This is a genomic window from Acidovorax sp. GW835-FHT14B10, assembly GCF_058793725.1.
Genome location: NZ_JBXAGC010000014.1, coordinates 52,300 through 107,916, shown reverse-complemented (window position 1 = coordinate 107,916; position 55,617 = coordinate 52,300). Strand labels below are relative to the sequence as shown.

Genomic DNA, 55,617 nt, shown 5'->3' with positions numbered 1-55,617 from the left:
GCCGCCCGAGTCGGTGATGGCGTAGTGCACGCGTGCGTCGGACGGCATGTGTTCGCGCAGGTAGTTCACGCCCACGTTCATGAGCTCGACCGCATCCAGCGCGCTGCGCCCCAGGTGCGGTGAGTGGGCGGCGTGCGAGGCCTTGCCGTGGAAGATGAACTTGGCCTGGATGTTGGCCAGCGTGCTCTGGCTGAATACGCCGGTGAAGCTGCCCGGGTGCCAGGTCAGGGCCGCGTCCACGTCGTCGAACGCGCCCGCGCGCGCCATGAAGGTCTTGCCCGAGCCGCCTTCCTCGGCCGGGCAGCCGTAGTAGCGTATGCGCGCCTGGCCGCCGCTGGCCTGCAGGTGCGCCTGCAGCGCGATGGCCGCGAAATGCGCCGAGGTGCCCAGCAGGTGGTGGCCGCAGCCGTGGCCCGACAGGCCCGGGCTGTCCACCGAGGGTGTGCACACCAGGGCGCCGCTTTGCTGGTTCAGGCCCGACAGCGCGTCGTACTCGCCCAGGAAGGCGATCACCGGGCCGGTATCACCCCATTCGGCCATGAAGGCCGTGGGAATGTCGGCCACGTCACGCGTGATGCGAAAGCCGGAGCCGGCCAGCGCGTCCATGTGCAGCCGGGCCGATGCCGTCTCGGCGTAGCGCAGCTCGGCCAGCGACCAAATCTGGTCGGCCAACGCCGCCATGCGCGGCGTCTCGCGCGCGAAGAAGTCCTGCAGTTGTTCCATGTCGTGTCCTCGCTTATTCGGGCTTGACCCCGGCCTTGTCCAGCAGCGCCTTGTTGCGCAGCGACTCCCGGGCGATCTGGGCCGGGAACTGGCTTTGGTCCATGCTGGAGGCGTTGGCGCCCACGGTCTTGAGGCGCTGCTGCACCTCGGGCAGGTGGGTGGCCTTCACGGCGGCCTCCTGCAGGCGCTTGATGATGGGCGCGGGCGTGTTTTTGGGCACGACGATGCCGAACCAGCTGATGCCCAGCTGGTTCAGGCCGTCGTAGCCCAGCTCCTTGAAGGTGGGCACGTTGGGCAGGTCGGGCGAGCGGCCTTCGGAGGCCTGCACGAAGGGGATCAGCTTGCCGCTCTTGATGTGCGCCATGGCCGAGGGCAATTGGTCGGGCATGAGCTGCACCATGCCGGCCAGCACGTCGTTCAGGGCCGGGCCGGCGCCGCGGTAGGGCACGATCTGGATGTCGGTCTTCAGCGTCTCGTTGAACGAGGCCAGCATCAGGTGGCCCAGCGTGCCCAGGCCCGGCACGGCGCCGCTGATCTTGCCCGGCTCGGCCTTGGCCTTGGCCACGAAAGCCTCGAAGGCGGTTACGCCCAGGCTGGGGTGCACCATGTACACGGCCGGCATGGTGACCAGGTTGGCCACGGGCATGAGCTTGGCCGGCAGGCCCTCGGCGCGCGTGAACAGGTGCGGGTTGATGGTCATGGTGCTGACCGTGGCCATGCCGACGGTGTAGCCGTCGGGCGCGGCCTGGGCCACGGACTCGGTGCCGATCACGCCGCCCGCGCCGGCCTTGTTGTCCACCACGACGGCCTGGCCCAGGGTGCTGCGCATGCCCTCGGCCACGATGCGAGCCACGATGTCGGTGGAGCCACCGGCGGCAAACGGCACGATCAGCTTGATGGGCTTGTTCGGGTAGTTGCCGCTGCCTTGGGCCCGGGCCTGGGGCAGGGCGGCGCAAACGGCCAGGGCGGCGATGGCCAGGGCCTTCAGGCTCAGGCGGTGCGTGGGCATGGTGTGCATGGAATGTCTCCTTGGGAATGGCCGCCGTGCAGGGCGGTGCTGTGGATGGGGTTGGCGCACTCCACTGTAGAAAAAAAGCACCGATCCGGGTGGTGTATTTTTCCTGTTGATATAAGTAAAACCGATGGCTTAATACTTGTAGCCTTCGTCAATAAAAGAACTGCATCCAGAAAGCCATGAACAAACCCGATAGCTTGCCCGAGAGCCGACAGCTCTATTCGCGCCTGATGCGGCATGTGCGCCTGCGCCAGTTGCAGCTGCTGCTGGCGCTGCAGCACAGCGGCTCGGTGGTGAAGGCCGCGCAGCACCTGGACATGAGCCAGTCCGCAGCCACGCAGGCCCTGGGCGAGCTCGAACGCGTGCTGGACCTGCGCCTGTTCGAGCGCCACGCGCGCGGCATGCGTGCCACGCAGGCGGGCCAGGCATTGATTGATGCGACGCACGGCGTGATGAGCGAGCTGGAGGATGCTGCCGAGACACTGGCCGCCATCCGCCTGGGCGCCAGCGCCGCGCTGCGCCTGGGGGCGATACCGGCGGCGGCGCACACCATTCTGGCGCCGTTGCTGGCGCGCTTTTATGCGCAGCGGCCCCTGGTGCATGTGGACGTGCAGGAGGGCGAGGGTGCGCGGCTGTTGCCGCTGCTGATTGCCGGCGCGCTGGATGCGGTGTTCTGCCGCCAGCCGGCGCTGCTGCCCGAGAGCCATGCCTTCGAGCCCCTGCTGGCCGACGAGGCGGTGTTCATCGCCGCGCCGTCCCACCCCATGGCCAGCGCCCGGAAGGTGCGATTGGCGCAGCTGGCCGATGCGCGCTGGGTGCTGCCCACGTCCAGCGTTGCCGTGCGCGACATCTTCGAGCGCGTGGTGCTGGCGCAGCTGCCCCAGGCGCAATGGTTCCACATATCCACCGTGTCGCTGCCGGTGCTGCAGGGGCTGCTGGCCCAGCCCGGGGCCGTGACCTTGGTGCCGCGCAGCATCATGCCGGCACTGCACCATGCCGGGTCATTAGCCGGGGTCTGCATGCTGGACATGGCCTTGACACGCGAGGCGCTGGCGCTTGCGCCTCTGGGGGCGGTGTACCGCCGCGAGGCCAAGCCGACGCTGCTGCGGGAAATGCTGGCGCTGTGGTGCGCGCCGTAGTGCGCGCCACCAGCTCATGGCTTCGCCCAGGGTGTTGTCTGTCGGGCCTCCAAGATGGCTGGCCAGAACAGTTCCGGGTTGAGCTTGATGAGGCCGAACACGGCAGTCGCGCGCAACTGCGCGCGCTCTGATTGCCTGTTTATGATCTTTCCTTGCGTACCCCATGACCCCATGGAAAAATCATAAATAGGCCCTGAAAGCGCTGCCCATGTCCCTGCAAGACGATTACGCGAGCGCAGAGCAACGCCTGCATGCGCTGCAGCAATGCCCTGCGGCCTTGGGCACCGCAGAGAGCGTGGACTGGATCGAAACGCACATCTCCTGGCTGTTGCTGGCCGGCGATTGGGTCTACAAGTTCAAGAAGCCGCTGAAGCTCGACTTTCTGGACTTCAGCACACAGGCCTTGCGCCGTGCCGCGTGCGAGGAAGAGCTGCGCATCAACCGCCGCACTGCGCCCGCGCTCTACCAGGATCTGGTGGCGCTCGCGGGCGACACGCACGGGGGCCTGCTGCTGCTGCCCCTCGCGCAGGCGCCCCCGGACGCCGAGCCGGCGGTGCGCATGCGGCGCTTCGACCAGGCGGCGCTGCTGAGCCATGTGCTGGAGGCGCAGCGTCTGACGCCCGCGCACATCGACGCGCTGGCCCGGCATGTGGAGGGCTTCCACGACAAGGCAGCCGTGGCCTTGCCCGGTCAGGGCTGGGGCACGGCACAGGCCGTGCGCGCGCCGGTGCAGGACTGCCTGGCGGCGCTGCAGCCGCAGGTGGCTCAGGCCATGCCCGATTTGGGCCCCGTGCTGGCGCAGGTCGCGCAGTGGTGCGCCGCGCACGGTGAGGCGCTGGCGCCTGTGTTCGAGGAGCGCCTGCGCACGGGCCGGGTGCGCGAATGCCATGGCGACCTGCACCTGGCCAACCTGGTGCTGGTCAACGCTGCGCCGCAGCTCTTTGACGCCATCGAGTTCAACCCCGCGCTGCGTTGGATCGACTGCGTGGCCGACATCGCCTTTCTGGCCATGGACCTGCAGGCGCGCGGCCGTGCCGACCTGGCATGGCGCTTTCTCAACGCCTGGCTGGAGCGCACGGGCGATTACGCGGGTCTGCAGGTGCTGGACTACTACCGGGTGTACCGTGCCCTGGTGCGTGCCCGGGTGGCCGGGCTGCGCCTGGCCCAAACCGTGGGGGATGCGCGCGCGGCCTGCCTGCAGGAGCAGCAGCGCTACCTGCAGCTGGCGCTGTGCTTCACCCAGCCCCGGCCCGTGGCGCTGTGGCTGGCGTACGGCTTCTCGGGCTCGGGCAAGAGCACGCAGTCGCTGGGGCTGGTTTGCCAGCGTGGCATGGTGCGTGTGCGTGCCGATGTGGAGCGCAAGCGCCTGTTCGGCCTGGAGTCCGGGGATGCCAGCAGCGCCGTGCCCGGCGGTATCTACACGGCCGATGCCTCGCTGCGCACCCACGATCGGTTGGCGCAAGCGGCGCGCTGGGCGCTGCAGGCCGGCCATGCCGTGCTGGTGGATGCCACCTTCCTGAACCCGGCCATGCGCCAGCGGTTCATCGCGCTGGCCCAGGAGCTGCGGGTGCCTTGCCGCATCCTGTGCTTCGAGGCACCGCTCGACGTGCTGCGCGAGCGCGTGCGCGCGCGCCAGCAGGCCGGGGGCGATGCCTCCGAGGCCGATGTGCGGGTGCTCGAAGCGCAGTGGGCGGCGGTCCGGCCGCTGTCCACCGACGAGGAGGCGCTGGCGGTGCATGTGGACACCACGCAGCCCGTGGACTGGAACCGTCTGCTGCCCCCGGTCAGTAACTCAGGTGCCCCGGCATGAAATACAGCAGCATGCTCGTCATGAGAAGGTAGCGAAAGAATTTGCCCACTGCCATGTAGGCCAGACAGGGCCAGAACGGCAGCTTGAGCCAGCCCGCCACGGCGCACAGCGGGTCGCCCACCACGGGCAGCCAGCTCAGCAAACAGGTCTTGGCCCCCCATTTGCGCAGCCAGATGCGCGCGCGGCGCTCGGTGCGGCTGAGCGCGCGCGCCGGTTGGGCATCGGCGCTGGGAGGGTGGCCGGCGTGCCGGTGGCGCCGTGCCGCATCCCAGGCGCGGTGTGCGCCCAGACCCATCCACCAGCTCACGCCGCCGCCCAGGGTGTTGCCCAGCGTGGCCACGGCGATGGCGGGCCAGTACAGGTCGGGGTTGAGCTTGATGAGGCCGAACACCGCGGGCTCCGAGCCCATCGGCAGCAGCGTGGCCGAAACGAACGAGACGACAAACACCGTGCCCAGCCCGAACTGCGGCAGAGCCAGCCATTGCAGCAACTGGTGCATCCAGATTTCCATGGGGGCAAGTGTAGGGCGGCATTGCGTGCGCCGCAGGCCCTGGGGATTCCGTCCTACAAGGCGCTGCGCTGTTGGGCCACGGCGCGGGTGCGCCAGGATTTGTATCGTGGGCTGATTCCCGCCCTTGGCAATCACCGGAAGGCTTGCGATGCATATCTCCCCCCCAACGCCACGATTTTCCTGCCGTACGTACTGGCTGTCACTGGCCGCTGGCATCTTGCTGGCGGCCTGTGTGCAGAGCCCGCAGGCCGTGGCGTCTGGGCAGGCGCCACCTCCGGCGCCCATGGTCTGGAACGCCGCGGAGGAGGGTTGCGCGGGGGGCGAGCGCCTGCGGGCTGCCGTGGCCAGCGCACGCAGCGAGTTGCAGGCCCAGGGGCTGGTGCTGAAGACCGCGTGCCAGGCGTCGCAAGGCGCGCTGGCCGTGCAGGTGGAGGTGGCGAACGGCCTGCTGGCCAGCAAGGTGGTGCGCGGCCCGCTGGCCGAGGGCGAAGCGGTGGACATGGGCACTCCTGCCGGCGTCGGCGGCGCAGCGGCCGCGGGCCACAACGCTGATTTTTCACCCGACGTGCAGCACAACCGCCAGTGGCTGCGTGCGCTCATGGCGCGCCACCAGCTCGACAATCTGCCGGACGCCTGGTGGCGTTATGCCCGGAAAGCGGCGCCATCGGCGGTGGCCGAAGTGGACCTGGCCGCGCGCTGAGTCCGCTGGCGCCGGAAGGCGCGGATGGAGGGCGGCACCGGCCATTTATTTCCTCTATCCGGAGGGGCAGTGCATTTCATTTGCTGAAAATTTGAGCAGCTACAATGCTGCCTCCTTTTTCAGCATCCGCTGCACGCCCATTTCTTCCCCTTCATGCAGATCGGCCACATCCCTTTGGCGAACCGCTTGTTCGTCGCCCCCATGGCGGGCGTCACGGACCGGCCTTTCCGCCAGTTGTGCAAGCAGCTCGGCGCGGGCTACGCAGTGAGCGAGATGGTGACCTCGCGCAAGGACCTGTGGAACAGCCTCAAGACCTCACGCCGGGCCAACCACGAAGGCGAGCCTGGACCGATCGCCGTGCAGATTGCCGGCACCGAAGCGCAGATGATGGCCGAGGCCGCGCTCTACAACGTGGACCGGGGCGCGCAGATCATCGACATCAACATGGGCTGCCCGGCCAAGAAGGTGTGCAACAAATGGGCGGGCTCGGCGCTGATGCAGGACGAGGCGCTGGCCGTGGAAATCGCCGCCGCCGTGGTGGAGGCCTGCGCCCCGCGCAACGTGCCCGTCACGCTCAAGATGCGCACCGGCTGGTGCCAGCAGCACAAGAACGCCGTGGCGTTGGCGCGGCAGTTTGAAAAGGTGGGCATCCAGATGCTCACCGTGCACGGTCGCACGCGCGAGCAGGGCTACAAGGGCCAGGCCGAATACGACACCATTGCCGCCGTGAAGGCCGCCGTGCGCGTGCCCGTGGTGGCCAACGGCGACATCACCACGCCCGAAAAGGCGCGCGCCGTGCTGGCCGCCACCGGGGCCGACGCCCTCATGATCGGCCGCGCAGCGCAAGGCCGGCCCTGGATCTTCCGCGAGGTGGGCCACTTCCTGGCCACGGGCGAGCACCTGGCGCCGCCGCTGGTGGCCGAGCTGCGGCGCCTGCTGTTGGAGCACTTGCAGGACCACTACCGCCTGTATGGCGAGCTGACCGGCGTGCGCAGCGCGCGCAAGCACATTGCCTGGTACCTGCGCGCGCTGCCGGGCGGCGAGGCCTTGCGGCAGCACATCAATACGATAGAAGACTGCACCACGCAGTGGCAGGCGGTGGCCGACTACCTGGATGCCCTGGCGCAACAGATGGACCGGCTGCCGGCCGCCACCGATATGGATGCGAATACACAAGAACAAGAGGGAATGGCTGCATGAGCAAGAAAAACATCGAAGAATCCGTGCGCGAAAGCCTGCAAGGCTACTTTCGCGACCTGGGCGGCGAGACGCCCGATGGCATGTACGACATGGTGGTTCGCCTGGTCGAGCGTCCGCTGCTGGAGGTGGTGATGCTCCAGGCCGACAACAACCAGTCGCGGGCCGCCGAATGGCTGGGCCTGAACCGCAACACCCTGCGCAAGAAGCTGGTCGAGCACAAGATGCTCTGATGCCAGGGTCTCATTTGCTATTTAATTTATAGCTTTGGCGCTTGATGAATAAGCGCCAGGGCCTGTTTTTATTCAAACTCTATCCATCCACACCATGAACGCACTTCTCTCCGTTTCCGACAAGACCGGCATCGTCGAATTCGCCCAGGCCTTGCACGCGCTCGGCATCAAGCTCTTGTCCACCGGTGGCACCGCCAAGCTGCTGGCCGACAAGGGCCTGCCCGTGACCGAGGTGGCCGAAGTCACCCGGTTCCCCGAGATGCTCGACGGCCGCGTCAAGACCCTGCACCCCAAGGTGCATGGCGGCCTGCTGGCCCGCCGCGAGTTGCCCGAGCACATGGCCGCGCTCAAGGAGCACGGCATCGACACCATCGACCTGCTGGTGGTCAACCTCTATCCCTTTGAAGCCACCGTGGCCAAGGCCGGTTGCACGCTGGCCGATGCCATCGAGAACATCGACATCGGGGGCCCCGCCATGGTGCGCAGCGCAGCCAAGAACTGGAAAGACGTGGGCGTGATCACCTCGGCCGACCAGTACGAGGCCGTGCTGGCCGAGCTGAAAGCCGGCGGCAAGCTCAGCGACAAGCTGCGTTTTGTGCTGTCGGTGGCCGCGTTCAACCGCATCGCTCAGTACGACGGCGCCATCAGCGACTACCTGTCCTCGGTCACGTTCGAAGCCGAAAAACTGTCGGAAACCTATGTGCCCGCCCGCACCCAGTTCCCCGGCCAGAGCAACGGCATCTTCACCAAGGTGCAGGACCTGCGCTATGGCGAAAACAGCCACCAGCAGGCCGCGCTGTACCGCGACCTCCACCCCGCGCCCGGCTCGCTGGTCACCGGCGTGCAGCTGCAGGGCAAGGAACTGAGCTACAACAACATCGCCGACGCCGACGCCGCCTGGGAATGCGTCAAGAGCTTCGAGGCCGCCGCCTGCGTGATCGTCAAGCACGCCAACCCCTGCGGCGTGGCCGTGGGCCTCGATGCCCTGAGCGCCTACAGCAAGGCCTTCCAGACCGACCCCACCAGCGCCTTTGGCGGCATCATCGCGTTCAACCGCGTGGTCGATGGCGCGGCCGCAGCCCAGGTCAGCAAGCAGTTTGTCGAGGTGCTGATGGCGCCCGACTTCACGGCGGAAGCGCTGGAAATCTTCAAGGCCAAGGCCAATGTGCGCCTGATGAAAATCGCACTGCCAGCCCATGGCGGCCAAACCGACTGGGAACGCGGCCGCAACGCCATGGACGCCAAGCGCATCGGCTCGGGCCTGCTGCTGCAGACCGCCGACAACCACGAGCTGGCGCTGACCGACCTGAAGGTGGTGACCACGAAGCAGCCCTCGCTCGAAGAAATGCAAGACCTGTTGTTTGCGTGGAAGGTGGCCAAGTACGTCAAGAGCAACGCTATCGTGTTCTGCAAGGGCGGCATGACCATGGGCGTAGGTGCCGGCCAGATGAGCCGGCTGGATTCGGCCCGCATTGCCAGCATCAAGGCGCAGCACGCCGGCCTGACCCTGCAGGGCACGGCGGTGGCGAGCGATGCGTTCTTCCCGTTCCGTGACGGCCTGGATGTGGTGGTGGATGCAGGCGCCACCTGCGTGATCCAGCCCGGTGGCAGCATGCGCGACCAGGAAGTGATTGACGCCGCCAACGAGCGCGGCGTGGCCATGGTGTTCAGCGGTGTGCGGCACTTCAGGCATTGAGTTCTGTGCATCCCCCTGAGGCGCCAGCGCGGCGGGGCGGCCCTTGCGCAGGGGCTGCTGGTATGGGCCGCGCCGGTGTCAAGGGCATGGTGGTATCCGAAAAAAAGCGGCCTCGGCCGCTTTTTTGTTGTTTGCGCTCCTGCTCCGAGCGCAGGGCGGTCAGGCCGCCACGATGCGCCCGCGCCCGCTGGCGCCGGCCAGCACCTTGAGTGACTTGTCGGTGCTGGCGGTGTAGTTGCGGCTGGTGATGGTGTTCACATACACCCAGTCGGCGCGGCACTCGGTGGCCGTGGCGGTGAGCAGCAGGTAGCCGCGGCGCGCGGTGTCGCAGTATTTCAGCGTCTTGATCAGCTGCTGGAATGCCCCCGCCAGCATGGCCGGGTTTTCCTTGGGCAGGTATTCCTCGAAGCCGGGCGACGACACCGACGAGGTGGCGAACTCCACGCCCACGGCGTTGCCGTTCATGTCGGCCAGCTCGTTGGCCCAGGCGTTGTGCGTGTCGCCCGACAGCACCACCAGGTTCTTGCCCAGGCTGCGGGCCGTGCCCAGCACGGTTTCGCGCGCGGCCTGGTAGCCGTCCCAGGCGTCGAGGTTGTAGGGGATGCTGGGCTGGGCCAGGATGGCCTGCTCGGCGGGGGTCAGCGTGGCGGGCGCAGTCCGGGCCTTGGCCACGAGGGCCGAGTATTGCGACAGCGACACCCCCGTGGCGGGGTTGTTGAAATTGAGCAGCAGGGGGGGGCGGGCACGTTCATGCGCCCCATCAGCACCTGCTGGCCCAGCACCTGCCAGGTGGCTCGGGACGCCGCCATCTGCTGCTGCAGCCACTGGGTCTGCGTGCTGCCCAGGAGCTGGCGCGCGGGGTTGCCCACGGCGGCGGTAAAGCCTGTGGCATCGATGCCGCTGGCGGTGATGTAGTTGTTGTAGTCGAGCTGCTCCTCGCGCCCGATGGCGCGCGTGTCCAGCATGTGCAGCGCCACCAGGTCGCCAAATTGAAAACTGCGGTAGATCAGCCCGGGCTGCGGTGGCGGTGGCCTGGCCCTTGGCCACCACGGTGGTGAAGGCGGCATCGCTGGCCAGCTCCCATTGCACGGGGATGTCTGCCATGGCGCCCGCAGCCGGCGTCACGCGCGTCCACAGGATCACGCGGTCGCTCAGCGGGTCGCCGCTGGCCACGCTGTGGACAAAGCGCAGCTCCGGATCGTCGCTGCCACCGCAAGCCGCCAGCGGCAAGGTGCCGAGCGCCGTGGCTCCTCAGGCCATCTGGCGCACGAAGCGGCGCCGGCCCGTGTCCGTGGCGGTAGCAGGCTGCAACAAGTTGGTCAGGGGCTTCTTGTCGTGGGGGCTGTGCATGGTGGAACGCTCGGGTTAAAGCCACCCAGGCTGACAGGCGTTTGTGACGGGGCTGTGAACGCCTGCACCATGCAAAAACCCCGTGGCAACGGGGTGCGTTGCCACGGGGTTGAGGGGAGAAAGCCAATGGGCGTTTTTGACTTGTAGCGCCTATCTGGTAATCGCTATGTGCTCTTATTTTGTGAGCGTTTTGAAGACGTCGCGCGCAATGGCCACGGTGTCGGCAATGTCCTGCGCCGTATGGGCGGCGCTCACAAAGCCGGCTTCGTAGAGCGCGGGCGCGATGTACACGCCGCGGCCGAGCAGGCCGTGGAACAGCTGGTTGAAGCGCGCGCCGTCGGTCTTCAGCACTTGCGCGTAGTTCTGCGGCAACTCGGGCAGCAGGAAGAAGCCGAACATGCCGCCCTCGCAGTCGGCGCTGAAAGGCACGCCTTCGGCTGCCGCCGCTGCGGCCAGCCCATCGACCAGCGAGCGGGTACTGGCGCCCAGGGCGTCAAAGAAGCCGGGCTTCCGGATCTCGCGCAGCGTGGCCAGGCCGCAGGCCGTGGCCACGGGGTTGCCCGACAGGGTGCCGGCCTGGTACACCGCGCCCAGGGGTGCCAGGTGCTCCATGATGGCGCGCGAGGCGCCAAAGGCCGCCAGCGGCATGCCCCCGCCGATCACCTTGCCCAGCACCGTGATGTCGGGCTGGAAGCCCGGGATGCTTTTGGCGTACACACTTTGCGCGCTGCCCAGGGCCACGCGAAAGCCGGTCATCACTTCGTCCAGCACCAGCAAGGCGCCATATTCGGTGCACAGCTCGCGGCAGCGGCGCATGAAGGGCACGCTGGCGCGCACGAAGTTCATGTTGCCGGCAATGGGCTCGATCATCAGACAGGCCAGGTCCTTGCCGTGCAGGGCGAAGGCCTCTTCGAGCTGGGCCACGTTGTTGTATTCGAGCACCAGCGTGTGCTGCACCACTTCGGGCGGCACGCCGGCGCTGGTGGCATTGCCAAAGGTGGCCAGGCCCGAGCCGGCCTTGACCAGCAGCGCATCGGCATGGCCGTGGTAGCAGCCCTCGAACTTGATGAGCTTGCTGCGCCCCGTGGCGCCGCGCGCGAGGCGGATGGCGCTCATGCCGGCTTCGGTGCCCGAGCTGACCAGACGGATCATCTCCATGGAGGGCACCAGGCCCAGGATTTCTTCGGCCAGCTCGATCTCGCGCTCGGTGGGGGCGCCAAAGCTGAAGCCTTCCAGCGCGGCTTTCTGCACGGCTTCGAGCACGGCCGGGTGACCGTGGCCCAGGATCATCGGACCCCAGGAGCCGATGTAGTCGATGAAGCGCTGGTCATTGGCGTCCCAGAAGTAGGCGCCTTGCGCGCGCTTGACAAAGCGGGGCGTGCCGCCCACGGCCTTGAAGGCCCGTACGGGCGAATTCACGCCGCCAGGGATGAGCGCCTTGGCGCGTTCGAACAGGGGGATGTTGAGGTCAGTGCTTGGTGTCATGGGGTGGCATCACGAAGCCTTCGAGGGCCTGTGTTTCGTCAAGGGGTTTGTCTTCATCGCCATCGTCCTCATCGGGCTGGGCCCAGAACATGCGATCGGGAATGATGTGCCCCATTCCGGGGCGAAATCCGGCGTCCAGGCAACGGTCCAGGTAGCTCAGGGCTTCACTGGTGGCTTCGCCCAGATCGTTGCCACTGGCCACCAGCGCTGTGAGGGCGGCCGAAAGGGTGTCGCCTGCACCGGCAAACGTGGCGTCAAACAGTTCGAACTTGCCACTGCCCAGCACAGTCTGGGGCGAGGCCAGCACGTTCTCGACAAACTGTTCGGGCAGCGGTATGCCCGTGACCAGGGTGTAAGGCACGCCCATTTCGGCGGCGGCCCGGGCGATGTCGCGGGCGGTGGGGCTGCGGTCGCTTCGCCATTCGGGTAGCAGCCAACGCCACAGCGTGCTGTGGTTTCCGACCAATACGGATGTTTGCGGCAGCAGCAGTTCGCGAAAAGCATCCAGGTACTGGTCGATCAGATCGTCCTGCCACCACGACAGGTTGGGCATGTAGGCGATGACGGGGACCTCGTCATAGTCCGTGGTGATCTCGGTAATGGCGCTGATGTTCTCGGGGCTGCCCACAAACCCGATCTTGATGGCCTGCACCGGCAAGTCTTCCAGCACGGTGCGCGCTTGCTCGGACACGGCCTCGTCGTCAAAGCTGAAGTGGTCGAAGATCTCGGCGGTGTCCCGGGCGTAAGCGCCTGTAACAACGGCAATGGGGTGTCCTCCCACCGAAACGATGGTGCTGATATCGGCGGTAAGACCACCCGCACCGCTGGGATCGCTGGCGTTGAACACCAGAACGCAGGCAGGACTGGCACCGTCCGCTGCCTGATCGGAAATGTCCGCTATATCAGAAGAAGGGGGGGTATTTGTTGTCATGGGCCGGATTCGGCGGTGAGGGTGGCACAGAAGCAGCAACCCGGTGTGATGACTAGATACAATCGTTGCATTCTATGTGAAGGCCCAGTAAGCTGTGACTGACTTTAAAACTTGGATGTGTCTGATCTGCGGTTGGATATATGACGAGGCGCAAGGTTCACCCGAGCACGGCATTGCGCCCAACACGCCGTGGGACCAGGTTCCCATGAATTGGACTTGTCCCGAGTGTGGTGCCCGCAAAGAAGATTTCGAGTTGGTTCAAATTTGAGACGCTTCAGCGCCATCTGCTGTGGCGTTGTTTGTTTTCTCCATCGGGAGCAGTGACAATTGACTACAGCAGGCGCAACTTTCAAAGTGCTCGTGGTGGATGACAGCAATACCATTCGCCGAAGTGCCGAGATTTTTCTCAAGCAGGGAGGGCACGAGGTTCTGCTGGCAGACGATGGGTTCGATGCCTTGGCCAAGGTGAATGACTACCAGCCGCAACTCATTTTCTGCGACATTCTGATGCCCAAGCTTGATGGATATCAGACATGCGCCATCATCAAGCGCAATGCGCGTTTTGCAGATACTCCTGTGGTCATGTTGTCCTCCAAGGATGGCGTGTTTGACAAAGCGCGCGGCCGCATGGTCGGTTGCCAGGAATATCTCACCAAACCCTTTACCAAAGACCAGTTGTTGCAGGCCGTGCAGCAATTTGGCAATTCCCAACAAGGAGCCATGTAATGCCTATTCAGAAAGTTCTGGTCGTTGACGACTCGAAGACCGAGTTAATGTTTCTGACCGACTTGCTGCAGAAAAAAGGCATGCAAGTGCGTACCGCTGAAAATGCCGAAGAGGCGTTTCGCCGATTGGCGGAAGAAAAGCCCGATTTGATTTTGATGGACGTGGTGATGCCGGGGCAAAATGGTTTCCAGCTGACCCGTGCCATTACGCGTGATCCCCTCTATGCGGATGTGCCCATCATCATGTGCACCAGCAAAAACCAGGAAACAGATCGTGTCTGGGGAATGCGCCAGGGCGCACGCGGCTACATCACGAAACCGGTAGATCCAGCCGAGCTGCAGGCCAAGATCGATGCGCTGAACTGAGGCGGTTCGCGTTCATGGCCAATCGCGAAGCACTGCGAGAACTCCAGACCCGTCTCGCCAGCCGTCTTCAGGCGGCAAAGGGTGAGGGAGTATCTGTTTCCTCCTGGCTGGCGGTCGAGGCTGCCGGGCAGGCTTATCTGTTGCCGCTGGGTCAATCGGGTGAAATTTTTCCCTGGATCGCGGTTCAGCGTGTTCCTTACACCCAGAAATGGTTTCTGGGCGTAGCCAATCTGCGGGGTGGTCTTGTGGGGGTGGTGGATCTGGCGGGGCTGCTGGGATCGACCGTCGCGCGCAATGAACAGGCCCTGTCGGAGGCCAGTCTGCTTGCTTTCAATGCAGCACTGGAAGTCAATGCGGCCCTCTTGGTGGATCGGCTTGCCGGGTTGCGGGGCACGGATGCCTTTGTCTCGTCGGAACCTCCGGCCCACGACGCTCCCGCCTTTTTTGGCACCATCTATGTGGATTCGAATGGGACCCGCTGGCAGGAGATCAATCTTCAGATGCTGTCCCAAAATCCTGCTTTCCTGAGTATCAGTGCTTGAGTTTTTCTGTAAGGCTGCACCATGTCCGTCGTGAATCAATTTGGAAAACTGTTCAATCGCAAGCCCGAGGAGTCGGACAAGGCGCTGGGTGCCGGCATGGTGGACGGCAGGCACAATGCCTTGGAGGCGGGAGTTGTCGAGACCAGCGCGGTGCGGGAGTCTTACCAGACCGATGCCATGAACAGTGTGCAGGGTGATCCAGGTGGCGAGTCGCTGGAGCCATCGGCGAACGAAACGGACGAAGACCTCATTTCCTTGCCGCTGCTGGGCCGTTCCACGGCGGTTGGCCACCAGCGGCGTTTGCTGGCATTGTTGGCCATTGGCGTTGTGGCGCTGGCACTGATTGCGGGCTGGGTGCTGCGGCAGGCAGATCGTTCTGCCCAGCAGCTGGCTGCTACCGGTCAGTCGCTGATGCAGTCCCAGCGGCTTGCCAAATCTGTTTCGCAGGCGCTGGTGGGGAGTCCGCAGGCCTTCCCGGACGTGGTGGAAAGCTCTGGTGTCCTGGCCCGCAATGTGCGCGCACTGGGCACTGGCGACAGTGCGCTGGGCGTGCAGTCCCTGGGCGAACAGCTCCGACCGGATCTGGATGCCGTGACCCCGCTCATGGAGCGCGCGGAACGCAACGCCAGCATGGTGATGGGGCAGCAGAAAATCCTGATGCAGGTGGGCGACGCACTGCGCACCATCAATCGCCAGTCGTCGGACCTGCTGGAAATCGCAGAAACCGTGTCGTCTCTCAAGCTGCAGCAAAACGCTCCGGCGGCCGAGATTTCCGCCGCCGGTCAATTGGTGATGTTGACCCAGCGTATTGGCAAGTCGGCCAACGAATTCCAGACCATGGAAGGCGTAAGCCCCGAGGCCGTGTTCCTGCTGGGCAAGGACTTGAATTCTTTCAAGGAAATTGCCCAAGGGCTGCTCAATGGAAGCCCGGAGTTGCGGCTGGCCGCAACCAAGGATGCGCAGACACGCGAACAGCTCGAAGCCCTGATCAAGCTCTACGAAGAGACCCGTACGCAAGCCAGTGCCATTCTGGGCAATCTGCAAGGTCTGGTTTCTGCCCGGGAGGCCCAGTCGTCGATCATTGCCGATAGCGAGCCGCTGCGTCGCCAGTTGGAAGGCTTGCAGGACAAGCTGTCTTCGCAGACGGGCCTGGGCGCCGGGCAGTTTGCTGCCCTGGCATTGGCGGGTTTGTTCGTGCTGCTTTGTGGTATCGGAATTTCCCGTGTTCAACTGCTGGACAGCCGGGGTCGCCAGGTGGCCGCTGAAGTACAGCAAAAGGATGCCAAACGCCAGGAGCAGGAGGCCAAGCGCGTCAACGACGCCAACCAGGCCGCCATTTTGCGTTTGATGAACGAACTGCAATCCGTTGCGGAAGGTGATCTGACGCAGGAAGCCACGGTGACCGAAGACATCACCGGCGCTATCGCTGACTCTGTGAACTACACGGTGGAAGAGTTGCGTCAGCTGGTGGGCAGCGTGCAGAACACGGCAACCCGGGTGGCGCAGACGACGGCCCAGGTGGACAGCACGTCCACGGAGCTGCTGGCTGCTTCCACCGAGCAATTGCGCGAAATTCGTGAAACCGGCCGGTCCGTTCTGGATATGGCGACCCGAATCAACGAAGTGTCCACCCAGGCGCAAGAGTCCGCTACGGTGGCGCGTCAGTCGCTGCAGGCGGCTGACTCGGGTTTGCAGGCTGTGCAGAACGCCATCGGTGGTATGAACTCGATTCGTGACCAGATCCAGGATACGTCCAAGCGGATCAAGCGTCTTGGTGAGTCGTCGCAGGAGATCGGTGAAATCACCGAGCTGATCTCTGACATTACGGAGCAGACGAACGTGCTGGCCCTGAACGCTGCCATCCAGGCCGCATCTGCGGGTGATGCCGGCCGAGGCTTCTCGGTGGTTGCCGAAGAAGTGCAACGACTGGCTGAACGCTCCGCCGATGCAACGCGGCAGATTTCGGCCCTGGTGAAAGCCATCCAGACCGATACCCAGGATGCGGTGGCCGCCATGGAGCGTTCCACGCAGGGTGTGGTGGAAGGGGCTCGCCTGTCTGACAGTGCAGGTACCGCACTGACTGAAATTGACCGTGTGTCGCGCCGCCTGGCGGAGCTGATCGAGCTGATTTCGTCGTCTACGTCCCGGGAAGCTGTTCTGGCCAATGAAGTGGCAGACAACATCCAGCACATTTTTGCGGTGACCGAGCAGACAGGCGAGGGCACACGCACCACAGCACAACAGGTGCGCGAGCTCTCGCACATGGCTGAAGAGTTGCGCCAGTCGGTGGCACGTTTCAAGATCGCCTGACGCAACCATCAAGCAGTCATCAACCAGCGGCTCACTGCAGCCGGGGACGAATTCATGCCATCTATTGATGTCAACAATGCACCGGCCGCGGATGAAATCCAGGGCGATCAGGATCTGGGGCCTCTGGCATGGGTGCTGGACGAATTGCGCAAATCACTGGATGGTGCTGTCAAGGCAATGCGCCGTTTTGTGCGGGACGCAGAGCTGGCGCGAGAGTCCGATCTGGCCTCGTTGGATGCCGGAGCCTTGCGTATTGCGCGCCAGCAGCTCCATCAGGCCAGCGGAGCGCTTGAAATGGTGGGCATGGGTTCGCCGGCCCTGGTTTTGCGAGCGATGGAGTCGGCCGTACAAAAGTTTGTGCAACGCCCTGAGCAATGCACGGATGATGCCGCTGCGGTGATCGAGCGTGCCAGCTTCGCACTCATCGAATATCTCGAAAACGTGCTGGGAGGCAAGGCTGTTTCTGCGGTCGCTCTTTTTCCTCAGTACCGAGACGCCCAGGCGCTGGCAGGGGTCGAGCGTGCGCACCCTGCAGATCTGTGGCCGGCGGAGCGTCGTTTCCGTGAGCCGGAAGATTCCGTGGCGGCCACGCCGTTGCCATACGGCCCCGAGGCACGGGCGCGCCTTGATTCTGCAGTATTGAAAATCGTCAAATCGGGCGATAAGTCGGCCGCGACGAGCATGCGCGAAATCTGCCTGGGTTTTGTTGCGGCCCAGTCCGACCGCCAGTCGCGGGCGTTCTGGAAGATCTGTGCCGGTTTCTTCGAAGCACTTGGCAGGGGACTGCTGGCGCCCGATGTCTACGTGAAGCGGGTGGCGTCGCGCGTGCTGATGCAATACGCCACCCTGGCCAAGGGCGACGATTCCATCGCCGATCGCTTGGTTCAGGATCTGCTTTTTTTCTGTTCACAGGTGAATCTCGCGGGCGGTGAGGCGGATAAAGCGCCGGCTCTCGAAGCAGTCAGAAAATCCTTTGGTTTGGAGCGATTCAAGCCGGTGGATTATGAAATCGCGCGTTTTGGCCGGTTTGATCCGGCCTTGCTGGCGCAGGCGCGCAAGCGCATCGCATCTGCCACCGAAACCTGGTCCGCGCTGGCGGGCGGAGACCGCAACAAGCTCAAGCCAGCAGCGGATCAGTTCAGTCTGGTTTGCGATTCGCTGCGCAAGCTGCATCCGGGAAGCGAAAGTCTCGCCGCGGGCCTGACGCGGGCCCTGGAGTCCACAACCCGCTCGGGGGAACCTCCGTCACCAGCGCTGGCGATGGAGGTGGCAACGTCAGTGCTTTACCTGCAGGCCGCGTTCGAGGAGCTGGATGCGGATGACGGGCTGATGGCGTCGCGTGCAGCGCGCCTGGCGCAGCGGCTGGACGCTGTGGTCGCGGGCGCGGAGCCAGAGCCGCTTGAACTCTGGATGGAAGAGCTGTACCGCCGGGTCAGCGACAACCAGACCATGGGCAGTGTGGTAGATGAATTGCGTTCCACACTGGGGGAAGCCGAGAAAGCGCTGGACCAGTTTTTCCGGAATTCCCAGGATACGGCGGTGTTGGCGGCAGTGCCGGGTCACCTGGCGCAGATGCGTGGCGTCTTGTCCGTTCTGGGACTGGAGCAGGCATCACTGGCGGTGGTGCGCATGCGTGACACTGTGGAGCACCTGCTCATCCATGGAATTCCTGAAGAGGATCAACAGTCAGCGTTTGAAAAGCTGGGCAACAGCCTGGGAGCGCTCGGATTTCTGATTGACATGCTGAGCTACCAGCGCACCATGGCGCGCAAGCTCTTTGTCTACGACGAAGAGCTCGGGGAGTTGCGTATCCTGGTCGGAAAAACCCGCGCCCGTGCCACCGATGACGTTGCAGATGCACCGGCCAGGATGGAGGAGCGTGCGGCTCCGACTCTGCCGGAGGTGGTACCACGTTTCCCTGCGCAGGAGCAGACTGCGGTAGCAGCGGCATTGGCCCGGATACCTGATGCCGTTCCCCATCCCGAGGCGGCGACGGAAGTGCTGTCAGCAGATATTTTCTTTGATCTCCCGTTGCCGGAGGTTCTTCCTTCTGCTGCATCCGCCCCTCCCTCCGTCGCCACCCCTGCACCAGCTACCACGCCTGAGCCTGGGTTGGACGATGAGTTGCTGGACGTGTTCCTGGAGGAAGCCCGTGAGGTGGTGGCTACAGGTCTGGCAGCCATTGAGGTGCTGACTGAAGAGCCAGCCAATCTGAGCGAGCAAACCACCTTGCGTCGTGCGTTTCATACCCTCAAGGGCAGCTCGCGCATGGTGGGGCTCCATGATTTCGGCGAGGCTGCCTGGTCCATGGAGCAATTGCTGAACGCCTGGCTGGCCGAGCAAAAACCCATGCAGCCCAATTTGCTGCAGTTGTCGTCGGATGGCTTGCAGGCCTTTGGCCGCTGGGCCGATGATATCTCCGCAGGATCTGCGTTGGTCTGGGGGGTTGAACCATTCCGCAGTTCCGCCGATGCCATGCGTCTTGACGGTACTTTGCTGCCGCTCATGGCGGGGGGGGCGGCCGTGGCGCCAGTCGATACAGACGCTGCCGCGACAGCCGTTCTGCCCGAACCGCAGGCCGGCGTGGACTCTGTGGAGGCAGAGCTTGCCGTCGCCACTGTGCCTGAGCCATGGATGGCGGATCGCGCCGAAGCGGAGAGGGAGGCTGAATTGGCTGTAGAAGTTCCAGTGATGGATGCTTCTGCGGCGACCGTGACGGAAGACCTCGATTTCTCCGTATTCTCCGAGGCCCTGAACGAAACGCGGGCCACGGCGGAGGTGGTGAGTGCGTCCATCCCTCTGGACTTGGCGTTGCCCGATGGGGTGCCAGCCTCAGTTGTGGCCATGGATGCCGCCTCCGGCGATCTGTCGGCCAACGTTGTCAGTCCGGACGATGGGGGCGCATCTTCGTTGTTCTCCGACGATGTGCCGGAGTTCCTGGCGGACGCTGCACAGGATGCTGGCCTCGCTGGTACGGGTGTGGAGGGTGTTTTTCCAGAGGCTGGGCTTGCGCCTGGCGTGGTGCCCGTCTCGGCGCCCGAGGAAGATACGCCGACAGATGATGCGGTCAAGGTGATCGAGACCTTGCGAATCGGCATCCCCCTGTACAACGTGTACCTCAATGAAGCTGACGAGTGGTCGCGGCGACTGGTCACCTGTATGCAAGAGTGGGCGCTCGAGCTGCATGAGCCTTTGCCGGACATGGCCGTGGCTCTGGCACATTCGCTCGCTGGCAGTTCGTCGACCGTGGGATTCTCGGCGCTGTCGGATCTGGCCAGGGTGGTCGAGCACGCGTTGCAGCATGTTCAGCTGCAGTCTGGTGGCACCGTCGAACAGGCCGAAGCGTTCATGGCCGCCGCGGACGATATTCGCCGTCTTCTGCACCAGTTTGCGGCAGGATTCCTCAAAGAGCCGAACGAAGCAGTATTGCAGCAGCTGCGCCAGATCCTCGAAACCGAGGTGGCCAATACCCTGCCACCTCTGGAAGAGGAGTTCGATGACATCGCTCCCCCGGAGGAGGGCGCACCAGTGGCCAGCGTTGGTCCTGACTTCGCTGCACCGGAGGTGCCGATTGCGAAGGCGGCGGAAGTGGTCGCTGCTGGGTATGTGGCTCCGGCGCTCTCCGTGGTGGGAAGTGACCATGACCAGCCCATCGACGATGCAATAACCCATGCCGTCTCCGAACGGCCGGATGTGGATGATGACATTGACGCCATTGACGTCATTGATCCCGATCTGTTCCCCATCTTTGAAGAAGAAGCCGCGGACTTGTTGCCCCAACTGGGTGGCGCATTGCGACAGTGGGCATCCCGTCCGGACAATCGCGGTGCGCGCAACGAGGTACTGCGGGCCTTGCACACCCTCAAGGGCAGTTCCCGCCTTGCCGGTGCCATGCGCCTGGGAGAGATGTCTCACCGACTCGAATCGGCCATCGAACAGCTGGACATGGAGTCTGTCACGACAGACCAGATTGAACCGTTGCTTGCGAGTTTTGATGGATTGCAGGCGAACCTCGAGTTCCTGCGCGTCGTCGGTGCACATGGGGCAGCTGGCGCCGAAGGCTCTTCCCCTGCGGTTCCGAGCGATCTGGGTACCACTGCGAATGGTTCAGGTGCCATCTTGGCAGCTATGCCACCTCCAAAGCCCTCGGTAAGGCTGCCAGGTCCCTCGCAACTGGCCCCTGTGCGCGTGGCCGCCAACCAGTCGGTGCGTGTGCGTGCGCAATTGCTGGACCGCCTGGTGAATCAGGCGGGCGAGGTCATGATCAGCCGCTCGCGTCTGGATGCGCGTCTGGGCCAGTTCCGCAGTTCACTGGCGGATCTTTCGGGCAACCTGGACCGCCTGCGTCAGCAGCTGCGTGACATCGAGGTGCAGTCCGAGTCGCAGATGCAGTCGCGACTGGCGCTCTCGAAGGATTCCGCCGCCGGGTTTGACCCGCTGGAGTTCGACCGTTTCACGCGGGTACAGGAACTCACGCGCATGATGGCCGAGTCGGTGAACGACGTCGCGACCGTGCAACGCAACCTGCAGCGCGCCATGGAAGGCGCCGAGGACGACCTGATCGCTCAGGGCCGCCAGGCGCGTGAGTTGCAACGCGATCTTTTGCGCACACGCATGGTGGAGTTCGAGGGCATCGCCGAGCGTTTGTATGCGGTGGTACGCCAGGCATCCAAGGAAACCGGCAAGCAGATCAAACTCGACATCACGGGGGGGTCTATTGAAATGGACCGTGGCGTGCTCGATCGCATGACACCCGCCTTCGAGCATTTGCTGCGCAATTGCGTGGCGCACGGCATTGAAGCGTCCGAGGTCCGTGTCGCTGCGGGCAAGCCCGCATCGGGCACCATCACCGTGGATTTGCGCCATGAAGGCAACGACGTATCGGTGGAATTCCGGGACGATGGTGCCGGTCTGGATCTGCAGGGCATCCGTGCAAAGGCTCTGGCCCAAGGGCTCGTGCAGGTCGACGCGGACATCAGTGATGTCGAGACCACCAACCTGATCTTCATGCCAGGCTTTTCCACGGCATCCGAGGTGACAGGCCTGGCAGGACGCGGCATCGGTATGGACGTCGTGCGTTCGGAAATCAATGCCCTGGGTGGCCGGATTGAAACCTCGACCGCATCGGGCAAGGGTGCTGCCTTCCGCATGGTGCTGCCTTTGACCACGGCAGTGACGCAGGTGGTGATGTTGCGTGCGGGAGATCTGGTCATCGGCGTGCCGGCCAACGTGGTTGAAATCGTGCGGCGTACCTCTGCTGCAGATCTTGAGGAAGCGTATCGCACAGGTTACTTTGACGATGGCTTCGAACCATTGCCATTTTTCTGGGTCGGGGCCTTGCTTCAGGCTTCAGCGCGCAGCAGTGAAGCCGCCGGCAAGACGCGGCCTGTGGTGATTTTCCGCAGTGCGTCGCAGCGCATCGCCATGCATGTGGATGAAGTGCTGGGCAACCAGGAAGTCGTGGTGAAGAACCTGGGCGCCCAACTGTCGCGCCTGCCAGGCCTGGCCGGCATGTCGGTGCTGGTCTCTGGCGCCGTGGTGCTGATCTACAACCCGGTGGCGCTGTCCACGGTGTATGGCGACCAGGTTCGTGCAGCCAGTGCCGGCTTGCCCGCCATACTGGAAACCGAAAGTCCTGACGCCAGCAAACCGGCCGCTTCGGTGCTCGCAGGCCCCACCCAGGTGCCTCTGGTGCTGGTGGTGGATGATTCCATCACCGTGCGCCGTGTCACGCAGCGGTTGCTGCAACGTGAGGGTTATCGGGTGGCGCTCGCTGCCGATGGCCTGCAGGCCCTGGAGCGCTTGCAGGAAGAGCGCCCGACGGTGGTGTTGTCCGACATTGAAATGCCGCGCATGGACGGATTTGACCTGGCACGCAACATCCGGGCAGACAGTGCATTGAAGGGGTTGCCGATCATCATGATCACATCCCGCATCGCAGAAAAGCACCGCGAGCATGCGATGGAACTGGGCGTCAACCACTATCTCGGCAAGCCGTACTCGGATGAAGAACTGCTCAGCCTCATCCAGCACTACGCCCGGCTGGAGGCGACTGCGGAGGCGTGATCTGGGTTGACTGGCCCGCACGGGCCGGTCAATCGGTGCAGCCGTGCTGGTAGCGCCGGTAAGATGCCAGCACGATCAGGAGACCTCATGGATTCGGCAACACCTGAGGCGAACAGCCGTCTGTTGTCCTGACTTGCGCTGATGGTGCGCGAAAGCGCTTCGGATCTGTTGCTCCTGGCAGGTGCGCCGCCCACACTCCAGCGGCAGGGTGGGGCAAGACCACCACGCTGGCCGCCATGCTCGACTACCGCAATGCGCACACTGCGTGCCATGCGGGAGGCTCGGAACGTGAGCATGATCGGCGAGATCCGCCACCGGGCCACCACGCAGCATGCCCTGCACTGCGCCGAGTCGGGGCATCTGTGCGTGTCCACCCTGCATGCCAGCAACGCCAGCCAGGCGGTGCAGCGCGTCCTGAATTTCTTTTCCGCGCCAGCCCAGCGCCAACTGCTCGTGGGGTTGTCCTTGAGCCTGCAGGCGGTGGCGGCACAGCGGCTGGTCAAGAGCGTGCAGGGCTCGGTGGTGCCTGCCATGGAGGTGATGCTGCTCACCCCCTATGTGTCGGAGTTGATCCAGAAAAGCCATGCCGACAACCGCACCGATGTCACGCTGCCTGCGCCTGGCCTCGGGCACGCCCCTGGAGATGGACGGAATGCGCATGAGCGAGCAGAAAATCGCGGATGCGCCCCAACGCACCCGAGGCCCATTGTGATGGCCCCGGCCACGGTGGGCCCACGGTTGGCAATCACCCCGCCTTGACGACTGCATAGCGCTGCAGTGTGCGCAGTCTGGCCGTGTCATGGTCGATCACGGGTTGCGGGTAGGTCTGGCCCAGCACCACGCCGGCCTCCGCCAGCTCCAGCGGGCGGGCCAGCCAGGGGGCATGCAGGGCCGCGTTCGGCAGCCGCGCCAGCTGCGGCAGGTAGCGGCGGATGAACTTGCCCTCCGGGTCGAACTTCTCGCTCTGGCTGACCGGGTTGAAGATGCGGAAGTAGGGCTGCGCATCGCAGCCACTGGAACTGGCCCATTGCCAGCCGCCATTGTTGGCGGCAAGGTCAAAGTCATTGAGTTGTGCGGCAAAGTAGGCCTCGCCCCGGCGCCAGTCCAGTCCCAAGTCCTTGACCAGAAAACTCGCCACCACCATGCGCAGTCGGTTGTGCATGTAGCCGGTCTGGTTGAGCTGGGCCATGGCCGCATCCACCAGCGGGTAGCCGGTGCGGCCCTCGCACCAGGCGGCAAACAGGGTGTCTGCCTCGGGGCCTGATTCCCACTCGATGGTGTCGTAGGCCGGCTTGAAGCTGTGGCCCACCACATGGGGATGGTGGTGCAGGATCTGAAAGTAGAAGTCGCGCCAGATCAGCTCGCTCAGCCAGGTGGTGGCGCCCGGGTTGCCCTCCTGCATCAAACGGTGCGCGGTGCGCGCCAGCAGCCGGGGCGAGATGGTGCCAAAACGCAGGTGCACGCTGAGATAGCTGGGGCCCTTGATGGACGGGAAGTTGCGCGTGTTGTCGTACCGCTCCATGCGCCCCAGAAAGTCGTCGAACAACTGCTGCGCGCCGCTGGCACCCGGAGGCAGTTGGCGCTGTGACAAGGTGGTGGTCTCGAACCCCAGTGACGCCAGCGTGGGGACAGGTTGGTCGTGTTCCAGCGGGCGAGCTGCCAGGCGGTGCGCATGGCGCTCCACAGGGTAGCTTTTCAGCTGGAAAGCGTCGATTTTCTTGAGCCAGGCATTTTTGTAGGGCGTGAACACGCTGTACGGCTTGCCGGTCTGTGTCAGCACCTCGCTGCGCTCCAGGAGACTGTAGTCCTTGAAGGTGTGAAAGGCCTTTCCAGCAGCGGCCAGCCGCGTGCGCACGAGGCTGTCGCGTTCCAGGGCCTGGGGCTCGTCATCGTGGTTGGCAAACACGGCCTGCACGCCCAGGCTTTCGGCCAGGGCCGGGATGGCATCGCTGGCCACTGCGTGCCGCACGATCAGGCCCCCCTGCGTGTGGCCAGAGAGGGTGCGCAGTGATTCATCGAGTTCGACCAGTGACGCGCGAATGAACTCCACCCGCCGGTCCGCCCGCGGGAGGGTATCCAGGATCTCGCGGTCAAAAACAAAGGCGCAATACACCTGCTGGCACTGCGTGAGTGCCCGGTACAGTGCCGCCTGGTCGTGCGCGCGCAGGTCGCGCCGGAACCAGACAAGACCGCTGGGGTAAGAAGGCTCGGAAGGGGGCGCCATGTTCACCGTTAAAATTGGGATATGTCTTTTGATTCTGCGCCCATCAACCTGACGCATCACTTCCTGATCGCGATGCCCGGTCTGGAGGATGAGTCTTTCTCGCGCAGCGTCGTTTACCTGTGCGAGCACAGCGAACGCGGTGCGCTGGGCCTCATCATCAACAAGCCCTCGGACATCACCCTCAAGGGCCTTTTTGACAAGGTGGATCTGTCGCTGCGGCGCGAAGATCTCACCCGGGAGCCGGTGTTCCAGGGAGGCCCGGTGCAGACCGAGCGCGGCTTTGTGCTGCACGAGCCCATGCTCATGGACAAGGCCGAAACCGACGAGTCGGCCTATGCCTCCACCATGACCATTCCTGGTGGCCTGGAGATGACCACCTCCAAGGATGTGCTCGAAGCCCTGTCCACGGGGGCAGGCCCCCGCCGCGTGCTCATCACGCTGGGCTATTCGTCGTGGGGTGAGGGGCAGCTCGAATCGGAGCTGGCCGAGAACGCCTGGCTCACCGTGGCGGCCGATCTGTCGGTGATCTTCGACACCCCCGTGCCCGAGCGCTACGACCGGGCCCTGTCGCTGCTGGGCCTGCAGGCCTGGATGCTGTCGCCCGAGGCGGGGCACGCATGACCGGCTTGCCCGTTCAGCCCGTTGTTCCTGCGCATTTTCAGACCTTTCTTGCTTTCGATTTCGGCCTCAAGCGCACGGGCGTGGCCACGGGCAACCGGATGCTGCGCAGCGCCACGCCGCAGGCCACCATCAAGGCCGAGGGCGATGCCCGCTTTGTGCAGGTGGGGCAGCGCATCAAGGAATGGCAACCCGATGCACTGGTGATCGGCGTGCCGTACCACCCTGATGGTGCGAGCCACGAAAACACCGAGCGCGCGCTCAAGTTCGGCCGCCAGTTGCGTGGCCGATTCGGTTTGCAGGTGTTCGAGGTGGACGAGCGCTACAGCACCACCGAGGCCATCGCGGGCGGTGCCAAGGACGCCGACGCTGCGTCGGCCTGCATCATCCTGGAACAGTTTTTGAGGAATCTTCCATGACCACTCCCTCCCAAGCCAGCGGGGGCAGCCTCGTGCTCGACGCCGAGGCGCTGTACCGCGAACTGCTGCGCGGCGTGCGCAGCATGCTCACCCCCACCACGCGTCTGGCGGGCATCGCATCGGGCGGTGCCTGGCTGGCCGAGCGTCTGCAGAAAGACCTGGGTCTGGAAGGCCCGCCCGGCGTGCTGTCCTCGGTCATGCACCGCGATGATTTTGCCCAGCGCGGCCTGTCGGTCGGCGCGCAGACCGCGCTGCCTTTCGACGTGAACGGCGCCGATGTGCTGGTGCTCGACGACGTGCTCTATACCGGCCGCACCATCCGTGCCGTGCTCAACGAACTGTTCGACTACGGCCGTCCGGCCAGTGCGCGCCTGGCCGTGCTGGTGGACCGGGGCGGGCGCGAGCTGCCCGTGCAGGCCGACTTTGCTGCCGCGCGCGTGGCGCTGCCGGCAACGCAATCGCTGGCCCTGGCGCGCACCGACAGCGGCACCTTCCAATTCCAAGTCAAAGAGGCCTGACCGTGCTGCACCAGCGCAACCCCCAACTCAACGGCAACGGCGAACTCATCCACCTGCTGTCCATCGAAGGCTTGCCGCGCGATATCGTCACGCACATCCTCGACACGGCCGCCAACTTCGTCAGCGTGAACGACCGTGAGGTCAAGAAGGTGCCGCTGCTGCGCGGCAAGAGCGTGTTCAACCTGTTCTTCGAGAACAGCACGCGCACGCGCACCACGTTCGAGATCGCGGCCAAGCGCCTGTCGGCCGATGTGCTCAACCTCGACATCGCGCGCAGCTCGGCAGCCAAGGGCGAATCGCTGCTCGACACCATCGCCAACCTCTCGGCGATGGCGGCCGACCTGTTCGTGGTGCGGCACAGCGAATCGGGCGCGCCCTACCTCATTGCCCAGCATGTGGCACCCCATGTGCATGTGATCAATGCGGGCGATGGCCGGCATGCCCACCCCACGCAGGGGCTGCTGGACATGTACACCATCCGCCACTACAAAAAAGATTTCAGCAACCTCACCGTGGCCATCGTCGGCGACGTGTTGCATTCGCGCGTGGCGCGCTCGGACATCCATGGCCTGACCACGCTGGGCTGCCCCGAGGTGCGCGTGGTGGGCCCGCGCACGCTGGTGCCGTCGGACATGGCGCAGATGGGCGTGCGCGTGTGCCACACGCTCGAAGAAGGCATCAAGGATGCCGATGTGGTCATCATGCTGCGCCTGCAGAACGAGCGCATGAGCGGCGCGATGCTGCCGTCCAGCCAGGAGTATTTCAAGAGCTTCGGCCTCACGCCCGAAAAGCTGCAACTGGCCAAGCCCGATGCCATCGTGATGCACCCTGGCCCCATCAACCGCGGTGTCGAAATCGACTCCGCCGTGGTCGATGGCAAGCAGAGCGTGATCCTGCCGCAGGTCACTTTCGGTATTGCCGTGCGCATGGCCGTCATGTCCATCGTTGCCGGCAATGAGGCATGACACTCGGAATGAATACTCCTGTTCTCATGGCTGCTAGCGCTTATCCATTGGGTGCTGGTGGCAAATTTGGCTTGAAATCATGAAGATACTGATCCAGAACGGCCGTGTGATCGACCCCGCCTCGGGCTTCGACCAGACCTGCGACATCGCGCTGGCGGCGGGCCGCATCGTCGGTGTGAACCGCGTGCCGCCCGACTTCGCGCCCAACCGCACCATCAACGCCGCAGGCTGCATCGTCTTGCCCGGCCTGGTGGACCTGGCCGCGCGCCTGCGCGAACCGGGCCACGAGCACGAAGGCATGCTCGAGTCCGAAATGGCGGCGGCCGTGGCCGGTGGCGTGACCAGCCTGGTCTGCCCGCCCGACACCGACCCCGTGCTCGACGAGCCCGGCCTGGTGGAAATGCTCAAGTTCCGCGCCGAGAAGCTGCACCAGTCGCGCCTGTTCCCCCTGGGCGCGCTCACGCGCGGCCTCGCCGGCGAGGTGCTGACCGAGATGGCCGAGCTCACCGAATCGGGCTGCGTGGGTTTTGGCCAGGCCGAGGTACCGCTGGCCAGCACGCAGGTGCTGCAGCGCGCGCTGCAGTACGCCGCCACCTTTGGCTACACCGTGTGGCTGCGCCCGCAAGAGATGCACCTGGGCAAGGGCGTGGCCGCCAGCGGACCGCTGGCCACGCGCCTGGGCCTGTCGGGTGTGCCCGTGGCGGCCGAGACCATTGCGCTGCACACCATCTTCGAGCTGCTCAAGACCACCGGCGCCCGCGTGCACCTGTGCCGCATCAGCAGCGCCGCGGGGGTGGAACTGCTGCGCCGCGCCAAGGCCGAGGGCCTCCAGGTCACGGCCGATGTGAGCATCAACTCGCTGCACCTCACCGACGTGGACATCGGCTTCTTCGACAGCCGCGCCCGCCTGTCGCCCCCGCTGCGCCAGCAGCGCGACCGCGATGCGCTCCACGCCGCGCTGGCCGACGGCACCATCGATGCGCTGGTGTCCGACCACACGCCCGTCGATGAAGACGCCAAGACCCTGCCATTTGCCGAGGCCGAGCCCGGCGCCACCGGGCTGGAGCTGCTGCTCTCGCTGGCGCTCAAGTGGTCGCAGAACAGCGGTGTGCCGCTCGTGCGCGCCCTGGCCACGGTCACCTCCGAGCCGGCGCGGGTGCTGGGCAGCGCTCTAGGCACCTTGCAGGCCAGCGTGGGCCAGATCGTCGAAGGTGGCGTGGGCGACCTGTGCATCCTCGACCCCCAGGCCGCGTGGACCGTGCAGGACGACGCGCTGCGCAGCCAGGGCAAGCACACGCCGTTTTCGGGCTACGAACTGCCGGGCCAGGTGCGCGCCACGCTGGTGGGCGGCCAAGTCGCATTTGAACGGGGCTGAGGTGGCGCGCCACGGCAAGGCCTTGCCATGAGGAGTCTGCGCGCCTGCTGGCGCCTGCTGCGCGTGCTGGGCCACATTCTCAAGGGCCTGGTGATCGTGGCGGTGCGCTTTCCGGCGCTGTCACCCGACCAGCAGCATGCCCGCGTGCAGGCCTGGTCCATGCAGCTGTTGGCCCGTGCGGGTGTCTCGCTGCACATTCTGGGCACACCGCCTGTGGGCGGGCCGGTGATGCTGGTCGCCAACCACCTTTCGTGGCTCGACATCCCGGTCATGCACGCGGCGCGGCATTGCCGTTTTGTCTCCAAATCGGATGTGCAGGCCTGGCCGCTGGTCGGCACGCTGGCCACCGCTGCGGGCACCCTGTACATCGAACGCAACTCGCGCCGCGATGCGCTGCGCATGGTGCGCTCCATGCACGAGGCGCTGGAGCGCGGCGAGGTGCTGGCGGTGTTTCCGGAAGGCACCACGGGCGACGGGCGCGCCATGCTGCCGTTCCATGCCAATCTGCTGCAGGCGGCGGTGACGGCCAACGCCTTCGTGCAGCCGGTGGGCCTGCGCTTTGCCGACAAGGTGCGTGGCGTAACCAGCTTTGCGCCCAGCTACATCGGCGACGAAACCCTGGTGGGCTCCATCTGGCGCACCTTGCGCGCCCCTGCCATCGAGGCCGTGGTGCACTACGGCGTGCCCGAGCAGGCCGGCGGCCGGGACCGGCGCGAGTGGACGCAGCACCTGCACGACACGGTGGACCGGCTGCGCCAGGGTTGATGCAGATTCACCATCTGCGCGATCGCCGCGTTGCTTCGCTTGGGTCGGTCGCTCTGCTTTCTGGATAGCTGTTGGCGTTCGGCAGACAGGCGTTTTCGGCCGATCTGGTTTGAAACAACCGTCAGGCGCGCGCAAACGTGACCACGTGATCGACCTGCGCCCGGATGCCAATCCACTCGCCCACGGCGTGGTTGTGGTGGCTGGGCACGTGGGCCATCAGGGTCTGGCCGCTGGCCAGGCGCAGCGTGTACAGAAACTCCGAGCCGCGAAACGACTTGCGCAGGATCTGCGCCTGCACGGGGGCGTGGTCGTCGTGCACCACGTCATCCGCCCGCAGCAGCACATCGCATTCGCCGCCGGGGTAGCTGGTGGGCAGGGGGCATTCGGCCAGATCGGTCAGGTCGCCCAGCGGGGTATGCGCCACCACGTTGTTGCCGCGCTGTACCAGCGTGGCGGGGGTGAAGACGCCGTGGCCGATGAAGTCGGCCACAAAGCGCGTGGCCGGCCGGTGGTAGAGGGTGTAGGCATCGTCCCACTGGTGCAGATGGCCTTCATGCATCACGCCAATCACATCACCGATCGCAAAGGCCTCGAACTGGTCGTGCGTGACGAACAGTGCCGTGGCCCCGGCGGCCTTCAGGATGTCGCGCACCTCGTGCGCCAGGCGCTCGCGCAGGTCGACATCAAGGTTGGAAAATGGCTCGTCCAGCAGCATGAGCTGCGGGCGCGGGGCCAGGGCCCGTGCCAGGGCCACGCGCTGCTGCTGTCCGCCCGAAAGCTCGTGCGGAAAGCGCGCGCCGCTGCCTTCCAGCCCCACCAGTTGCAGGGCCTCGGCCACGCGGGCGGCCTGCTCGGCCCGGGGCAGCTGGTGGATGCCGAAGGCCACGTTGCGCTCTACGCTCAGGTGCGGAAACAGGGCGTAGTCCTGGAACACCATGCCGATGCGCCGCAACTCGGGCGGCACGTTCAGGTGCGCGCTGCCCACCAGCTGGCGTGTCAGGCGGATCTCGCCGGCCGATACCGGCTCCAGCCCCGCCACGGCGCGCAGCAGTGTGGTCTTGCCGCAGCCCGAGGGGCCGATCAGCACACCGATATCGCCCGCATGCAGCCCCAGCGTGACGCCCTGGACAGCCGCCTGGGAACGGCCTGCGTAACGCACTTCCAGTTGGGAAACCTCAAGAAACATGGCTTGATTCTAGTGGGGCGGGCGAATGCTTAAAATTCGCATTTGCATTCCTGGACGCCCCTGTGGGTCGGTAGTGCCATTCCTTCATCTGCCGAGCCCCCTGCCTTGCCCCGCACCCGCTTTTCTTTATCGACCCTGCCGCTGATCTTGCTGGTGGGCCTGCTGGCCTTGCCCGTGCTGGCGCTGCTGGCGTCGTGGCTGCCGTGGGGCGTGGTGCAGGCCGACACCGGCGCCATCCTGCGCGAGATGGCCAGCACCGTGCTGCCCGGCTACCTGTGGACCACGCTGTGGCTGGGCCTGTGGGTGGGGGTGGGCGCGGCCGTGGTGGGCACCGCGGCGGCGGCGGCGGTTACGCTGTTCGATTTTCCGGGCCGGCGCACGTTCGAGTGGCTGCTGCTGCTGCCGCTGGCCATGCCGGCCTATGTCACGGCCTATGCCTACACCGACTTTTTGCAGTTCAGCGGGCCGCTGCAGGTGGCGCTGCGCGCAACCTTCGGGCTGGAGGGGCGACTGCTGCCCGAGGTGCGCAGCCTCTGGGGCGCCATCTGGGTCTTCACCTTCTCGCTCTATCCCTATGTCTATCTGCTGGCGCGCACGGCGCTGGGCGAGCGCGCGGCGCACCTGATGGAGGCGGCACGCCTGCTGGGCGCGCCGCTGTCCCGGCGCATCGCCACCATTGCGCTGCCGCTGGCACGTCCCGCCGTGGCGGCTGGCGTGGCACTGGCCCTCATGGAAACCCTGGCCGATTTTGGCGTGACCAGCTACTTCGGCATCCAGACCTTCACCACCGGCATCATCAAGGCCTGGCTGTCCATGGACAACCGCATTGCCGCTGCCCAGCTGTCCACCATGCTGCTGGCCCTGGTGCTGCTGCTGCTGTGGCTGGAGCACCGCGCCGAGCGGCGCATGCGCTTCACCGCCAAGGGCACCGGCCACGCCGGCGCCACCGAGGCCCAGCCCGTGCCACTGCGCGGCCTGGCGCGCGGCCTGGCCTGGGGCGTGTGCACGCTGCCCGTGTTCATGGGCTTTGTGGCGCCGGTGGCCTTCATGCTGCGGCCGCTGGCGTCCGACTGGTCGGTGCTGCCCTGGGACCGCTTCCTCGAATGGGCCTGGAACAGTGTGTGGCTGGGCGGCATCACGGCCGGCCTGGCCGTGGCCGTGGCCTTGGCGCTGGCCTTTGCCGTGCGCCGCAAGCCCGACCTGCTGACACGCGGCGTGGTGCGGCTGGCCAGCGTGGGCTATGCCGTGCCGGGCGCGGTCATCGTGGTGGGCCTGCTGCTGCCGGTGGGCTGGCTGCAGGCACGCGTGCCGCAGTGGGGCGTGGGCGCGCTGGTCACCACCACGGCGGTGGGCATTGTGTGGGCGTACCTGGTGCGCTTTTGCGCGGTGGCGCTGCAGTCGGTGCAAAGCGGCTATGCGCGCATTCCGCCCAGCCTGGACGACTCGGCCCGCATGCTCGGCGCGGGCAGCGCTCGCCTGATGGCCCGCGTGCACTGGCCGCTGCTGCGGCGCTCCACCGCCGCTGCGGCGCTGCTGGTGTTCGTGGACGTGATGAAAGAGCTGCCCGCCACCATGGTGCTGCGCCCCTTCAACAGCGACACCCTGGCCGTGGTGGCCTACCAGCTGGCGCGCGATGAACGCCTGGGCGAGGCCGCCCTGCCTTCGCTGGCGCTGGTGGCCGTGGGGCTGGTACCGGTGATCCTGCTCAGCCGCACGCTGCGCGCCCGCACCTGAAGCACACCGCGGGCTGGGGCATGGCGCCCGCCCTGCGCGCCCGCTATGCTCGGGTGCCATGGGTTTGCTTGCATCCGATGATTTTCCGCCAGGCGTCACCAGGGGCCACTGGCAGCGCTTCGCCTGCGGTGCCACATGGGCCGCTGCGGCACATTGGCAGCCGACATCCCTTCTGCCGCGCAGGCTCCTGGGTATTGCATGACCGACCTGGTGCTGCTGTCCGGCCTGGGGTATGCCATGGTGGTGGCTGCGGGCCTGCTGACGTATGTGATGCTGACCCGCATCGACCACCAGCGGCGCCATCCTTCGGCGGCACTGGCGTGGGTGGTGGGCATCGTGGCCTTTCCCTATGTGGCGCTGCCCTTGTTCCTGCTGGTGGGTTCGCGCAAGTTTGCGCGGCCCTTGCGCCTGCCCCATCGGCCTGGCGATATGGCGGTGCCGGGCCCTGCGGCGGCGGGAGAGGGCCCGGCCTGGGCCACGCGCCTGCTGGCGGGCATGGACCTGGCGCCCGCCGTGCGCAATGCCCGTGTCCAATTTCACGACGATGGCCCCGAGGCGCTGCAGGCCCTGCTGGCGCTCATCGATTCCGCCCAGCACAGCCTGGATGTGTGCACTTTTGTCTTCGGCCACGATGCGGTGGGCGAGCGCGTGGCCCAGGCCCTGGCGCGGTGCGCCCAGCGCGGCGTGGCCACGCGGCTGCTGCTGGATGCCGTGGGCAGCTGGCGCACCCCGGCCGCCGTGCTGCGCCAGCTCCGGCGCCAGGGCGTACAGGTACGCCGCTTCATGCCCCTGCTGCACAACCCCATGCGCGGGCGCACCAACTTGCGCAACCACCGCAAGATGGCCGTGGCCGACGGGGAACGCCTGTGGAGCGGTGGGCGCAACCTGGCCAGCGAATACTTTGTGGACCGCCCGGACAGGCCCGCGTGGCTGGACCTGAGCTTCGATGTCGAAGGCCCCTTGGCCGCGCTGGCCCAGGCGCAGTTCCGGGCCGACTGGCGCGCGGCCACGGGCCGCGTGCGCTTTAACCGCCACCTGCCGCCGCCGCGCCATGCGCTGGTCGGCCCGCCCGGCGGTGCGCTGGCCCAGTGGGTGCCCAGCGGCCCCGACCAGCCCGATGACACCGCCTATGCCCTGCTGCTCACGGCGGCCTACCACGCGCAGCGGCGCATCGTGGCGATCACCCCGTATTTCGTGCCCGACGAGGCCTTGCTCGACGCCTGGTGCATTGCCTGCCGGCGCGGGGTTCGGGTGCACCTGATCGTGCCCGCCCGCTCCAACCACCGCCTGGCCGACTGGGCCCGGGAACGCGCCCTGCGCCAGCTGGCCACCGCGGGCGCGCAGGTGTGGCTGGCCCCCGGCATGGTGCATGCCAAGGCGGTGCTCATCGACGACAGCATGGCGCTCACCGGTTCGCTGAACCTGGATGCGCGCAGCCTGTTCCTCAACTACGAAAGCATGACGGCCTTTTACGAGCGCGCGCAGGTGCAATGGCTGTCCGACTGGTGCGCCCGCCAGATGGCCACGGCCCGACCGCACCATGCGCGCCAACCGTCGTGGTTGCGCGACATCGCCGAGGGCGTGGTGCGGGCGGTGGGGTTTCAGCTGTAGGAACTCCTGAAAGAAGAGCAGCCGCGCCGGATGGACAAGCAATGGGTGGCGAAATTCCCTGAATTTTTTGATCGCTCAATGCCCGTGCGCCAGCAATGCAGGCGCGAGCTGTGAACGCTGCAGCCCGCCGCTTTCCAGCCAGCGCCGGGTCTGCGCGGTGGTGCGCTCGATCAATGCGGCGGCCTGTGAAAAATCATAGGGCGAGGCCGACAGCGGGCACAGCGGTGGCACGACGATGATCTCTGCCTGCGTGCGGTAATGCTCGAATTCGTCGGCCAGCTGGTGTGCAATCAGCAGGGTGATGGCATGCAAGGCATTGGCGATGGCGCTGCGCGGCGGCGTCTGGAGCGCGCAGGCAAAGCCCGTGGGCAGCACGATCACGCGCCGCGCGCCCAGTCCGACGGCCACGCTGATCGGCGTATTGCTGGCAATCGCGCCGTCGATCAGGAAATGCTCGTCGATGCGCACCGGAGGGAATACGGCGGGGATCGCACAACTGGCCAGTACGGCGGCGACGGCCGGGCCGTGCGAAAGCGCCACCGTCCCGCCGCCGAGCTGGTCGGTGGCGACCACATGCACCGGCACGCGCGCCTGCTCCAGCAACCGATAGGGCAGGCATTGTTCGAGCAGGCCGCCCAGTCCCGATGGATCGACCGCGAACCCGCCGCTGCCGCTGCGGGCCAGCAGATTGCGCCACGCTATCGGAAACACCACGTTGCGGCGCAGCCCGCACCAGAGGGCGGCCAGTCGCCGCAGGCCGTCCGTATCGGGCGCTCCGGCAAAGTAGGCGCCATTGATCGCGCCCACCGACGAGCCCACCACCAGATCGGGCCGCAGCCCATGCGCGACAAGCGCCTGCAGCATGCCGACCTGGATCGCGCCGAAGCTGCCGCCGCCGGCAAGCACCCAGGCGGTCGTGGGGGGGGACGAATCAGCCATGCTTTCCTCCAGGATGGCGTTGGCCGCAACAGGGGCACGGCTTGTGCTGGCGCCACGAAGGGCTACAGTAACAGCACGGCGTGGATCCGTCATTCTGTGCTGCCGGGCGCACATGCCCCAAGGAGGCCACCGATGAATTCCGATAAAACCGCGGGCGCGCAGGTGCGCATCACCCGCAATGGCCCCTATCTCGTGGCGGGCCAGTTGCCGCTGCGCAAGGAGGCCATAGGCACCAATACCGAAGGCGAGTCGGTCGAATGGGTCGCGGCAGCGGCCTATCCTGAACAGGCGCAATACGCGCTGTGCCGCTGCGGGCACAGCGGGCACAAGCCGTTTTGCGATGGCAGCCATGCCAGGGTGGACTTCGACGGCACGGAAACCGCCAGCCGCCGCCCCTATCTGGAGCAGGCCCGGCGCATCCCAGGCCCGGCCATGTCGCTGACCGATGCCGAGGCACTGTGTGCATCGGCCCGTTTTTGCGATCCCCATGGCAAGGTATGGCACCTGGTCCGCGAATCACAGGTCCCGGCAGCGCGCGTGCATTTTGCGCGCCAGTGCGGTGATTGCCCCTCGGGGCGCCTTGTGGCCTGGGACAATGCCACCGGCCAGCCGGTGGAGCCTCAGTACGCACCTTCGGTGGTGTTGATCGAGGATCCGGCCATGGCTTGCTCGGGGCCCATAGGGCTGCGTGGCGGCATTCAACTGGTCGGCGCTGACGGTTTTGAATACGAGGTGCGCAACCGCATGGCGCTTTGCCGCTGCGGTGCGTCCAGGAACAAGCCGTTTTGCGACGGCAGCCATGTCAGCACTGGCTTCAGTGACGAGCGCTGAATGTGCGGGCGAGGTCGCGGCAGGTCGGGGAATGTCCGCGAGCCAGAGAGCACGCGGATTCTGGATGTCTTGGGATGCCGCGTGAGGCGATCCGCTGGTCCTCGACAGCACTCACACTTTGCCTTGAAACCCGTATGAATGCTGGGTGTGATTTGACTTTTCGCGGAATGTACCCCCAAATGTACCCCCTGACTGTTCTTGATACCCCCCGCCATGAAGCTGACCGACGCCAAACTACGCACCCTGACCAAACCCGGCAAACACTTTGACGGCGGCGGGCTGTACCTGGACCTGACCAAGGCGGGCGGGCGGTACTGGCGCATGAAGTATCGGCACGGCGGCAAGGAAAAGCTTTTGGCGCTGGGGGTGTACCCAGCGGTGGGCCTCAAGGATGCGCGGGCGAAAGCCGATGAAGCACGCCAGCAGCTCCAAGCCGGGGCAGACCCTGGCGCCGTGCGCAAGGAGGCGAAGGCAAAGGCAGACCATGAGGCCGTCAATACCCTGGAGGCGGTGGCGGGCGACTGGCTCAAGCACCAGGCGGGCCGCTGGGAGCCCCTGACCATGACACGCATCCGGGCATCGTTGGAGGGCCACGTGTTCAAAACCCTTGGAGCCCGCCCCCTGGCCAGCATCAAGCCCCGCGAAATCATGGACGTGGTGAAGGCCGTAGAGGCGGGCGGGGCAGGGGAACAGGCCGGACGCGTGCTGCAGCGGGTAAAGGCCATCTACCGATGGGCCGTCACGCATGGGCGCATCGAGGTGAATCCCATGCTCGACCTGGTGCCGTCCGAAATCCTCAAGCCCCGCGAGGTGCGCCACCGGGCCGCGCTGGCTGACAAGGACTTGCCCGAGTTCTTGAAGAAGTTGGACGCCTACGATGGCGACCCCCACACCGTGCACGCTTTGCGCCTGCTGGTGTTGACGGGCACTCGGCCCGGTGAAGTGCGCGGCGCCCGCTGGGCAGAGTTCGACATGGATGCAGCGCTGTGGGTGATCCCCGCCGAGCGCATGAAGATGCGCGTTGAACACCGCGTGCCGCTGTCCCGCCAAGCCCTGGAGGTGCTGCGCAGCATGCAGGCCCTGAGCGGCACCCGCGAGCTGGTGTTTCCCAGCCCCTTCTATCCCAGCAAGCCCCTGAGCGAAAACACGTTCAATTCGGCCATGGCCCGCATGGGCTACAAGAACACGGCCACAGCCCACGGTTTCCGGGCGCTGTTCTCCACCGTGGCCAATGAATGCGGCTGGAACCCCGACGTTATCGAACGCCAGCTTGCCCACAAGGAGCGCAACCAGGTGCGGGCCGCCTATCACCGCAGCACCTACATGCAGGACCGTGAACGCCTTATGCAGTGGTGGGCGGACTACCTGGACGGCCGCAAGGCGGGCAACGTGGTGAAGATGCCCACGCGGGCCGCATGAGGCACACCGGCCCGGCGCGGCTTGCTGGAACCGAATCCATTCCAAATTGACGGAACCGAATCCATTCCACATGTGTGCGCCCTGCGAAGCCACCAGCACCAGACACAAGGGCCGTGAGGCCCTTTTTTCATGGGTGCGGCGGGTGCTTTTTGCATTTCCTTCACCACCATTCCCCGGAAAACCGTGGGAACAGTGGGAACAAACACAAGGAATCAAGGAATGGTGCGGGTTGCCGGATAGTCGGCAGTGGGAACAAAGTGGGAACAGACTGGGAACAGAGTGAGAACACTTCTACATAGTGAGAAAACTCATACATACAAACCCTTGTTTTCTCTGTTCTCCCCACCCTTCGCCGCCTGGCCGCCGCCCCTTCACACCCGGCCGTGCCGCTGCGCACCTGCATGCACATTTGTGGAAATGAGCGCGTGAGGGCCTTCCCCTGGAACCACCTCACGGGGCGGGCGAACGTGCACGCGTGTGCACTGGCATTTACTAGCCCATGACGTGGCAACTTTGTTTATTGAGAATCAATCCTGAGTATTGCCAAGTGCCCAGCCACGGGCGAGCCCCACGGAAAAAGCCGGGCCGAACGTTTGCGGTCGTGTTTTTGCGCAGTACGCGGTGGCTCTGTCGTACCGCTGTGGATAACTTTGCCCTGCAGGGTGCGCAAAAAATAATCAAAAGCACACCACCCGCAAACCCGCATGAATGCTGGGTTTCCCGATAATGTGCAAAAGTTATTCACAATGCACACTAGATACGACGGGCGTTATGTTAAATAGTGTGCTGTATTATATAATTTTGCACACTATCGGGATCAATGCCACAATCAAGTGCAACATGCAAAGGATGCACCCATGACCATTGATGAGTTTGACGCCGCCTTGTCCGCCCTGGGCTGGAAGGTAAGCGAGTTTTGCCGGGCCACCGGCCTGCACCGCAACACCCCCAGCCGCTGGCGCAATGAGGGCGTGGAGATACCCGCATGGGTGCCGCAGCACCTGGGGCTGTTGTTGGACTTGCAGCGCCTGCAGGCCGCCCACCAGGTGCCACCCAGCCCACGCGCGGGGGGCTGGTATCTGCAGGACCTGCAGCGCCTGCAGGCCGCGTATCTGGTGCCGCCTGTGGGTGATGAGTAAGCCCAAACGAGAGGTACAGATGAGCCCCGAATTTGAAAAGCGTTTGATTGCTCTCAGCAATACCAGCAAGGGATTGCAGTTCATCGCTGACATGCTGGCGCGTGGTGATTTTTCCGACCCAAAGGAGCGTTCGGAGGTGGCCCGATGGATAAAGCGAGAGGCAATGCGACGACACAAGGCCTACATGCGCACGCCGGAAGGCTCGGCCATACGGCAGGCAGATGCGGCAGCGCGTGCCGTGTGGGTATCGTGGCTGGCGCTGGCAGTGTCTACCCTTGCGCTGTGGAAGTCCTGGACGTGAGGCACCATGGCCGAGATATTGACCATCGAACAGGTTGCAGAGCTGCTCCAATGTGACCCGGATACTGCAGCCGTGCAATTCAACGCGGGGCAGCTTCCCGGTGTGAAGTTCGGCAGGCGCTGGGTGATCCCAGCACAAGCTTTTCACGAGCGCTTGCACGTCCTGGCGCTTGAGCAAGCCGCAGAGAGGCGCGCAGCTTTGAAGTGTGAGCGTGCCGCTGCAGTAGCACAAGGCGGTGCCTTGCTGGTGCAAGGCGCCCAGCCTGCAGCGCGTGGGCGAAAGAGGCGCCCCCTGCCGCAGTTGCCATCGTTGCCAAGTGGCGTGCATAATCACCGCAACCCCTGACCGGGGCCGGTGCGTAAGAACACCTTTTCAGTTAGCGGTGCGACCTCCCCGATAGTGAGGTTTTGTCACGTCTGCATTCAGCAAACACGGCCCTATGCCGCGTTGAAGGTTTCGGGCGGGATGGCCAGAGTGGTAACACCTGGCGCACGTCTAACTGCGTGTTCTTAACATCCCGCCCACCTGTTGCGCGTAAGAACGCAGCCGGTGGTTTCAGTCTCAGTTAGGAGCAAGAAGCCATGACCAACGTCATCACCCTGGTCGGCCACAGCGCTGCGCCCATCAGCCCCCAAGGCACCCGCCTTGGAGCCCCCACCGACCCCATCCAACTGCATGCCGACGCACACAACGCCCTGGCCATGGCGTTGCACTACCTGCGCCAGCCACAAGCGAACGTGCCAGGCGCGGCCCGCAAGGCAGTGCAGGCCTTGGCAGCACTGCGAAGCCTTGATGGCCTGTCTGCTGCGCTTGCCAAAAGTGGGGCCTGCTGATGAAAACCACAAAACCTACCGCCCAAGTTGCGACTACCCCGACAGCCGCGCTTTGCCGGGCAGACGCCGCAGCTTATGTTGCTCTGTCAGATACGACCTTTGAAAAATTAATTCGTGAAGGTCACGCACCAGCTCCGCGCCGCATCAGTTCCAAGCGTGTTGTCTGGCTGCGTAGGGAGTTGGATGAGTGGTTGGAGTCATTGCCTGTTTCAGACCTGCCACCCCCGGCAAACACTGGCACCAGGAACCCGGAAAAGTCTAGTGCACACGTGTACACCGACGCGGATCGTAAAGGCGGTGCGGCATGAACGACATTGCCTTCACCAGCCGCACGGGCGCCACTGCTGGCCATGTGCGTGAATCGTCTGCCGCCCTGTCAGGGGGGCAGTTTGTGACCGTGTACGCCAGCCAGGCTATCGACCGCGTAGAGCTGGGCCTTTTGGGCGACATGGCGCATTGCTGGATGGTGTTTACCGCCGCACAAGCGCGCAGCGTGGCCGCTGAGCTGCCGGCCTGCGCCGCTGCCCGCGAAGCAAAAGAAGGGGGTGCGGTATGAGCACTAGACAACAAGCCACCGTTTTAGAAGTAATCGCCGCGCGCATGTCCACGCTAAACGACCTGCTGATGATGGCGCAGTGCCAGACAGATGATTATGAAAAGGCCGTGCTTGTCGACGCCGCGCAAAGCATGGCTGTGTGTGTCTGTGCCATGGCTGACGATGCCACTGGCGGGGGCGTGCGCGGTGATATGAAACTCTGGCTGTATGGCCCATCATTCAGGGCTGACGTAAACGGCCCTGTCGAAGCAACACAAGGGGGTGCCGCATGAGTGCGTCTGAACCTGTAATCGGGGCCTTCGGCTTTCTGGCCAGCAATTGGGCTGAGTTCAACAACACCCCCGCCATCATCGTCAACCCTTCTGCAGCGCCCGCTGATCTGCTGGCCTGGTGCTGGGGCGAAGTGCAAAGCCTGCAAAGCGCTGCAGAGGAAATATCCGGGCTAAGGGATGGATGCAGTGCAGAGGCATTCAATGCCGTCTTCGTGCATCGCCTTGAGCCGCTGGCGCGGGTTATGGAGGCTGCCATGAATGCGCTGGCGCAGCAGGCGAACAGGATCGGAGGGGACTGACATGGCGGACAGCACCAGCAAGCCACCTAAAATTGATCCTTTGGAGGGGTGGGAGCCCAATTGCAGGTACGGGCTGCAGCGAGCAAATGAAACGAATGCCGGGCGGCTGGTGCGCCTTGAAACTGTGGCTACCTGGCTGGCGCAGGAGTTGCCCCGTGATCGTGTTGTGCAAGAGCTTTTCGGCAGGTTGATAACCGAGGGAGAGGCGGAATGCCTCTATGTCCTGAGCGCTCGCACGTTCGCAGTGCCGCTTACCGTGAGTGGCAGGGCAAACGTAAAGGCCGCAGGCTTTTGGCAGCACCTGGACTTTGTGGATTCCAACACGCTTGCAGAGTTTGTTGTTCGTGAGATTGGCAACGCATGGGACGACTGTTGGCCTGGCCTGGCTGACCTCAATACCGACCAAGATTGGTACATGCAACGGGTGATCGCGGCCAATCGTGAGCGCAACCGGTTTGTGAAACTGATGCCACCTGGCGACGTACCAAAGCCCAGGCCCGCATCGTTTGATATTGAAGATCGCCAAACGCAGTTGGAGCGCCTTCGCAAATTAGCGCTGCCAATCGAAAAGGCTTATGCGCTGTGGGGCTGGGGCTCTGTGGCTGCGCCTGCTGCAGTGGTGCTGCAATTGGTGCCCGAGCCCATTGCAAAAACTGCAATCAATGCGGTGCCTCCGAAGCCAAAAACCATGAAAGACATGCACCCAGAGTTGACCGGGCAAGTCTTGGAAGAGATGCGGAAAAAGCATGAGCGGACGCACGCTCCCACTCAAACGCTGGCTGCTGAAACAGGGTTGTCTGACCGCGAAATCAGACGCCGTATAAAAGCCTGGTCGGACAGCAAAAGTAATCCTATTGGTGCCAATGCCTTCACGGTTAAACCAACGGGAACAGGTGGGCAACGCAATAAGCGCTAGCCCACTTTGCCGGGCATTTGCCGGGCAACACCAGCATTCATGCGGGTTTCCCGCCCGGCAAGCAAGCGATTTTGCCCGGCAAGTTTTGCCGACTTCCAATCCATACACACCCGCCGTGCCGTCCTGGCCATGCGGGGACTTCAATGGAAGAAAGCCACCGCAATGCAAGTAGTTCACCAGTCCCGCCCTGTCGTTCCACGCGACCGACTGATACGCCGCCCAGATGTGGAAAACATCACCGGATGCCAAAAATCAACCATCTACCAAATGATTGCAGACGGCAGTTTCCCCAAGCCTATCCGCCTGTCTGCGCGCCATGTGGCGTGGTCAGAAACGGCCGTATTGCAGTGGGTGCAAGACCGTATTGCAGCCGCAAGCGCCACGGTTGCAGAGGTGCAGCAATGAGCGCCCGCACCCTGGAGGGCCGCGCCATGGATGCGGCGAACGCCTCACTATGCGCCAGCGTGGAAATGGCGATGTTGGAGCACCTTCGCAATGCGCCTGACTTTCAAACCGGCCGCATTCATGAAAACGCACTCCTCAAGGCCGCCTACATCCAATCGGCCGCAGTTATCCATGCGGCGGGACTGCAAGCCATTGCCCGCGTAGAGGCCGCGCAAATCACGGCGGCCGCGATGGATCGCCGCACTGCTGCCACTCAGCGACGGATCTACACACGATCTGAATAACGTCAATGACAACCCACATCACCCCCGACCTGATCCGCGCAGCCCTGGCGCACATCCCCGCCAGCCTGGCCCGTGAGGACTGGGCGCGGGTGGGCATGGCCATCAAAAGCGAGTTTCCAGACGCCACCGGCCAAGACCTTTTCGAGGCATGGAGCGCCACCGCAGAGCCCCACGATCCACGCGCCACGCGCAGCACCTGGCGCAGCATCAAGGCAGGCGGCGGGGTGGGCATTGGCACCCTGTTGCACCTGGCCAAAGAGCACGGCTTTGTGTTGCCCAAGGCCAGCGAAGCCCCGGCCGCACCGAGCCCCGAGGTACTGGCGCAGCGTGAACGCGAAAGGGCAGAGCGCCAGCAAGCCGAACAGGCCCGCCAGCAGGCCGCCCACGCGGCTGCAGCGCTTGACGCGGTGGTGCAGTGGGATGCAGCCAGCGACACGGGCGCAAGCCCCTACCTGGCCCGCAAGGGTGTGCAGGCCCATGGCGTGCGCTTTGCGCCAGATGGCTGCGTGCTGGTGCCCTTGCGCGATGCGGCTGGGGCTCTGTGGAACCTGCAGCGCATTGCCCCCGAGCGCCCCTCAGAGGGCACCGACAAGCTGTTTTTGAAAGGCGGGCGCAAGTCGGGGCTGTGGCACTGGTGCGGTGATCCGGCCGGGGCTCAGGTGCTGTTGATTGCCGAGGGCTACGCCACGGCCGCCAGCGTGCACCAGGCCACCGGCCGCCCCGTGGCCGTGGCCTTTGATGCGGGCAACCTGGCACACGTTGCCAAGGCCCTACGCCAGCAAGATCGCGCTGCGTTGCTGGTGCTGTGTGGCGATGATGACCGCACCACCGAAGCCCGTACCGGCACCAACACCGGCCGCGTGAAGGCTGAAGCCGCAGCCCGTGGCGTGCGTGGCCTGGCTGTGTTCCCCGAGGGCCTGCCCGATGGTGGCAGCGACTTCAACGACATGCACCAGGCGCAGGGGCTGCAGGCCGTGGGCGCCTGCGTAGATGCCGCCATTGCAGCCCACCAGGCACAGCAGGCAGAGCGCACCCAGCAAGCCACGCAAAGCCCCAAGGCAGGCAACCCCACCACCCGCACGCGCAGCGAGCCCCACGGGGCCGATGGTGGGCACGGTGGGGGCCATGAGCCCCACGACGATGCCCGGCCCTTCGACCCGTTCACCGTGAGCGATGCGGGCGTGTTTCATTCGGGCGTGGACAAGGACGGGCAACCCAAGGCCCCGCAGTGGGTGTGCAGCCGCCTGGATGTGGAGGCCCTGACACGCGACCAGGACGGCGCAGGCTGGGGCTACCTGCTGACCTTTGCCGACCCGCTGGGCAAGCCCAAGCAATGGGCCATGCCCGCCCGCATGCTGTCTGGCGATGGGGGCGAATACCGCGCCGCGCTGCTGAACATGGGGCTTCGCATTGCCCCATCGCCTGCAGCCCGCAACCTGTTGACGCAGTACATCCAGACCCGCCAGCCGGGCGAGTTTGCAAGCTGCACCGACCGCATCGGCTGGCATGGCCGCGCCTTTGTGCTGCCCCATGAAACCATCGGGGATGATGCCGAGCGCATCGTTTTCCAGTCTGAAAGCCAGATGGAAAACACCTTTCGCGTGAAGCACGATGCGGCCGCCTGGCGTGATCGCATTGGGGCTCTGTGCGTGGGTAATTCCCGTCTTGTGTTTGCGGTGGCCTGTGCCTTTGCCGGGCCGCTGCTGCGCCCTGCAGGCATGGAGAGCGGGGGCTTTCACATCCGAGGCGACAGCAGCAGCGGCAAGACCACGGCCCTGCGCCTGGCCGCCAGCGTGTACGGTGGCCCCAGCTATATGCAGCGCTGGCGCACCACCGATAACGCGCTTGAAGCCATTGCCGCGCAGCACTGTGACTCACTCTGATCCTGGATGAACTGGCGCAGGTAGAAGGCAAGGTAGCCGGGGAGTGCGCCTACATGCTGGCCAATGAGCAGAGCAAGTCACGCGCCACCCGCAACGGTGCACCACGCGCCCGCCTGTCCTGGCGCCTGCTTTTCCTCAGCGCTGGTGAGCTGGGGCTTGCCGACCACATGGCCGAAGGCATGAAGCGCACCCGCACCGGGCAAGAGGTGCGCATGGCAGACATTCCGGCCGATGCAGGCGCGGGGCTGGGTGCCTTCGAGAGCATCCACGACTTTGCAGGTCCGGCCGCATTTGCCAGCCACCTGACCAACCAGGCGCAGCTTTTCCACGGGGCACCGGGCCGGGCGTTTGTTGAATGGGCCTGTGCCAATGCTGAGGGCCTGGGCAAGCGCCTGCGCACGGGTGTGCAAGCCCTGGCCCGTGCGTGGATACCGCAAGGTGCATCCGGCCAGGTGGAGCGCGTGGGCGCCCGCTTTGCGCTGGTGGGTGTGGCGGGCGAGCTGGCCACCGAGGCGGGGTTGACGGGCTGGCCAGCGGGCGAGAGCGAACGCGGTGCACGCGCCTGCTTTAACGCCTGGCTGTCTGCCCGTGGTGGGGCTGGCAATGGTGAGGTGGTGGCCATGCTGCGAGCTGTGCGCCGGTTCCTTGAAACACATGGCGAAGGCCGCTTTACCTGGTGGCACCGTGCGTCTGATGACCACAACGCCAAGACGCTGCAGCGTGCGGGGTTCCGGCGCATGGTTGACCAGGACGGCAAGCCCATCAAGAACGATGCCGAACACCAGCGGGAGTATGGGGAGCGCATGGCCCCGGCTGATGGCGAGGCGGTCAGTGTCGAATACTTCTTGCTGCCCGAGGTGTTCCGGGCTGAGGTGTGCCAGGGCTTCGACTACCAGGCGGTGGCCCGTGTCCTGTTGGAGCATGGGGCTCTGATGCCCGGGGCGGGCCGGGCGTTTGACTGCAAGCAGCGCTTGCCCGGCTTGGGCGTGTCCAACTGCTACCGCATCGCCCCGTCACTATTCGCCCTGGACGTGTAGGGCGTCCACCACCTGGCCAGGCCCGTGCATGCGTGTGCACGGGCCTTTGTGCGTGTACGCCAGGCACTGGCCAGCGGGCCGCCCGTGTGGGGGCGGGGAATGAATCCCCTCCGCGCTGCAAATTGCAAATATGCACCAAAAGGTGCATTGGCACTTGTGCGGTGTTGAACGTTCGGGGCTCCTGTTTTTGGCCTGATCGTGGGTTTTGATGCCCGGAAATGTGCGGAAACAGGCTATTTCCCCGGATTTTGTTCCCACTGTTCCCACTGCGCTAAAAGGAGTGGGAACGCGGCAAGCCCCTGTTTATGCGGTGTTCCCACTGTTTCCACGCAAAAACACAAGGGGGCGAAGGAATGGGGCCAAACGTGCAAAGCCTGATGCACATTTGCGGGCGTTGTCTGGTGGTGCCTGGGGCTCTGAGGCGATAGGGTAGGGGGCTCCGAAAGTCTGAGGCGCACCCACTGGAAACCGACCGGTTCCTCAAATTTTTGTGCGCGCAGGTTTCGGGGGGTGGGGGTATCTGCTGGCGGCTTGGCCGGGGTGGCGTGTGGAGCCCCCGCCACGCTTGGCGACAATTTGGCATTTTTGGGCGTTCGTGTGCCCCTTGGCTGGGGCCATGTACCCCCACTTTTTGAAAATGCACCCCCAAATGTACCCCCGCATACCCCCGGATTCATGCACACTTATGCGGACGCATGCGCACTAGTCAAAGCCCATTTCCATAGGGAAAAAGAAAAAAGCCGGAAGCTTGTGGAAGCTGTCGGCCTTTGATTTGGTCCCCTCGACAGGAATCGAACCTGTATCTAGCGCTTAGGAGGCACTCGTTCTATCCATTGAACTACGAGGAGCACGCAGGCGCGGATTGTACGCGCTCCGGTGCTTCTGTATTGATAGCTGTCAGTGCTTTCTGCAGGAGCGCCAAGGCCGTATTTGACTTGTCAAGGTGCGCCCGGATCAGTCGTAACGCACGGTGTAGATGATGTCCACCGCGCTTTTTTCGCCCGTCTGGCCGCGCAGGGTGAGGCGGCGCGAGAGGTCGTAGAAGATGTACAGCGTGCCCAGCGTGCCCGACAGGCTGCGCTCGTAGGTCACGTACATGTCCTTGGACAGGCGCTTGCCGAAGGTCAGCGCGGCGCTGGCGGCGTCTTCGCCGGCGCCGGGGCCCTTGAAGCCGATCTCGTCCAGCCCCAGGCGGCTGGCCACCTGGGCGGTGGGGTTGCCGCTACCTCCACCGCGGCCCAGCAGGGCGAGGGCCGCCTGCTGCAGCACGGCGGCCTCGGCACCGCCGTTGGCCGCGTCGCGGCCCAGCACCACCCAGGAGAGTTTTTCGGCGTCGGGCAGTTCGGGGTCGGAATACAGCCGCACGCGCGGCGCCAGGGCCGTGCCGGTGACCTGCACCCCGGCGCGCACGCTGATGTTCGGGCGCAGCGCCAGGATGTCGAGCGCGGGGTTGTTGTAGGGGCCGTTGAAGCGGATCAGGCCCGTTTCTACGTCCAGCATCTGGCCCCAGGCGCGGTAGCGGCCTGCGTCGGTGCGCACCTCGCCGGTCACGCGGGGCGGGGCGCCGGGCACGGTGCTGCCGCGTATGTCCAGTTCGCCGTTGAGGCGGGTCGTGATGCCCTGGCCCTGCAGTGCGAAGTCGCGGCCCAGGTTGAGGGTGATGGCCACGGCGGGCGGGCGGGTGGTTTCGGCCTGCACCGCTTTCTGGTGGGCGCGGCCGGCCGCCTGGGCCTTGGCCTGGTCTTCGCGGTCTTTGGCGGCTGAGCGCACCACCACGTCCGAGCCCAGGCGGGGCGCCGATTCGTCGGGCAGGATGATGGTGGCGCGGTCGGTGGTGAGCTTGCCGCGCAGGCTGAACTGGCCTTGCTGCAACTGCGCCTGCACCTGGCCCGACACGCTGACCTGGCGGTCGGCGCGCACCAGCACCTGCAGCGCGCGGGCCTCGGCGGTGATGTCCATGGCCATGCCCGACAGGCCTGCCCCGGGCTCGCCCCAGGTGAGGCGGCCCGAGCCGGTGAGGGTGCCGCCGTCTTGCGGAGCGGGCGTGCGGTTGCCGCTGAAGCCCGCAATGCGCGCGTTGCTGCCGCGCCCGCCCTGCAGGCGCAATTCGGTCAACTCCAGCTGGTTGCCCCGCAGCGTGGCGCGCAGCTGGCCGTTTTGCAGGTCCACCCCATCGACGACGGAGCGCACGGCCAGGCCATCGGCGCCCAGCGTGCCAGCCCAGCGGGGGGCATTGCGCGTGCCCGACAGGGTGGCGTTGGCATCGAGGGTGCCGCGCACACGCCAGCCCGGTGGGGCCAGGGCCGACCACACGCCCACATCGGGCAGGCGGGCGCGCACGCTGGCGGCCAGCGGTGCGTCGGGCGCCCAGGTGGCATCTGCCAGTGACTCGCCCAGGGTGAGGCGGGTGCTGGCGCTGGCGTCGATCTCGCCGGCGCGCTCGCTGGCCCAGAGCAGGCGTGCGCGCAGGGCCTGGTCCTCGGCCTCCAGCGTCAGCTCGGCCTGGCGTACACCAGCGCGGCTGCCGCGCGGGGGGGCGGTGATGGCGGTGGGGCTGCCCGCGCCGGTGCCCTGGCCGCTGCTTTGCAGCACCGTGACGGGGGTGGCTTCGCCCGTGAGGATGTGCAGGTCGCCGCTGCTGCGCCGCAGGCTGGCCTGGGCGCGCAGGGTGGTGCCGGCATCCAGGTTCCACTGGCCTTCCAGCAGCATGTCGCCGCCCAGGCCCAGGCGGGCCAGCAGCGGCTGGACCGGTTGGCCGGCCACCGCCGGTGCGTCCTCCAACCCCAAGGCATCCAGCCAGGCAAAAGGCAGGCCCTGCAGGCGGCCCTGGCTTTGCAGGCGCAATGCCGTGCCGGGTCCCGATTGGTAGCGCAAAGGTTGCCATTGCAGCGCCACGCTGCCGGGCAGCGGGCCGGTGAGGCGGGCCTGACCGGCCGCCGCCTGCAGCACCACCCCGCCGGGTGCACTGGTGGCAGGGTCGACCTGCGCCGAAATGGCCAGAGGCTCGGCAAGCACCAGGGTCCAGGGGCCGGGGCGTTGGGTGTCTTGCAACTGCAGCCGCAGCGCGTTCACCTGCGCCTTCCACAGCGCAGCGGAGGCCAGTCCGCCCGCCACGCGGGTGTGCAGCGTCGTCTGCAGCGGGCCCGTGCGCAGTGTGCCGTCCAGTGCCAGCGTGGCCTGCACCAGCGAGCCCGACAGCTGCGCCTGCAGCGCTTGCATCTGCACGGAGGTGGGCACTGCGGTGGTGCCGCTGCCCGGCGGCAGGGTCAGGTCGAATTGCGGGGCCGACAGCGTGGCCTGCAGCGTGAACGGGGCCTTGTCCGCAGGCGGCGCCTTGCCCTCCCGGACTGCCTGCAGTTGCTCTGCCAGACTTTGCCAGCCGCCCGTCCAGCGGCCGGCCAGTTGTGCCTGGCCTTTGAGCGCAACGCCTTGCAGGAAGGCGGCCAGGCCCGGCAGCTGGGCCAGCCAGCGCTGGGTGCGGTCGGCGTCGGTCCATTGCAGCTGCAGCGCGCCGGCGCCGCTGCGGGGCGCGAGAGCCCCTTGGGCCTGGGCGCTGGCGCCGGGCACCGTGAGCTGCAGTTGCCCTTGCACAGCAATGGCGTCCAGCGCCACCTGCAGCCCGGTGGCTTGCAGCCGCGCCTGCATGGCATCGACCAGCAGGCGATCCAGCCGCACGGTTCCGCCGCCTTCCTGTGCCTGCCATTGCCCCCTGGCCTGCAGGGTGTTGATGCGCAGCGCGGGGCCACGCGGCGCGCGGGCCTGGCCGGCCCCGATGTCGGCCGTGAAGGCCACGCTGCCGTTGCCCTGGGTTTGTGCCACCACGCTGCCGGACACGGGCGCGGCGGCCAGTGCCGAGTGCAGTGCCTCGGGGGGCAGTTGGCGCAGCCGGGCTTGAGCGTCGATGGCGCCGGTGGCGGGCGTGTAGTGGCCCTGCAGCGTGGCCGTGCCCTGGCCCACGCTGGCCGTGGCACCGGGAACACTCCAGCGCGTGCCATCCCAGGTGGCGCTGGCCGCGAGGGCGGTGAGCGGCAGGCGCGCCTGGTCCCACGGGCCTGCCAGTGCATTCTGGATCTGCGCCTGCACGGCCCAGCCCGACGCCGCCGGCGCCACCGTGGGGCCGGCCTGCAGCGTGCCGTGCAGCAGCGTGGCGGGGGCCTGGGGCCACAGCGTGGCCAGGTTGACGGCGCGCAGCGTGGCGCGCGCCTGCTGCACGGGCTGGGGCGCCCACGGGGCCAGGGTGGCCTGCAGATCGGCCTGCATGGCTTCGGTGGGCTGTGGCGTCTGTGCCGTCTGCGCGACAGGGCGCAAACGCGCCTCCAGTTGCAGTTGCGCCGCCGCGCCGGACAGCGTGCCCTGGAGCGTGGCGTGGGCCTGTACCTGCACACGGGTGCCGCTGCCGGGTACGGCTTGGTGCACGTTGCCGTCCACCGTGGCGTCGAGCGCCATGGGGGCCTGGGCGTCCAGGGTGGCGCGGGCGGTGTAGCGGCCCTGGGCCAGCGCCACATCGCCTATCACCAGATGGTGCTGGCGCCCGTCAAAGCGGTAGTCGCCCACCAGCCCCGCTGCTTCGACGGCCGGTATGCCAGCCCACTGCAGGCGGTCGATGCGAAAGGGCAGGCCGATCTGCAGCGGCAGCACCAGGGTGTCGAGCGGGGGCGGGGGTTCGGTGCCGGGCGGGCCCAGCGGGGTGATCGCCAGGTGGGCGGCGTGCACCTCGCCCAGTTCCAGGCGGCGCTGCAGCAAGGGCGCCAGCTGCCAGCCCACGCGGGCATCGCTGACTTCCACGCGCAGCGTGGGGCTGCTCCAGCGCAGCCAGCCAATGCGGCCACCGCTGCGCAGCGAGCCGCTCACCTCGCGGCTGTCCAGCGTCTGGTCGGCGGGCAGGTACAGGGCTGCGCGTGCCAGCAGGGTCGCCAGAGAACTGTCGCGGCCCGACCACCACCAGGCCAGCGTGCCGGCCGCCAGCACCAGGGCGCACAGGCACACCAGCAGCCAGCCCGTGAAGCGCAGTGCCTGGTGCGCCCGCAGGCCACGCACGGGCGCAGTGGAGGGCGGGGCGCCGCCCGCCGAAAAATCCGCTGGAGGTGGGCGCCGGGCTGGTGGCTTGTGGCGCATCAGAAGCTGAACCCCAGACGCAGATGCAGCCGCAGCTGTTTTGCCTGCACGCCATAGGCCAGGTCGGCCTGCAGCGGACCCACCGGGCTGCGCCAGCGCACACCGGCACCCACGCCGACGCGCGGGTCCATGTCGCCCACGCGGTCGGCCACGGCGCCGGCATCGACGAACAGCGCGCTCTCCCAGTCGGTCATGGCGCCGTTGTAGACGATGGGGCGTTGCCATTCGGCGCTGGCCAGGGCCAGGTAGCGGCCGCCAAAGAGCTGGTTGTTTTCGGTACGGGCGCCGATCGCGCGGTAGCCGTAGCCGCGCACGGTGGTGTCACCGCCGGTCAGGAAAAGCTGGGTCACCGGGATCTGCGCGGCCTGGCGTGCCAGCACGGCGCCGGCTTCGGCCCGCAGGGCGATGCGGGCATTGCGTGCGCCGCCGGTTTCGGCCTGCACGCGGCCCGCCGCAAGGAACGCTTGCCAGCGCAGCAGCGTGCGCACAAACGGGTCGCGCTCGGGGGTGAACGTGGTGCCCGCCCCCAATTCCATCGCCAGCCCGTGCCCGCGCGTGGGCGCCACGGTGCTGTTGAAATAGCGGCCCGTCCAGCCGTAGTTCAGGGTCAGCGCCGTGGCCGAGGACGGAGCGTTCAGGCCCTGGCTGTTGGCGTAGTCGTACTGCAGAAAATAGTTGCGATCGATGCGCGTGCTGCTTTTGCTGCGGCCCGTGCGCAGGCGCGCGCTGTTGACCTCGTAGTCGCCCGTGGTTTCGCGCTGCCCCTGGGCCGAGGCAAACCAGCGCCAGCCGTTCTCGTCGGGCAGGTCGGTCCACTCGGTGCCCGCCAGCTTGGTCTCGCGGTCCAGCGACAGCTTGCTGACCGCGCGCCAGCCGATGCCGGGCAACCGGTTGTGGATGTGGTCCATCGAAAGGCGCGGGCCGCTGTCGGTGGACAGGCCGGCGCCAAACACCAGCTTTTGCAGCCGCGCCTCGCGCACCTGCGCCACCACGGGGGCGGCTTGCGGGGCGGTGCCTTCGGTGTCGAGGGTGAGGAACACGGCGTCGTAATAACCGCTGCTGGCCAGGCGCAACTGCGTGTCCATCAGCGTGGCCTCGTCATAGAAGGCGCCGGTGGGCAGGCGGGCCAGGCGCCGTGCGCCATCGGGGTCGTAGCGTTCGCTGCCCTCAACCACCAGGGGGCCGAAGCGGTAGGCCGGGCCGGTGTCGTAGGTCACGCTCAGCGCCGCCTGGTGGGTGTCGGCATCCACCTCGGCCCGGCTTTGCGCGATGCGGGCCGTGGGGTAGCGCCGCACCTGCAGCTGGCGCAGGCCGTCGGTCTTGGCGCTGTCCCAGGCCGACTGGGTGAAGGGCTCGCCGGGCTGGAGCGACCAGTTGCGCTGCAACCTCTCTTGCCGGCGTGCGCGGTTGTCGGTGTCTTCGTCGGTGCGCTCGGCCACGGTGATGCGGGTGCTGGCAATGCGAGTCTGCGGGCCGGGCTCTACCGTCACCGCCACGGCGCGCAAGGCGGCGCTGCTGGCCGGGGTGTCGGTCATCACCACCGTGATGGTGGGCGCAAAGTAGCCCAGCGTGCCCAGCAGTTGGCGCGCGTTGGCGTCGGCGGCGGCCAGCAGGCGCTGCAGCTCGCCGTCCTGCAGGTCGGTAAGGTTGCGAAAACGCTGCAGCTCCAGATGGCGCTCCAGGGTCTCGCGCACGCCATCGGGTGCGTTCACTTCGAGCGTGAAGGCAGACAAGGCGGAGCTGTCAGTGACCGGAATGGCGGCAGCATCTGCGGCGGCATCTGGTTCGCCCCGGGGCAAGAGGCTGCAGCCTTGCAGGCACACCACGCAGAAAAACAGCAACGCCGGCCATCGGGCCGGCGTCGGAGGCGCAATGGGCATGTGCTTATTTTGACAGCAGCCGCATGGTTTCTTCTAGCCCCTTGAGTGACAAAGGGTACATGCGGTTGCCGATGAGCTGCTGGATGATGCTGATGCTCTGGCGGTACTGCCACACACCCTGGGGCTCGGGGTTGATCCAGGCGAATTTGGGGAAGGCGTGCGTCAGGCGCTGGATCCACTCGGCGCCGGCTTCCTCGTTGTTGTATTCCACACTGCCGCCGGGCTGCAAAATTTCATACGGGCTCATGGTCGCGTCGCCCACGAAGATCAGCTTGTAGTCCTTGTTGTACTTGCGGATGATGTCCCAGGTCGGGAATTTTTCGGCAAACCTGCGGCGGTTGTTCTTCCACATGAAGTCGTACACGCAGTTGTGGAAGTAATAGAACTCCAGGTGCTTGAACTCGGTCTTCACGGCACTGAACAGTTCTTCCACGCGCTGGATGTGTTCGTCCATGGTGCCGCCCACGTCCATCAGCAGCAGCACCTTCACGTTGTTGTGGCGCTCGGGCACCATCTTGATGTCCAGGTAGCCGGCGTTGGCCGCCGTGCTGCGGATGGTGTCGGGCAGGTCCAGCTCCAGCTCATGCCCCTCGCGCGCGAACTTGCGCAGGCGGCGCAGCGCCACCTTGATGTTGCGCGTGCCCAGCTCCTGCTGGTCGTCGTAGTCCTTGTAGGCGCGCTGCTCCCACACTTTGACGGCGCTCTTGTTCTTGCCCGCGCCGCCAATCCGGATGCCCTGGGGGTTGTAGCCGCCGTGGCCAAACGGCGAAGTGCCGCCCGTGCCGATCCACTTGCTGCCGCCCTCGTGGCGCTCTTTCTGTTCTTCGAGGCGCTTCTTGAGCGTCTCCATGAGTTCGTCCCAGCCCATCTTTTCGATGGCGGCCTTCTGCTCGGGCGTGAGCTCGTTCTCCAGGATCTTGCGCAGCCAGTCGGCGGGGATCTCCTTGGTGAAGTCGGCCACCATCTCCACGCCCTTGAAGTAGGCACTGAAAGCACGGTCGAACTTGTCGTAGTGCTTTTCGTCCTTGACCAGCACGGTGCGGCCCAGGTGGTAGAAGTCGTCCAGGCTCCAGCCGTCCACCGACTTGGGGCCCACCACGCCGGCCTGCAGGGCTTCGAGCAGGGTGAGGTATTCCTTGACGGATACCGGTAACTTGGCGGCGCGCAGGGTGTAGAAGAAGTCAATCAGCATGGGGACAGCCTTTTCTGCCCATTATGTGTCCGACTGGAACAAAGCGCCTGTCGTGTACCGGACGCATGAAAGCCCGGTTGTGACCCCCGGAAGATCACCAACAGATTTTATTCAGCGGCGCTTTTGCTGCGCAAGAAAATGGCTGCGCGCAGGCCGCGCAGAAACGTTTTCACCGGCTGGGCCTGGTCGGCTTCCAGCCAGGCGGTGGCGGTGCCTGGGAGAATCTTTGTCGTGCCATTGGTTTCGCAATCCGTCCACTTGGTGACCAGTTCTTCGTTGGTGAAGGGGTCTTGCAGGGAGCCGGGCGCCCAGTCCACCAGGATCGATTCTTCCCAGCTGGCTGTTGTGACTGTCACCTGCACCGGCGCGCTCTCCAGCGGCTCATGCGGGCCGGGGCGCTCGCTCACGCGCACCCGGTCCATCTGCGGGCGCAGTGCAGCACGGGTTGCGGCGGCATCGCTGAAGCTGGCCAGGCCCACGGTGCCGTCCACCCATGCGGCGGCGGCGCAGTAGGGCGCGCTGAACTTCGCCTGCAGGCCGGTACTTGGTCGAGGGTGCTTGAGTGGCGCGGTGCCACCGTGGGGGAACAGCACGTCGATGGTCACGGGCGCGTCGCCCGCTTGCGGCGGGCGGTGTTCGCGCAGGCGCTGGATGCCCGCGATCATGCGGTGCGTCAGGTAGCAGCTTGGGTAGCGCTTGATTTCGAACCCCGGCGCCAGCACGGCCCAGGGCGTGTTTGCATCCCAGCGCGGCAGTTCGAGCTGCGCCCCGCCGGAGAAAGCGTGGGCGAAACCGGCGAGGGCGTCGTCACTTGCGGTGGCCCCTGCTTGCGCCAATGCCACTGCGCGGATGGCGGCGCTGGCCGCGAAGCCCACGTGCAGCGGCTTGGTATCGGTGCCGAAGTTGGCGCGAAGGCCGCTGGCTGAACTGGCTGCGATCGACAGCGTCGTGCGCAGTTGCGCCGCAGGCAATTGCAGCAGGTGGGCACATGCGGCGGCTGCGCCGACGACACCCAGCGTTCCGGTGGCGTGAAATCCCAGCGCATAGTGGCCAAAACCCAGCCATGCGCCAAGCCGCAACATGACCTCGGTGCCCACCAGATGGGCCGCGAGCAGGTCGGAAAGCTCCACCTCGCTGTTCGTTTGGTCGATTACCGCCAACAGCGCCGACACCACGGGCGCGCTAGGGTGGCAGGTGGCCAGCATGCAGACATCGTCATAGTCCAGCGCATGCGACGCCGTACCGAGCACAAGGGCCATGTGTTCTGCGCCCGCCGTGTCAGCCGCGCGCGCTGCTGCAAGCGTCGCTGGCTCGCGGGCGCCACCCACCATGCAGGCCAGGGTATCTAGCCAGGCGCGGCGCGCGTGCTCCAGCGCTGCGGGTTCGATGGTCGGGGCACGGCGCGCGTAGAGCGCTTCCACCAGGCCCCAGAAGTCAGGGTTTACCTTTGCGTCCATTGTGGCTCCCGTTTTTCGTTGAAGGCGCTGATGCCTTCGAGCCGGTCCGGCGAGCGCACCAGCAGGTTGTGAAATGCCAGGTCCAGCGCGTAGCCGCTGCGGAAGTCGCAGTCCGCACCCTGCTGCAGCGCGATCTTGGCAGTGCGAACGGCCATGGGGGCGGCGCGGGTGATCTCACGCGCCAGTTCCAGCGCGCGCGGCAGGTGCCCGCCCGTGGCGACGCACTCGTTGAGGATGCCCCATTCCTGCGCCTGTCGCGCCTGGATGCGTGCGCCGGAAAACAGCATCTGCTTGGTCTTGCGCACGCCGATGGCGCGCGCAAGGTTCTGCAGGCCGCCACCGCCGGGCAGGAAGCCGCGCTTGACCTCGGGCAGTGCGATATCACAGCTGTCATCGCCGATGATGAAGTCGCACATCAGCGCGAGCTCGATCCCGCCGCCATGCGCAATGCCGTGCATGGCGGCAATGATCGGGCGCGGGAAGTCGCGGATTTGCAGCAGCACGTCTTCAATGAGCTGGTGCTGAGCGGCCCAGTCTGCGTCGCTCATGTGGTTGCGCTCCTTGAGGTCGCCCCCGGCGGAAAACGCACGCGGTCCGGCGCCCTGGATCACGAGGCAAGACAGCGTGGTGTCGTAGGCCAGCTCG

The 55,617-nt window shown here is 65.7% G+C and carries 50 protein-coding genes, 1 tRNA gene and 3 pseudogenes (2 of these 54 cut by a window edge); 37 read left to right on the top strand and 17 right to left on the bottom strand.

What is annotated here, in order from left to right:
- Positions 1–723: the 5' portion of a M20 family metallopeptidase gene (locus tag AC1Q5S_RS12755; protein ID WP_422204408.1), read on the bottom strand. The gene continues 696 nt to the left of window position 1, outside the view; 723 of the gene's 1,419 nt are visible here — the first part of the coding sequence; its start codon is at positions 721–723; its stop codon lies beyond the left edge, outside the window.
- Between the two features lie 13 nt (positions 724–736).
- Positions 737–1,741: a tripartite tricarboxylate transporter substrate binding protein BugE gene (locus AC1Q5S_RS12750; protein ID WP_422204410.1), complete on the bottom strand. Its 1,005-nt coding sequence runs from the start codon at positions 1,739–1,741 to the stop codon at positions 737–739.
- 176 nt (positions 1,742–1,917) lie between these two features.
- Between AC1Q5S_RS12750 and AC1Q5S_RS12745 the strand changes: the two genes are divergently transcribed.
- Positions 1,918–2,877, top strand: a complete 960-nt coding sequence (locus tag AC1Q5S_RS12745) for a LysR family transcriptional regulator (RefSeq protein WP_303834868.1) — start codon at positions 1,918–1,920, stop codon at positions 2,875–2,877.
- 208 nt (positions 2,878–3,085) lie between these two features.
- Positions 3,086–4,687, top strand: a complete 1,602-nt coding sequence (locus AC1Q5S_RS12740; RefSeq protein WP_422204412.1) for a bifunctional aminoglycoside phosphotransferase/ATP-binding protein — start codon at positions 3,086–3,088, stop codon at positions 4,685–4,687.
- Here AC1Q5S_RS12740 and AC1Q5S_RS12735 read toward each other — a convergent pair.
- Positions 4,662–5,186, bottom strand: a complete 525-nt coding sequence (locus AC1Q5S_RS12735) for a YqaA family protein (RefSeq protein ID WP_303834922.1) — start codon at positions 5,184–5,186, stop codon at positions 4,662–4,664. The genes AC1Q5S_RS12740 and AC1Q5S_RS12735 overlap by 26 nt on opposite strands.
- Positions 5,187–5,346: 160 nt before the next feature.
- Here AC1Q5S_RS12735 and AC1Q5S_RS12730 point away from each other — a divergent pair, with 160 nt between their 5' ends.
- The 4 genes from AC1Q5S_RS12730 to purH all read left to right on the top strand — a co-directional run bounded on the left by AC1Q5S_RS12730 (position 5,347) and on the right by purH (position 9,024).
- Positions 5,347–5,898, top strand: a complete 552-nt coding sequence (locus AC1Q5S_RS12730; RefSeq protein WP_422204414.1) for a D-Ala-D-Ala dipeptidase — start codon at positions 5,347–5,349, stop codon at positions 5,896–5,898.
- 153 nt (positions 5,899–6,051) lie between these two features.
- Positions 6,052–7,098: a tRNA dihydrouridine synthase DusB gene (dusB, locus tag AC1Q5S_RS12725; RefSeq protein ID WP_303834871.1), complete on the top strand. Its 1,047-nt coding sequence runs from the start codon at positions 6,052–6,054 to the stop codon at positions 7,096–7,098.
- Complete coding sequence (locus AC1Q5S_RS12720) at positions 7,095–7,328, top strand: Fis family transcriptional regulator (protein ID WP_026437884.1); 234 nt, start codon at positions 7,095–7,097, stop codon at positions 7,326–7,328. The genes dusB and AC1Q5S_RS12720 overlap by 4 nt, the downstream gene beginning before the upstream one ends.
- Before the next feature lie 94 nt (positions 7,329–7,422).
- Positions 7,423–9,024: a bifunctional phosphoribosylaminoimidazolecarboxamide formyltransferase/IMP cyclohydrolase gene (purH, locus tag AC1Q5S_RS12715; protein ID WP_422204416.1), complete on the top strand. Its 1,602-nt coding sequence runs from the start codon at positions 7,423–7,425 to the stop codon at positions 9,022–9,024.
- Between the two features lie 159 nt (positions 9,025–9,183).
- Here the strand turns inward: purH and AC1Q5S_RS12710 are convergent, their stop codons facing one another.
- The 5 genes and pseudogenes from AC1Q5S_RS12710 to thiD all read right to left on the bottom strand — a co-directional run bounded on the left by AC1Q5S_RS12710 (position 9,184) and on the right by thiD (position 12,790).
- On the bottom strand, positions 9,184–9,723 hold the full coding sequence (locus AC1Q5S_RS12710) for an alkaline phosphatase D family protein (RefSeq protein WP_422204437.1): 540 nt from the start codon (positions 9,721–9,723) through the stop codon (positions 9,184–9,186).
- Positions 9,663–10,091, bottom strand: coding sequence for an alkaline phosphatase D family protein (locus tag AC1Q5S_RS12705; protein WP_422204439.1), 429 nt, complete (start codon positions 10,089–10,091; stop codon positions 9,663–9,665). Before AC1Q5S_RS12705 ends, AC1Q5S_RS12710 begins: the two co-directional genes overlap by 61 nt.
- A gap of 4 nt (positions 10,092–10,095) precedes the next feature.
- Positions 10,096–10,167: pseudogene (locus AC1Q5S_RS12700) on the bottom strand (hypothetical protein); the annotation flags it as partial.
- A gap of 381 nt (positions 10,168–10,548) precedes the next feature.
- Positions 10,549–11,859 (bottom strand): glutamate-1-semialdehyde 2,1-aminomutase, encoded by a 1,311-nt coding sequence (hemL, locus tag AC1Q5S_RS12695; RefSeq protein WP_303834878.1) that lies wholly within the window; start codon positions 11,857–11,859, stop codon positions 10,549–10,551.
- Complete coding sequence (gene thiD / locus AC1Q5S_RS12690; protein WP_422204419.1) at positions 11,843–12,790, bottom strand: bifunctional hydroxymethylpyrimidine kinase/phosphomethylpyrimidine kinase; 948 nt, start codon at positions 12,788–12,790, stop codon at positions 11,843–11,845. The genes hemL and thiD overlap by 17 nt, the downstream gene beginning before the upstream one ends.
- Positions 12,791–12,884: 94 nt before the next feature.
- On the opposite strand from thiD, the gene AC1Q5S_RS12685 reads away from it, so the two are divergent.
- The 7 genes from AC1Q5S_RS12685 (at position 12,885) to AC1Q5S_RS12655 (ending at position 23,558) form a co-directional block, all read left to right on the top strand.
- Positions 12,885–13,058, top strand: a complete 174-nt coding sequence (locus AC1Q5S_RS12685; protein WP_081679752.1) for a rubredoxin — start codon at positions 12,885–12,887, stop codon at positions 13,056–13,058.
- Between the two features lie 59 nt (positions 13,059–13,117).
- A complete protein-coding gene (locus tag AC1Q5S_RS12680) occupies positions 13,118–13,516 on the top strand; it encodes a response regulator (RefSeq protein ID WP_026437879.1) in 399 nt (132 codons plus the stop codon).
- Positions 13,516–13,881: a response regulator gene (locus tag AC1Q5S_RS12675; RefSeq protein WP_005796104.1), complete on the top strand. Its 366-nt coding sequence runs from the start codon at positions 13,516–13,518 to the stop codon at positions 13,879–13,881. Before AC1Q5S_RS12680 ends, AC1Q5S_RS12675 begins: the two co-directional genes overlap by 1 nt.
- 14 nt (positions 13,882–13,895) lie before the next feature.
- Positions 13,896–14,423, top strand: coding sequence for a chemotaxis protein CheW (locus AC1Q5S_RS12670; RefSeq protein WP_303834897.1), 528 nt, complete (start codon positions 13,896–13,898; stop codon positions 14,421–14,423).
- A 96-nt stretch (positions 14,424–14,519) separates the two neighbouring features.
- Positions 14,520–16,733: a methyl-accepting chemotaxis protein gene (locus AC1Q5S_RS12665; protein WP_422204441.1), complete on the top strand. Its 2,214-nt coding sequence runs from the start codon at positions 14,520–14,522 to the stop codon at positions 16,731–16,733.
- 54 nt (positions 16,734–16,787) lie between these two features.
- Complete coding sequence (locus tag AC1Q5S_RS12660) at positions 16,788–22,799, top strand: hybrid sensor histidine kinase/response regulator (protein ID WP_492238948.1); 6,012 nt, start codon at positions 16,788–16,790, stop codon at positions 22,797–22,799.
- A 252-nt stretch (positions 22,800–23,051) separates the two neighbouring features.
- The gene (locus AC1Q5S_RS12655) at positions 23,052–23,558 is read left to right on the top strand and encodes an ATPase, T2SS/T4P/T4SS family (protein ID WP_422204425.1); all 507 of its coding nucleotides are present in this window, start codon (positions 23,052–23,054) and stop codon (positions 23,556–23,558) included.
- Here the strand turns inward: AC1Q5S_RS12655 and AC1Q5S_RS12650 are convergent.
- Positions 23,545–25,023, bottom strand: a complete 1,479-nt coding sequence (locus AC1Q5S_RS12650) for a cryptochrome/photolyase family protein (RefSeq protein WP_422204427.1) — start codon at positions 25,021–25,023, stop codon at positions 23,545–23,547. The genes AC1Q5S_RS12655 and AC1Q5S_RS12650 overlap by 14 nt on opposite strands.
- Positions 25,024–25,044: 21 nt before the next feature.
- On the opposite strand from AC1Q5S_RS12650, the gene AC1Q5S_RS12645 reads away from it, so the two are divergent.
- The 6 genes from AC1Q5S_RS12645 to AC1Q5S_RS12620 all read left to right on the top strand — a co-directional run bounded on the left by AC1Q5S_RS12645 (position 25,045) and on the right by AC1Q5S_RS12620 (position 29,683).
- Positions 25,045–25,644: a YqgE/AlgH family protein gene (locus AC1Q5S_RS12645; protein ID WP_303834902.1), complete on the top strand. Its 600-nt coding sequence runs from the start codon at positions 25,045–25,047 to the stop codon at positions 25,642–25,644.
- Positions 25,641–26,060 carry a Holliday junction resolvase RuvX gene (gene ruvX, locus AC1Q5S_RS12640; protein WP_303834903.1) on the top strand — a complete coding sequence of 140 codons (420 nt, stop codon included), beginning with the start codon at positions 25,641–25,643 and terminating at the stop codon, positions 26,058–26,060. Before AC1Q5S_RS12645 ends, ruvX begins: the two co-directional genes overlap by 4 nt.
- The gene (gene pyrR, locus AC1Q5S_RS12635; RefSeq protein WP_422204430.1) at positions 26,057–26,578 is read left to right on the top strand and encodes a bifunctional pyr operon transcriptional regulator/uracil phosphoribosyltransferase PyrR; all 522 of its coding nucleotides are present in this window, start codon (positions 26,057–26,059) and stop codon (positions 26,576–26,578) included. The genes ruvX and pyrR overlap by 4 nt, the downstream gene beginning before the upstream one ends.
- A 2-nt stretch (positions 26,579–26,580) precedes the next feature.
- Positions 26,581–27,543 (top strand): aspartate carbamoyltransferase catalytic subunit, encoded by a 963-nt coding sequence (locus AC1Q5S_RS12630; protein ID WP_303834907.1) that lies wholly within the window; start codon positions 26,581–26,583, stop codon positions 27,541–27,543.
- A 79-nt stretch (positions 27,544–27,622) separates the two neighbouring features.
- Positions 27,623–28,918: a dihydroorotase gene (locus AC1Q5S_RS12625; protein ID WP_303834908.1), complete on the top strand. Its 1,296-nt coding sequence runs from the start codon at positions 27,623–27,625 to the stop codon at positions 28,916–28,918.
- Positions 28,919–28,945: 27 nt separating this feature from the next.
- Positions 28,946–29,683, top strand: a complete 738-nt coding sequence (locus tag AC1Q5S_RS12620; protein ID WP_303834910.1) for a lysophospholipid acyltransferase family protein — start codon at positions 28,946–28,948, stop codon at positions 29,681–29,683.
- A gap of 121 nt (positions 29,684–29,804) precedes the next feature.
- Here AC1Q5S_RS12620 and AC1Q5S_RS12615 read toward each other — a convergent pair whose 3' ends face one another.
- Positions 29,805–30,869 carry an ABC transporter ATP-binding protein gene (locus tag AC1Q5S_RS12615; RefSeq protein ID WP_303834912.1) on the bottom strand — a complete coding sequence of 355 codons (1,065 nt, stop codon included), beginning with the start codon at positions 30,867–30,869 and terminating at the stop codon, positions 29,805–29,807.
- Between the two features lie 105 nt (positions 30,870–30,974).
- Here AC1Q5S_RS12615 and AC1Q5S_RS12610 point away from each other — a divergent pair, with 105 nt between their 5' ends.
- Together AC1Q5S_RS12610 and AC1Q5S_RS12605 are read left to right on the top strand one after the other, a co-directional pair.
- Complete coding sequence (locus tag AC1Q5S_RS12610) at positions 30,975–32,603, top strand: ABC transporter permease (protein WP_303834914.1); 1,629 nt, start codon at positions 30,975–30,977, stop codon at positions 32,601–32,603.
- A gap of 198 nt (positions 32,604–32,801) precedes the next feature.
- Positions 32,802–34,214: a phospholipase D-like domain-containing protein gene (locus AC1Q5S_RS12605; RefSeq protein ID WP_492238947.1), complete on the top strand. Its 1,413-nt coding sequence runs from the start codon at positions 32,802–32,804 to the stop codon at positions 34,212–34,214.
- Between the two features lie 75 nt (positions 34,215–34,289).
- Here AC1Q5S_RS12605 and AC1Q5S_RS12600 read toward each other — a convergent pair whose 3' ends face one another.
- Positions 34,290–35,153, bottom strand: coding sequence for a patatin-like phospholipase family protein (locus AC1Q5S_RS12600; protein WP_422203571.1), 864 nt, complete (start codon positions 35,151–35,153; stop codon positions 34,290–34,292).
- Between the two features lie 132 nt (positions 35,154–35,285).
- Between AC1Q5S_RS12600 and AC1Q5S_RS12595 the strand changes: the two are divergent.
- The 16 genes and pseudogenes from AC1Q5S_RS12595 to AC1Q5S_RS12520 all read left to right on the top strand — a co-directional run.
- Positions 35,286–35,522: pseudogene (locus AC1Q5S_RS12595) on the top strand (CDGSH iron-sulfur domain-containing protein); the annotation flags it as partial.
- Between the two features lie 63 nt (positions 35,523–35,585).
- The gene (locus tag AC1Q5S_RS12590; RefSeq protein ID WP_422203659.1) at positions 35,586–35,984 is read left to right on the top strand and encodes a CDGSH iron-sulfur domain-containing protein; all 399 of its coding nucleotides are present in this window, start codon (positions 35,586–35,588) and stop codon (positions 35,982–35,984) included.
- 213 nt (positions 35,985–36,197) lie between these two features.
- On the top strand, positions 36,198–37,403 hold the full coding sequence (locus tag AC1Q5S_RS12585) for a tyrosine-type recombinase/integrase (protein ID WP_422203573.1): 1,206 nt from the start codon (positions 36,198–36,200) through the stop codon (positions 37,401–37,403).
- 857 nt (positions 37,404–38,260) lie between these two features.
- Positions 38,261–38,542 carry a hypothetical protein gene (locus tag AC1Q5S_RS12580; protein WP_422203575.1) on the top strand — a complete coding sequence of 94 codons (282 nt, stop codon included), beginning with the start codon at positions 38,261–38,263 and terminating at the stop codon, positions 38,540–38,542.
- Between the two features lie 19 nt (positions 38,543–38,561).
- Complete coding sequence (locus AC1Q5S_RS12575; RefSeq protein WP_422203577.1) at positions 38,562–38,843, top strand: hypothetical protein; 282 nt, start codon at positions 38,562–38,564, stop codon at positions 38,841–38,843.
- A 6-nt stretch (positions 38,844–38,849) separates the two neighbouring features.
- Entirely contained in the window at positions 38,850–39,188 is a 339-nt protein-coding gene (locus AC1Q5S_RS12570; protein ID WP_422203579.1) for a helix-turn-helix domain-containing protein, read from the top strand.
- A gap of 236 nt (positions 39,189–39,424) precedes the next feature.
- Positions 39,425–39,676 (top strand): hypothetical protein, encoded by a 252-nt coding sequence (locus tag AC1Q5S_RS12565; RefSeq protein ID WP_422203581.1) that lies wholly within the window; start codon positions 39,425–39,427, stop codon positions 39,674–39,676.
- Positions 39,676–39,984, top strand: a complete 309-nt coding sequence (locus AC1Q5S_RS12560; protein WP_422203583.1) for a helix-turn-helix transcriptional regulator — start codon at positions 39,676–39,678, stop codon at positions 39,982–39,984. The genes AC1Q5S_RS12565 and AC1Q5S_RS12560 overlap by 1 nt, the downstream gene beginning before the upstream one ends.
- Entirely contained in the window at positions 39,981–40,232 is a 252-nt protein-coding gene (locus AC1Q5S_RS12555; protein WP_422203585.1) for a hypothetical protein, read from the top strand. Before AC1Q5S_RS12560 ends, AC1Q5S_RS12555 begins: the two co-directional genes overlap by 4 nt.
- A complete protein-coding gene (locus AC1Q5S_RS12550; protein ID WP_422203587.1) occupies positions 40,229–40,504 on the top strand; it encodes a hypothetical protein in 276 nt (91 codons plus the stop codon). Before AC1Q5S_RS12555 ends, AC1Q5S_RS12550 begins: the two co-directional genes overlap by 4 nt.
- On the top strand, positions 40,501–40,803 hold the full coding sequence (locus AC1Q5S_RS12545; RefSeq protein ID WP_422203589.1) for a hypothetical protein: 303 nt from the start codon (positions 40,501–40,503) through the stop codon (positions 40,801–40,803). Before AC1Q5S_RS12550 ends, AC1Q5S_RS12545 begins: the two co-directional genes overlap by 4 nt.
- A 1-nt stretch (position 40,804) precedes the next feature.
- Complete coding sequence (locus AC1Q5S_RS12540) at positions 40,805–41,719, top strand: hypothetical protein (RefSeq protein WP_422203591.1); 915 nt, start codon at positions 40,805–40,807, stop codon at positions 41,717–41,719.
- A 39-nt stretch (positions 41,720–41,758) separates the two neighbouring features.
- Positions 41,759–42,124 carry a helix-turn-helix transcriptional regulator gene (locus AC1Q5S_RS12535; protein ID WP_492238946.1) on the top strand — a complete coding sequence of 122 codons (366 nt, stop codon included), beginning with the start codon at positions 41,759–41,761 and terminating at the stop codon, positions 42,122–42,124.
- Complete coding sequence (locus tag AC1Q5S_RS12530; protein ID WP_422203595.1) at positions 42,121–42,408, top strand: hypothetical protein; 288 nt, start codon at positions 42,121–42,123, stop codon at positions 42,406–42,408. The genes AC1Q5S_RS12535 and AC1Q5S_RS12530 overlap by 4 nt, the downstream gene beginning before the upstream one ends.
- A 5-nt stretch (positions 42,409–42,413) precedes the next feature.
- Positions 42,414–44,341: pseudogene (locus AC1Q5S_RS12525) on the top strand (DUF927 domain-containing protein); the annotation flags it as partial.
- A 3-nt stretch (positions 44,342–44,344) separates the two neighbouring features.
- Complete coding sequence (locus tag AC1Q5S_RS12520; RefSeq protein ID WP_422203663.1) at positions 44,345–45,328, top strand: DUF927 domain-containing protein; 984 nt, start codon at positions 44,345–44,347, stop codon at positions 45,326–45,328.
- A gap of 773 nt (positions 45,329–46,101) precedes the next feature.
- Here the strand turns inward: AC1Q5S_RS12520 and AC1Q5S_RS12515 are convergent.
- The 6 genes from AC1Q5S_RS12515 to AC1Q5S_RS12490 form a co-directional block, all read right to left on the bottom strand.
- Positions 46,102–46,176, bottom strand: a tRNA-Arg gene (locus AC1Q5S_RS12515).
- A 106-nt stretch (positions 46,177–46,282) separates the two neighbouring features.
- Positions 46,283–50,443, bottom strand: coding sequence for a translocation/assembly module TamB domain-containing protein (locus AC1Q5S_RS12510; protein WP_422203597.1), 4,161 nt, complete (start codon positions 50,441–50,443; stop codon positions 46,283–46,285).
- Complete coding sequence (locus tag AC1Q5S_RS12505; RefSeq protein ID WP_422203599.1) at positions 50,443–52,323, bottom strand: autotransporter assembly complex protein TamA; 1,881 nt, start codon at positions 52,321–52,323, stop codon at positions 50,443–50,445. Before AC1Q5S_RS12505 ends, AC1Q5S_RS12510 begins: the two co-directional genes overlap by 1 nt.
- Before the next feature lie 4 nt (positions 52,324–52,327).
- Positions 52,328–53,515, bottom strand: a complete 1,188-nt coding sequence (locus AC1Q5S_RS12500) for a vWA domain-containing protein (protein ID WP_422203601.1) — start codon at positions 53,513–53,515, stop codon at positions 52,328–52,330.
- Positions 53,516–53,622: 107 nt separating this feature from the next.
- Complete coding sequence (locus tag AC1Q5S_RS12495; RefSeq protein ID WP_422203603.1) at positions 53,623–54,972, bottom strand: MmgE/PrpD family protein; 1,350 nt, start codon at positions 54,970–54,972, stop codon at positions 53,623–53,625.
- Positions 54,957–55,617, bottom strand: partial view of an enoyl-CoA hydratase/isomerase family protein gene (locus AC1Q5S_RS12490; RefSeq protein ID WP_422203605.1) — the 3' portion only. It continues 122 nt past the right edge of the window; the window shows 661 of its 783 coding nt (coding positions 123–783); its start codon lies off the right edge, out of view; it ends in the stop codon at positions 54,957–54,959. The genes AC1Q5S_RS12495 and AC1Q5S_RS12490 overlap by 16 nt, the downstream gene beginning before the upstream one ends.

Excerpts from the sequence above, each read along its gene's own strand:
- pyrR (WP_422204430.1), top strand. The coding sequence starts at position 26,057 with ATGACCACTCCCTCCCAAGCCAGCGGGGGCAGCCTCGTGCTCGACGCC.
- AC1Q5S_RS12675 (WP_005796104.1), top strand. The coding sequence starts at position 13,516 with ATGCCTATTCAGAAAGTTCTGGTCGTTGACGACTCGAAGACCGAGTTA.
- AC1Q5S_RS12665 (WP_422204441.1), top strand. The coding sequence starts at position 14,520 with ATGGTGGACGGCAGGCACAATGCCTTGGAGGCGGGAGTTGTCGAGACC.
- AC1Q5S_RS12555 (WP_422203585.1), top strand. The coding sequence starts at position 39,981 with ATGAACGACATTGCCTTCACCAGCCGCACGGGCGCCACTGCTGGCCAT.
- AC1Q5S_RS12750 (WP_422204410.1), bottom strand. The coding sequence starts at position 1,741 with ATGCACACCATGCCCACGCACCGCCTGAGCCTGAAGGCCCTGGCCATC.
- AC1Q5S_RS12590 (WP_422203659.1), top strand. The coding sequence starts at position 35,586 with ATGTCGCTGACCGATGCCGAGGCACTGTGTGCATCGGCCCGTTTTTGC.
- thiD (WP_422204419.1), bottom strand. The coding sequence starts at position 12,790 with ATGACAACAAATACCCCCCCTTCTTCTGATATAGCGGACATTTCCGAT.
- AC1Q5S_RS12730 (WP_422204414.1), top strand. The coding sequence starts at position 5,347 with ATGCATATCTCCCCCCCAACGCCACGATTTTCCTGCCGTACGTACTGG.
- AC1Q5S_RS12540 (WP_422203591.1), top strand. The coding sequence starts at position 40,805 with ATGGCGGACAGCACCAGCAAGCCACCTAAAATTGATCCTTTGGAGGGG.
- AC1Q5S_RS12565 (WP_422203581.1), top strand. The coding sequence starts at position 39,425 with ATGACCAACGTCATCACCCTGGTCGGCCACAGCGCTGCGCCCATCAGC.
- AC1Q5S_RS12735 (WP_303834922.1), bottom strand. The coding sequence starts at position 5,186 with ATGCACCAGTTGCTGCAATGGCTGGCTCTGCCGCAGTTCGGGCTGGGC.
- AC1Q5S_RS12605 (WP_492238947.1), top strand. The coding sequence starts at position 32,802 with ATGACCGACCTGGTGCTGCTGTCCGGCCTGGGGTATGCCATGGTGGTG.
- AC1Q5S_RS12575 (WP_422203577.1), top strand. The coding sequence starts at position 38,562 with ATGAGCCCCGAATTTGAAAAGCGTTTGATTGCTCTCAGCAATACCAGC.
- AC1Q5S_RS12660 (WP_492238948.1), top strand. The coding sequence starts at position 16,788 with ATGCCATCTATTGATGTCAACAATGCACCGGCCGCGGATGAAATCCAG.
- AC1Q5S_RS12620 (WP_303834910.1), top strand. The coding sequence starts at position 28,946 with ATGAGGAGTCTGCGCGCCTGCTGGCGCCTGCTGCGCGTGCTGGGCCAC.
- AC1Q5S_RS12585 (WP_422203573.1), top strand. The coding sequence starts at position 36,198 with ATGAAGCTGACCGACGCCAAACTACGCACCCTGACCAAACCCGGCAAA.
- AC1Q5S_RS12550 (WP_422203587.1), top strand. The coding sequence starts at position 40,229 with ATGAGCACTAGACAACAAGCCACCGTTTTAGAAGTAATCGCCGCGCGC.
- AC1Q5S_RS12745 (WP_303834868.1), top strand. The coding sequence starts at position 1,918 with ATGAACAAACCCGATAGCTTGCCCGAGAGCCGACAGCTCTATTCGCGC.
- AC1Q5S_RS12645 (WP_303834902.1), top strand. The coding sequence starts at position 25,045 with ATGTCTTTTGATTCTGCGCCCATCAACCTGACGCATCACTTCCTGATC.
- dusB (WP_303834871.1), top strand. The coding sequence starts at position 6,052 with ATGCAGATCGGCCACATCCCTTTGGCGAACCGCTTGTTCGTCGCCCCC.
- AC1Q5S_RS12520 (WP_422203663.1), top strand. The coding sequence starts at position 44,345 with ATGCTGGCCAATGAGCAGAGCAAGTCACGCGCCACCCGCAACGGTGCA.
- AC1Q5S_RS12705 (WP_422204439.1), bottom strand. The coding sequence starts at position 10,091 with ATGCCGCCTTCACCACCGTGGTGGCCAAGGGCCAGGCCACCGCCACCG.
- AC1Q5S_RS12625 (WP_303834908.1), top strand. The coding sequence starts at position 27,623 with ATGAAGATACTGATCCAGAACGGCCGTGTGATCGACCCCGCCTCGGGC.
- AC1Q5S_RS12495 (WP_422203603.1), bottom strand. The coding sequence starts at position 54,972 with ATGGACGCAAAGGTAAACCCTGACTTCTGGGGCCTGGTGGAAGCGCTC.
- AC1Q5S_RS12650 (WP_422204427.1), bottom strand. The coding sequence starts at position 25,023 with ATGGCGCCCCCTTCCGAGCCTTCTTACCCCAGCGGTCTTGTCTGGTTC.
- AC1Q5S_RS12530 (WP_422203595.1), top strand. The coding sequence starts at position 42,121 with ATGAGCGCCCGCACCCTGGAGGGCCGCGCCATGGATGCGGCGAACGCC.
- AC1Q5S_RS12505 (WP_422203599.1), bottom strand. The coding sequence starts at position 52,323 with ATGCCCATTGCGCCTCCGACGCCGGCCCGATGGCCGGCGTTGCTGTTT.
- ruvX (WP_303834903.1), top strand. The coding sequence starts at position 25,641 with ATGACCGGCTTGCCCGTTCAGCCCGTTGTTCCTGCGCATTTTCAGACC.
- AC1Q5S_RS12510 (WP_422203597.1), bottom strand. The coding sequence starts at position 50,443 with ATGCGCCACAAGCCACCAGCCCGGCGCCCACCTCCAGCGGATTTTTCG.
- AC1Q5S_RS12500 (WP_422203601.1), bottom strand. The coding sequence starts at position 53,515 with ATGCTGATTGACTTCTTCTACACCCTGCGCGCCGCCAAGTTACCGGTA.
- AC1Q5S_RS12570 (WP_422203579.1), top strand. The coding sequence starts at position 38,850 with ATGGCCGAGATATTGACCATCGAACAGGTTGCAGAGCTGCTCCAATGT.
- AC1Q5S_RS12560 (WP_422203583.1), top strand. The coding sequence starts at position 39,676 with ATGAAAACCACAAAACCTACCGCCCAAGTTGCGACTACCCCGACAGCC.
- AC1Q5S_RS12670 (WP_303834897.1), top strand. The coding sequence starts at position 13,896 with ATGGCCAATCGCGAAGCACTGCGAGAACTCCAGACCCGTCTCGCCAGC.
- AC1Q5S_RS12600 (WP_422203571.1), bottom strand. The coding sequence starts at position 35,153 with ATGGCTGATTCGTCCCCCCCCACGACCGCCTGGGTGCTTGCCGGCGGC.
- AC1Q5S_RS12655 (WP_422204425.1), top strand. The coding sequence starts at position 23,052 with ATGCGCACACTGCGTGCCATGCGGGAGGCTCGGAACGTGAGCATGATC.
- AC1Q5S_RS12740 (WP_422204412.1), top strand. The coding sequence starts at position 3,086 with ATGTCCCTGCAAGACGATTACGCGAGCGCAGAGCAACGCCTGCATGCG.
- AC1Q5S_RS12580 (WP_422203575.1), top strand. The coding sequence starts at position 38,261 with ATGACCATTGATGAGTTTGACGCCGCCTTGTCCGCCCTGGGCTGGAAG.
- AC1Q5S_RS12720 (WP_026437884.1), top strand. The coding sequence starts at position 7,095 with ATGAGCAAGAAAAACATCGAAGAATCCGTGCGCGAAAGCCTGCAAGGC.
- AC1Q5S_RS12535 (WP_492238946.1), top strand. The coding sequence starts at position 41,759 with ATGCGGGTTTCCCGCCCGGCAAGCAAGCGATTTTGCCCGGCAAGTTTT.
- AC1Q5S_RS12615 (WP_303834912.1), bottom strand. The coding sequence starts at position 30,869 with ATGTTTCTTGAGGTTTCCCAACTGGAAGTGCGTTACGCAGGCCGTTCC.
- AC1Q5S_RS12545 (WP_422203589.1), top strand. The coding sequence starts at position 40,501 with ATGAGTGCGTCTGAACCTGTAATCGGGGCCTTCGGCTTTCTGGCCAGC.
- hemL (WP_303834878.1), bottom strand. The coding sequence starts at position 11,859 with ATGACACCAAGCACTGACCTCAACATCCCCCTGTTCGAACGCGCCAAG.
- purH (WP_422204416.1), top strand. The coding sequence starts at position 7,423 with ATGAACGCACTTCTCTCCGTTTCCGACAAGACCGGCATCGTCGAATTC.